At 46.0% G+C, this 57,671-nt stretch carries 54 protein-coding genes (1 of these 54 running past the window's edge); 31 read left to right on the top strand and 23 right to left on the bottom strand.

The features are described 5' to 3' along the window. Together A3GA_RS0106825 and rpsJ are read left to right on the top strand one after the other, a co-directional pair. Positions 1 to 731, top strand: a 731-nt coding sequence (locus A3GA_RS0106825; protein WP_018026649.1) for an EF-Tu C-terminal domain-related protein, incomplete at its 5' end; no start/stop codon positions are given. 131 nt (positions 732 to 862) lie between these two features. After that, positions 863 to 1,174, top strand: a complete 312-nt coding sequence (gene rpsJ, locus A3GA_RS0106830; protein WP_018026650.1) for a 30S ribosomal protein S10 — start codon at positions 863 to 865, stop codon at positions 1,172 to 1,174. A gap of 236 nt (positions 1,175 to 1,410) precedes the next feature. Here the strand turns inward: rpsJ and A3GA_RS0106835 are convergent, their stop codons facing one another. Further along, complete coding sequence (locus A3GA_RS0106835) at positions 1,411 to 1,980, bottom strand: YceI family protein (protein ID WP_018026651.1); 570 nt, start codon at positions 1,978 to 1,980, stop codon at positions 1,411 to 1,413. Positions 1,981 to 2,236: 256 nt separating this feature from the next. On the opposite strand from A3GA_RS0106835, the gene A3GA_RS0106840 reads away from it, so the two are divergent. From A3GA_RS0106840 to A3GA_RS0106860, 5 genes are all read left to right on the top strand, one after another. Then, positions 2,237 to 3,145 (top strand): LysR family transcriptional regulator, encoded by a 909-nt coding sequence (locus A3GA_RS0106840; protein ID WP_018026652.1) that lies wholly within the window; start codon positions 2,237 to 2,239, stop codon positions 3,143 to 3,145. A 149-nt stretch (positions 3,146 to 3,294) separates the two neighbouring features. After that, entirely contained in the window at positions 3,295 to 4,326 is a 1,032-nt protein-coding gene (locus tag A3GA_RS0106845) for an ABC transporter substrate-binding protein (RefSeq protein ID WP_018026653.1), read from the top strand. Between the two features lie 21 nt (positions 4,327 to 4,347). Further along, the gene (locus A3GA_RS0106850) at positions 4,348 to 5,160 is read left to right on the top strand and encodes an ABC transporter ATP-binding protein (RefSeq protein ID WP_018026654.1); all 813 of its coding nucleotides are present in this window, start codon (positions 4,348 to 4,350) and stop codon (positions 5,158 to 5,160) included. A 3-nt stretch (positions 5,161 to 5,163) separates the two neighbouring features. Further along, the gene (locus A3GA_RS0106855) at positions 5,164 to 5,961 is read left to right on the top strand and encodes an ABC transporter permease (RefSeq protein WP_018026655.1); all 798 of its coding nucleotides are present in this window, start codon (positions 5,164 to 5,166) and stop codon (positions 5,959 to 5,961) included. A gap of 26 nt (positions 5,962 to 5,987) precedes the next feature. Then, positions 5,988 to 6,305: a Dabb family protein gene (locus A3GA_RS0106860; protein WP_018026656.1), complete on the top strand. Its 318-nt coding sequence runs from the start codon at positions 5,988 to 5,990 to the stop codon at positions 6,303 to 6,305. A gap of 367 nt (positions 6,306 to 6,672) precedes the next feature. Here the strand turns inward: A3GA_RS0106860 and A3GA_RS0106870 are convergent, their stop codons facing one another. The 4 genes from A3GA_RS0106870 to A3GA_RS0106885 all read right to left on the bottom strand — a co-directional run bounded on the left by A3GA_RS0106870 (position 6,673) and on the right by A3GA_RS0106885 (position 11,895). Then, positions 6,673 to 7,032 (bottom strand): RidA family protein, encoded by a 360-nt coding sequence (locus A3GA_RS0106870; RefSeq protein ID WP_018026657.1) that lies wholly within the window; start codon positions 7,030 to 7,032, stop codon positions 6,673 to 6,675. A 94-nt stretch (positions 7,033 to 7,126) separates the two neighbouring features. Further along, the gene (locus A3GA_RS0106875; RefSeq protein ID WP_018026658.1) at positions 7,127 to 7,951 is read right to left on the bottom strand and encodes a class I SAM-dependent methyltransferase; all 825 of its coding nucleotides are present in this window, start codon (positions 7,949 to 7,951) and stop codon (positions 7,127 to 7,129) included. Between the two features lie 12 nt (positions 7,952 to 7,963). After that, the gene (gene hemN, locus A3GA_RS0106880) at positions 7,964 to 9,325 is read right to left on the bottom strand and encodes an oxygen-independent coproporphyrinogen III oxidase (protein ID WP_018026659.1); all 1,362 of its coding nucleotides are present in this window, start codon (positions 9,323 to 9,325) and stop codon (positions 7,964 to 7,966) included. Positions 9,326 to 9,339: 14 nt separating this feature from the next. Then, positions 9,340 to 11,895, bottom strand: coding sequence for a DNA topoisomerase III (locus A3GA_RS0106885; protein WP_018026660.1), 2,556 nt, complete (start codon positions 11,893 to 11,895; stop codon positions 9,340 to 9,342). Positions 11,896 to 12,196: 301 nt separating this feature from the next. Here A3GA_RS0106885 and A3GA_RS0106890 point away from each other — a divergent pair, with 301 nt between their 5' ends. After that, complete coding sequence (locus A3GA_RS0106890) at positions 12,197 to 14,857, top strand: GDYXXLXY domain-containing protein (RefSeq protein ID WP_018026661.1); 2,661 nt, start codon at positions 12,197 to 12,199, stop codon at positions 14,855 to 14,857. A gap of 153 nt (positions 14,858 to 15,010) precedes the next feature. Here A3GA_RS0106890 and A3GA_RS0106895 read toward each other — a convergent pair whose 3' ends face one another. Then, positions 15,011 to 15,478, bottom strand: a complete 468-nt coding sequence (locus tag A3GA_RS0106895; protein WP_018026662.1) for a Smg family protein — start codon at positions 15,476 to 15,478, stop codon at positions 15,011 to 15,013. A 239-nt stretch (positions 15,479 to 15,717) separates the two neighbouring features. Here A3GA_RS0106895 and A3GA_RS0106900 point away from each other — a divergent pair, with 239 nt between their 5' ends. The 3 genes from A3GA_RS0106900 (at position 15,718) to A3GA_RS0106910 (ending at position 19,122) form a co-directional block, all read left to right on the top strand. Continuing rightward, positions 15,718 to 16,905: an acetylornithine transaminase gene (locus A3GA_RS0106900; RefSeq protein WP_018026663.1), complete on the top strand. Its 1,188-nt coding sequence runs from the start codon at positions 15,718 to 15,720 to the stop codon at positions 16,903 to 16,905. A 192-nt stretch (positions 16,906 to 17,097) separates the two neighbouring features. Next, complete coding sequence (locus A3GA_RS0106905) at positions 17,098 to 18,573, top strand: catalase (RefSeq protein WP_040614149.1); 1,476 nt, start codon at positions 17,098 to 17,100, stop codon at positions 18,571 to 18,573. Between the two features lie 99 nt (positions 18,574 to 18,672). After that, complete coding sequence (locus tag A3GA_RS0106910; protein ID WP_018026665.1) at positions 18,673 to 19,122, top strand: universal stress protein; 450 nt, start codon at positions 18,673 to 18,675, stop codon at positions 19,120 to 19,122. Between the two features lie 69 nt (positions 19,123 to 19,191). Here the strand turns inward: A3GA_RS0106910 and A3GA_RS0106915 are convergent, their stop codons facing one another. From A3GA_RS0106915 to A3GA_RS0106930, 4 genes are all read right to left on the bottom strand, one after another. After that, a complete protein-coding gene (locus A3GA_RS0106915) occupies positions 19,192 to 19,746 on the bottom strand; it encodes a cysteine hydrolase family protein (RefSeq protein ID WP_018026666.1) in 555 nt (184 codons plus the stop codon). After that, positions 19,743 to 21,269, bottom strand: coding sequence for a bifunctional aminoglycoside phosphotransferase/ATP-binding protein (locus tag A3GA_RS11445; protein ID WP_018026667.1), 1,527 nt, complete (start codon positions 21,267 to 21,269; stop codon positions 19,743 to 19,745). The genes A3GA_RS0106915 and A3GA_RS11445 overlap by 4 nt, the downstream gene beginning before the upstream one ends. A 2-nt stretch (positions 21,270 to 21,271) precedes the next feature. Beyond that, positions 21,272 to 21,808: a phosphate-starvation-inducible protein PsiE gene (locus A3GA_RS0106925; RefSeq protein ID WP_018026668.1), complete on the bottom strand. Its 537-nt coding sequence runs from the start codon at positions 21,806 to 21,808 to the stop codon at positions 21,272 to 21,274. Positions 21,809 to 21,929: 121 nt separating this feature from the next. Beyond that, positions 21,930 to 24,155, bottom strand: a complete 2,226-nt coding sequence (locus A3GA_RS0106930) for a heavy metal translocating P-type ATPase (protein WP_018026669.1) — start codon at positions 24,153 to 24,155, stop codon at positions 21,930 to 21,932. A 91-nt stretch (positions 24,156 to 24,246) separates the two neighbouring features. On the opposite strand from A3GA_RS0106930, the gene cadR reads away from it, so the two are divergent. From cadR to fabI, 15 genes are all read left to right on the top strand, one after another. Beyond that, positions 24,247 to 24,648 (top strand): Cd(II)/Pb(II)-responsive transcriptional regulator, encoded by a 402-nt coding sequence (cadR, locus tag A3GA_RS11450; protein WP_018026670.1) that lies wholly within the window; start codon positions 24,247 to 24,249, stop codon positions 24,646 to 24,648. A 123-nt stretch (positions 24,649 to 24,771) separates the two neighbouring features. Beyond that, a complete protein-coding gene (locus A3GA_RS11820) occupies positions 24,772 to 25,287 on the top strand; it encodes a PepSY domain-containing protein (RefSeq protein ID WP_018026671.1) in 516 nt (171 codons plus the stop codon). A 139-nt stretch (positions 25,288 to 25,426) separates the two neighbouring features. Further along, positions 25,427 to 27,145, top strand: coding sequence for a SulP family inorganic anion transporter (locus A3GA_RS11460; protein WP_018026672.1), 1,719 nt, complete (start codon positions 25,427 to 25,429; stop codon positions 27,143 to 27,145). Positions 27,146 to 27,150: 5 nt separating this feature from the next. Further along, positions 27,151 to 28,527 (top strand): DNA recombination protein RmuC, encoded by a 1,377-nt coding sequence (rmuC, locus tag A3GA_RS0106950; protein WP_018026673.1) that lies wholly within the window; start codon positions 27,151 to 27,153, stop codon positions 28,525 to 28,527. 322 nt (positions 28,528 to 28,849) lie between these two features. Then, positions 28,850 to 29,539: a 50S ribosomal protein L3 gene (gene rplC / locus A3GA_RS0106955; protein ID WP_018026674.1), complete on the top strand. Its 690-nt coding sequence runs from the start codon at positions 28,850 to 28,852 to the stop codon at positions 29,537 to 29,539. Further along, on the top strand, positions 29,539 to 30,162 hold the full coding sequence (rplD, locus tag A3GA_RS0106960; RefSeq protein ID WP_018026675.1) for a 50S ribosomal protein L4: 624 nt from the start codon (positions 29,539 to 29,541) through the stop codon (positions 30,160 to 30,162). The genes rplC and rplD overlap by 1 nt, the downstream gene beginning before the upstream one ends. Then, the gene (gene rplW / locus A3GA_RS0106965) at positions 30,159 to 30,464 is read left to right on the top strand and encodes a 50S ribosomal protein L23 (RefSeq protein WP_018026676.1); all 306 of its coding nucleotides are present in this window, start codon (positions 30,159 to 30,161) and stop codon (positions 30,462 to 30,464) included. Before rplD ends, rplW begins: the two co-directional genes overlap by 4 nt. A gap of 1 nt (position 30,465) precedes the next feature. Next, positions 30,466 to 31,293 (top strand): 50S ribosomal protein L2, encoded by an 828-nt coding sequence (gene rplB, locus A3GA_RS0106970; RefSeq protein ID WP_018026677.1) that lies wholly within the window; start codon positions 30,466 to 30,468, stop codon positions 31,291 to 31,293. Between the two features lie 13 nt (positions 31,294 to 31,306). Beyond that, entirely contained in the window at positions 31,307 to 31,582 is a 276-nt protein-coding gene (gene rpsS, locus A3GA_RS0106975; RefSeq protein WP_018026678.1) for a 30S ribosomal protein S19, read from the top strand. Between the two features lie 3 nt (positions 31,583 to 31,585). Further along, the gene (gene rplV / locus A3GA_RS0106980; protein WP_018026679.1) at positions 31,586 to 31,915 is read left to right on the top strand and encodes a 50S ribosomal protein L22; all 330 of its coding nucleotides are present in this window, start codon (positions 31,586 to 31,588) and stop codon (positions 31,913 to 31,915) included. A gap of 9 nt (positions 31,916 to 31,924) precedes the next feature. After that, positions 31,925 to 32,716, top strand: coding sequence for a 30S ribosomal protein S3 (gene rpsC / locus A3GA_RS0106985; RefSeq protein ID WP_018026680.1), 792 nt, complete (start codon positions 31,925 to 31,927; stop codon positions 32,714 to 32,716). 2 nt (positions 32,717 to 32,718) lie between these two features. Continuing rightward, the gene (rplP, locus tag A3GA_RS0106990; protein WP_018026681.1) at positions 32,719 to 33,132 is read left to right on the top strand and encodes a 50S ribosomal protein L16; all 414 of its coding nucleotides are present in this window, start codon (positions 32,719 to 32,721) and stop codon (positions 33,130 to 33,132) included. Positions 33,133 to 33,141: 9 nt separating this feature from the next. Next, the gene (gene rpmC, locus A3GA_RS0106995) at positions 33,142 to 33,333 is read left to right on the top strand and encodes a 50S ribosomal protein L29 (protein WP_018026682.1); all 192 of its coding nucleotides are present in this window, start codon (positions 33,142 to 33,144) and stop codon (positions 33,331 to 33,333) included. A 1-nt stretch (position 33,334) separates the two neighbouring features. Then, entirely contained in the window at positions 33,335 to 33,610 is a 276-nt protein-coding gene (gene rpsQ, locus A3GA_RS0107000) for a 30S ribosomal protein S17 (RefSeq protein ID WP_018026683.1), read from the top strand. Positions 33,611 to 33,819: 209 nt separating this feature from the next. Next, positions 33,820 to 34,575 carry an enoyl-ACP reductase FabI gene (fabI, locus tag A3GA_RS0107005; RefSeq protein WP_018026684.1) on the top strand — a complete coding sequence of 252 codons (756 nt, stop codon included), beginning with the start codon at positions 33,820 to 33,822 and terminating at the stop codon, positions 34,573 to 34,575. A gap of 66 nt (positions 34,576 to 34,641) precedes the next feature. Here the strand turns inward: fabI and A3GA_RS0107010 are convergent, their stop codons facing one another. From A3GA_RS0107010 to A3GA_RS0107020, 3 genes are all read right to left on the bottom strand, one after another. Further along, entirely contained in the window at positions 34,642 to 34,899 is a 258-nt protein-coding gene (locus tag A3GA_RS0107010) for a DUF2789 domain-containing protein (RefSeq protein WP_018026685.1), read from the bottom strand. Positions 34,900 to 35,108: 209 nt separating this feature from the next. Then, positions 35,109 to 36,302, bottom strand: coding sequence for a thiolase family protein (locus tag A3GA_RS0107015; protein ID WP_018026686.1), 1,194 nt, complete (start codon positions 36,300 to 36,302; stop codon positions 35,109 to 35,111). Positions 36,303 to 36,325: 23 nt separating this feature from the next. Next, positions 36,326 to 37,456: an acyl-CoA dehydrogenase family protein gene (locus A3GA_RS0107020; RefSeq protein ID WP_018026687.1), complete on the bottom strand. Its 1,131-nt coding sequence runs from the start codon at positions 37,454 to 37,456 to the stop codon at positions 36,326 to 36,328. A 435-nt stretch (positions 37,457 to 37,891) separates the two neighbouring features. Here A3GA_RS0107020 and A3GA_RS0107025 point away from each other — a divergent pair, with 435 nt between their 5' ends. Beyond that, entirely contained in the window at positions 37,892 to 38,905 is a 1,014-nt protein-coding gene (locus A3GA_RS0107025; protein ID WP_018026688.1) for an AraC family transcriptional regulator, read from the top strand. Between the two features lie 117 nt (positions 38,906 to 39,022). Beyond that, a complete protein-coding gene (locus tag A3GA_RS0107030) occupies positions 39,023 to 39,835 on the top strand; it encodes an enoyl-CoA hydratase/isomerase family protein (protein WP_018026689.1) in 813 nt (270 codons plus the stop codon). Positions 39,836 to 39,929: 94 nt separating this feature from the next. On the opposite strand, the gene A3GA_RS0107035 is transcribed toward A3GA_RS0107030, so the two are convergent. Both A3GA_RS0107035 and A3GA_RS0107040 read right to left on the bottom strand, forming a co-directional pair. Beyond that, on the bottom strand, positions 39,930 to 41,510 hold the full coding sequence (locus tag A3GA_RS0107035) for a fatty acyl-CoA synthetase (RefSeq protein WP_018026690.1): 1,581 nt from the start codon (positions 41,508 to 41,510) through the stop codon (positions 39,930 to 39,932). 407 nt (positions 41,511 to 41,917) lie between these two features. After that, the gene (locus A3GA_RS0107040; RefSeq protein WP_018026691.1) at positions 41,918 to 42,175 is read right to left on the bottom strand and encodes a DUF2789 domain-containing protein; all 258 of its coding nucleotides are present in this window, start codon (positions 42,173 to 42,175) and stop codon (positions 41,918 to 41,920) included. 403 nt (positions 42,176 to 42,578) lie between these two features. On the opposite strand from A3GA_RS0107040, the gene A3GA_RS12295 reads away from it, so the two are divergent. Further along, positions 42,579 to 42,674, top strand: coding sequence for a transposase (locus A3GA_RS12295; protein WP_239660530.1), 96 nt, complete (start codon positions 42,579 to 42,581; stop codon positions 42,672 to 42,674). Here A3GA_RS12295 and A3GA_RS0107045 read toward each other — a convergent pair. The 7 genes from A3GA_RS0107045 to A3GA_RS0107075 form a co-directional block, all read right to left on the bottom strand. Beyond that, complete coding sequence (locus tag A3GA_RS0107045; RefSeq protein ID WP_018026692.1) at positions 42,648 to 43,985, bottom strand: MFS transporter; 1,338 nt, start codon at positions 43,983 to 43,985, stop codon at positions 42,648 to 42,650. The two genes, A3GA_RS12295 and A3GA_RS0107045, sit on opposite strands and share 27 nt — an antisense overlap. Positions 43,986 to 44,089: 104 nt before the next feature. Continuing rightward, positions 44,090 to 45,214 (bottom strand): cobalamin-independent methionine synthase II family protein, encoded by a 1,125-nt coding sequence (locus A3GA_RS0107050; RefSeq protein WP_018026693.1) that lies wholly within the window; start codon positions 45,212 to 45,214, stop codon positions 44,090 to 44,092. Between the two features lie 708 nt (positions 45,215 to 45,922). Further along, positions 45,923 to 47,689 carry an assimilatory sulfite reductase (NADPH) hemoprotein subunit gene (gene cysI, locus A3GA_RS0107055; protein ID WP_018026694.1) on the bottom strand — a complete coding sequence of 589 codons (1,767 nt, stop codon included), beginning with the start codon at positions 47,687 to 47,689 and terminating at the stop codon, positions 45,923 to 45,925. Positions 47,690 to 47,719: 30 nt separating this feature from the next. Beyond that, complete coding sequence (locus A3GA_RS0107060; protein ID WP_018026695.1) at positions 47,720 to 49,597, bottom strand: assimilatory sulfite reductase (NADPH) flavoprotein subunit; 1,878 nt, start codon at positions 49,595 to 49,597, stop codon at positions 47,720 to 47,722. A gap of 13 nt (positions 49,598 to 49,610) precedes the next feature. Then, positions 49,611 to 50,909, bottom strand: coding sequence for a sulfate adenylyltransferase subunit 1 (locus tag A3GA_RS0107065; RefSeq protein WP_018026696.1), 1,299 nt, complete (start codon positions 50,907 to 50,909; stop codon positions 49,611 to 49,613). A 15-nt stretch (positions 50,910 to 50,924) separates the two neighbouring features. Beyond that, positions 50,925 to 51,839: a sulfate adenylyltransferase subunit CysD gene (cysD, locus tag A3GA_RS0107070; protein ID WP_018026697.1), complete on the bottom strand. Its 915-nt coding sequence runs from the start codon at positions 51,837 to 51,839 to the stop codon at positions 50,925 to 50,927. Between the two features lie 27 nt (positions 51,840 to 51,866). Continuing rightward, entirely contained in the window at positions 51,867 to 52,601 is a 735-nt protein-coding gene (locus tag A3GA_RS0107075) for a phosphoadenylyl-sulfate reductase (RefSeq protein ID WP_204369813.1), read from the bottom strand. A 345-nt stretch (positions 52,602 to 52,946) separates the two neighbouring features. Between A3GA_RS0107075 and cysG the strand changes: the two genes are divergently transcribed. Next, positions 52,947 to 54,377, top strand: a complete 1,431-nt coding sequence (gene cysG, locus A3GA_RS0107080) for a siroheme synthase CysG (RefSeq protein ID WP_018026699.1) — start codon at positions 52,947 to 52,949, stop codon at positions 54,375 to 54,377. Between the two features lie 342 nt (positions 54,378 to 54,719). Further along, the gene (locus A3GA_RS0107085) at positions 54,720 to 56,462 is read left to right on the top strand and encodes a restriction endonuclease FokI recognition domain-containing protein (protein ID WP_115342757.1); all 1,743 of its coding nucleotides are present in this window, start codon (positions 54,720 to 54,722) and stop codon (positions 56,460 to 56,462) included. Positions 56,463 to 56,508: 46 nt separating this feature from the next. Here A3GA_RS0107085 and A3GA_RS0107090 read toward each other — a convergent pair whose 3' ends face one another. Further along, positions 56,509 to 57,671, bottom strand: partial view of a Dam family site-specific DNA-(adenine-N6)-methyltransferase gene (locus A3GA_RS0107090; protein WP_040614147.1) — the 3' portion only. 817 nt of this gene lie beyond the right edge of the window; 1,163 of the gene's 1,980 nt are visible here — the last part of the coding sequence; its start codon lies off the right edge, out of view; its stop codon occupies positions 56,509 to 56,511.

The following is a 57,671-nucleotide window of genomic DNA, read 5'->3' on the forward strand; positions in this document are numbered from 1 at the left end:
TACGTGAGTTGTTAAGCATGTACGAGTTCCCAGGCGACGACACCCCAATCATTAAGGGTTCTGCTCGTTTAGCACTTGAGGGTGACGAGGGTCCATTAGGTAAGCAAGCTGTACTTGCTTTAGCTGAGGCTTTAGACACTTACATCCCAACGCCTGAGCGTGCGGTTGATGGTACTTTCTTGATGCCNGTTGAGGACGTGTTCTCAATTTCTGGTCGTGGTACCGTAGTGACTGGTCGTATTGAGCGCGGTGTGATTAAAGTGGGTGAAGAGATCGAGATCGTTGGTATCCGTGAAACACAGAAAACCATTTGTACCGGTGTTGAGATGTTCCGTAAGTTATTAGACCAGGGTGAGGCTGGTGATAACGTGGGTATCTTACTACGTGGTACTAAGCGTGAGGATGTTGAGCGTGGTCAGGTATTGGCCAAGCCAGGCACCATTAAGCCACACACCAACTTCTCAGCTGAGGTGTACATCTTATCTAAGGAAGAGGGTGGTCGTCATACGCCATTCTTCCAAGGTTACCGTCCTCAGTTCTACTTCCGTACAACGGACGTGACCGGTACCATTACACTACCAGCGGACAAAGAGATGGTACTTCCTGGTGATAACGTCTCCATGGATGTAGAGTTAATCGCTCCTATCGCTATGGAAGAAGGCTTACGCTTCGCTATCCGTGAGGGTGGTCGTACCGTCGGTGCCGGCGTTGTTGCTAAAATCGAGAAGTAATTCTCATTGATGCGACTTAACTAATTCATTGTGATTGTGAATTAGTAAACGGTAGCACTCGACTTGCTTTAGTTGTTGGGTGCTACTGAATTTTTTATGTTCTTTATATTGTTCTTTTAGGATTAACTTTCATGAAAAGCCAAAGAATTCGTATTCGCTTAAAAGCCTTTGACTATAAATTAATCGATCAGTCTGCTGCTGAAATCGTTGAAACAGCTAAGCGCACTGGTGCTGTGGTACGTGGTCCAGTACCTCTACCTACTCGCTTCAAAAAGTTTGATATTTTACGTTCTCCACACGTTAACAAAAAATCACGTGACCAGTTCGAGATTCGTACGCATCAACGTTTGATGGATATTGTTGATCCTACTGACAAAACAGTTGACGCACTAATGCGTTTAGACTTACCTGCAGGTGTGGATGTAGAGATCGCCCTACAGTAATTACTGTTTTTGTCTGACGACAAAATTTAAAGCCAACTATCTAAAGCATTGATGCTACGGATAGTTGGCTTTTTGTTTGCCAAGCGAAGTTGGCATAGACCTCAGTTGATTTGGGAAACGAAGCGCTTAAGATGGCAAGCTTCAATACGCCATTAAACAATGTAGCCATCGAATGGCTAGAGACTACATTTTGCCCTTATCCAACGGCGGCAATTTTAGAAAAAGATGGTGATGAATTACTCAGCAACCGCTTCTAATGAAACGGTGATAGTCACTTCATCACTAACTGCGGGTGCATGTAGATCGACACCAAAGTCACTACGTAAAATCTTGGTTGTGGCATTCGCACCGATGGCATCTTTTTCCAACATCGGGTGAGTGGTATTTAAGAAGTGAGTGACCTCGAGTACCACTGGCTTAGTAATGCCTTTAATGGTCAAATCGCCCTCAATGGTTTTAGGCGCATCACCTTCAAAATTCACTTTGGTCGACTTAAAGCTTGCGGTCGGGAATTTAGCAGTATCAAAGATGTCTTCAGCTTGGATATGCTTATCAAACTCTTTGAATCCCGTGCTGATTGCTGTCATATCTAGCTTAATATCGACTTCTGCGGTTTTGGCTTCTTTGTCATAGACAACAGTACCGCTTGTGTTATCTAAACGTAATTGCTGAGTCGATAAACCTAAGTGACTGTATGAAAAGCTAGGGAAGGTATGGGCAGGGTCAATCTGATAAGTTTGCGCTGCTGCAAAAGCTTGACCGGCAAAAAGTGCGGAAACTAAAGATGTAGTAAGTAATTTTTTCATAAAACTTCTCCAATAATTAAGTGAATTGTTATCTGCATAACTATAAGCTAGCTCATTAACAAAGAAAGCATAAAATGATTTGCTAACAATCGTCTGAGTCTAGCAAAAACTCGAAAACAGAGTTTTTTATAGAGGCATTGTGTCGATACCTAAGTTAATCTTAATACGTATCATTGTATACAGCATTTAAAGGTTAATAAATGATTAATATCGATATATACTATTCCTAGCAAAGAAATAATTAAAAGAATGAGCGATGGACAAGTTATTAGCGATGAAGGTTTTCCAACGAGTGGCCGTTGAAAAGGGCTTTGCGGCTGCAGGTCGTGCTTTAGATATGTCACCGCCTGTGGTGACGCGTTTAATTGCTGAATTGGAGGCCGAGTTAGGGGTTCGACTTTTTCATCGAACTACCCGACGAGTAGCATTATCAGAGGCTGGAGAACTGTATTTAGAACGAGTCTGTAAAATTTTGGAAGATGTGGAGCAAGCGAGTGAATTAGTGAGTGGCCATAGTGCTCAGCTTTCTGGGGTCTTGAGGATATCCTCTGATGCCGCCTTAGCTAGTAACGTTATCGCTCCTTCGGTCTCCGGCTTTAGGGAGCTATACCCTGGCATCACACTGGATGTTAGGGTCAGAAGTTTACGAACTTTACCCATCGAGGATTACGATATTACCCTGTTTAGTTCGACGCGAGGGACGGACCTTGCTGTGGTTGCCCGTAGAATTTTGCAGTCGGAGGCGATTCTAGTTGCTTCAACGAAGTATATTGAGCGTCGTGGTATGCCTAAGACACCACAGGAGTTAGCAGACCATGATTGTATTTACACTCGGCGTGATAGTGATCCAATCAGGGGTTGGACTCTATGGAAGACGGATGATGCTAAAAAGGTTATTGAAGTTGAAATAACGCCAATTTTGATGGCAAATCATACAGATACCTTACTTAAGGCAACCGTGGACGGTTTAGGGATTGCCTCTATGGCTCGTAACATCGTACAACCCTATCTAGCCAGTGGTGAGATGGTTCGTGTGCTGGAGCCTTGGGTTACTGCTGAATTAGTGATGTATGCAGGTCTACCTAGTCGTCAATTTATTCCTCAGCGAGTGCAAGTGTACCTGGATTATCTTATTGAGTATACGCGAGAACTGTTAAAAATCTAATGAATTAATGTGCTGGTTTACGGGCTGAATCAGTAAAATAACGTATTGAAATGAGCGTCAATTACAGACATAGTGGTTCTTCAAAGGTGTACTATTGTTGTTAGTTTGAAGTTAACTAGCATAATTTCTATAAAATTTTGGAGGGGGTTATGAGCTTTACTCGTCGTGATATTTTAAAAGTTGTAGGTGCCGCAGGTTTAGTCAGCATTAGTCCAAATTTAGCTTTTGCCCAGGTTGAAGGTATTGAAAAAAAATCCCTTACTATCGCGGTGGGTGGCCAGGCGTTAGTGTACTATTTACCACTTTCAATTGCCGATCTTAAGGGCTTCTTTAAGGAAGAAGGTCTGGATGTAAAGATTGTTGACTTTGCCGGTGGTTCTAAAGCGTTACAAGCGGTGGTGGGCGGTAGTGCTGATGTTTGCTCGGGGGCTTTTGAGCATACAATCAGCCTGCAGAATCGTCGTCAAAACTATAGTGCTTTTGTGATGCAGGGGCGTGCGCCGATGATTACCTTGGGTGTCTCAACTAAAAATATGCCTGACTACAAAGAGCCAGCCGATCTTAAGGGTAAAAAGATTGGTGTGACTGCGCCAGGTTCGTCAACCAATATGTTACTTAACTTCTTTTTAGCCAAACACGGTTTGAGTGTCAGTGATGTATCTATTATTGGTGTGGGTGCTGGTACAGGCGCAGTTAATGCAATGCGCTCCGGTCAAATTGATGCTATCAGCAATGTTGATCCAGTAATATCTACTTTGGAGCATGAGGGCTTATTAAATCCTATCGTTGATACCAGAAGATTAGAAGACTCACAAGCGATATTTGGTGGCCCGATGCCGTCGAGCTGCTTATACGCTTCGCACAAGTTTATTGAAGATAATCCAAACACGTGTCAAGCTTTGGCAAATGCCATTATTAAGGCGGATAAATGGATCCAAGCAGCTAGTCTTGAAGACATTATAAAGACGGTACCCGAGCAGTATCTCTTAGGCAATCCAGACGTTTATCGCCGAGCCTTAGAAGCTAGTCTTGAGGCGCTTTCTCCAGATGGTATTATCGACCCCGAGGGTCCGCAGACGGCTTTAAATGCGCTTGATGCATATAACGAAGAGATTAAAGCTGAAAAAATTGATTTATCCAAAGTCTGGAATGATCGTTTTGTTAAAAAGACATCGTCATAATCAAGGGATAGGAATAAGTTGATGTCTCAAGCAGTTTTAGAGTTAAACAATATCACCTGCACCTTTGTCTCTAATGACAAAGGTGGCGTGCCTTATACCGCCGTTAGGGATGCGACCTTGCATGTTCAAGACGGTGAGTTCGTCTCTGTTGTTGGTCCTACAGGCTGTGGAAAATCGACCTTGCTTAATGTCGCCGCTGGCTTATTGAAACCGACAACAGGCGATGTGATGGTGTACGGCAAATCTTTAGAGGGTATCAATAAGCGTGCTGGCTATATGTTTCAGGGCGAGTCTTTATTCCCTTGGCGCACAGCGTTGGCAAATGTTACCGCTGGCTTGGAGTTTGCTGGTATTAGCAAGCAGGCTGCCGAACAACAAGCGGTAGAGTGGCTAGCGCGAGTGGGTTTAGAGCATCACAAGGATAAATACCCGCATCAAATGTCCGGCGGCATGCGTAAGCGAGTGATGTTGGCTCAGACATTAATTCGTAATCCGGATATTATTCTGATGGATGAACCATTTTCTGCTTTGGATATTCAGACCAGACAACAAATGGAAAATGAAGTTCTGGATATCTGGATGTCGCAACGTAAAGCCGTGTTATTTATCACGCATGACTTGGATGAAGCCATCGCCATGAGCGATCGGGTTGTGATTCTGGCAGCTGGACCGGCGACGCGAATCATCGGGGAGTTTGTGATCGATTTGGAGCGCCCTCGTGATGTGGCTGAAATGCGCAATCACCCTCGTTTTGTGGAATTGCACAATGCAATTTGGGATGTTTTGCGTGAAGAGGTGCTCAAGGGCTATCAACAACAAAAAGAAAAGGCTTAATCAATGAAAAAGTTACTCACACCAGGTAGGCATAATTATCGGATTTGGCAGATTGGGATCCTCATCGTCTTATTTTTGATATGGCATTTTGTTTCCAGAGACGATCAATTAGCTTTCTTTTTCGGTGAGCCTTTGGGCGTTTTTCAGGTGCTCTGGAAGTGGTTTGTGGTCGATGGCAATATTTATAAGCATTTGGGCATTACCTTAAGTGAAACTTTATTAGCGTTTGTGATCGGAACCATTGCCGGTATGCTAATGGGCTTGTGGATGGGTTTATCCAAAACTGCCAGTCTTATTTTTGAGCCCTACCTAACTGCTTTGAACTCGATGCCGCGCGTGATTTTAGCACCGATTTTTGCTATGTGGTTCGGTTTAGGTATCTGGTCTAAAGTGGCCTTAGCTTTTACCTTGGTGTTTTTTATCGTGTTTTTCAACGTCTACCAAGGCATTCGCGAAGTGAGTCCGACCTTGTTGGATAATGCCCGTATGCTAGGCGCTAATCGCAAGCAGCTATTACGTTATGTGTATTTGCCATCAGCGACCAGTTGGGTTTTTTCAAGCTTACATGCTTCAGTCGGCTTAGCCTTTGTTGGTGCCGTTGTGGGTGAGTATTTGGGTTCAGCCAGTGGTGTGGGTTATTTGATTTTACAAGCCGAAGGCTCATTTGATGTGAATACGGTGTATGCCGGCATCATTACCTTGACCATATGTGCATTATTACTCGATGCCTTAGTGGGTGTTGTTGAGCGCTACTTCCAAACTTGGAAACCAGGCTCGAAATCGGATACGCAACAGGCTTAAGATATCAGTATTTTTTAGAGGATTTTATGATTATTCATATGGTGTTATTTAAATTTGAAGACACGTTACCGGCGGACTTTGATGCAACTGTGGCTTATCACTGTGAGCAGATTAGGCAGCATTGTGAAGGAGTGATTCTGTTTGATTTGAAAAAGAATTTCTCTGACCGATCCGGTGGTTTTAATTATGCGCTTTCTAGTATTTTTGCTGATATGGAAAGCTTAGATAACTATCAACCCCATCCTGTACATCAAGCCTTTAAAAGCTATTTGGATAATTTTAGGGGCGAACGTGTCGTCTATGATGGTCAGTTAGCTGAGGATTGCGTGGTAAAAAGTCTGTAAGTTAGCACTTTAATGTAGTTGTAGCCCTGAGTTTTTGTTGTATAGCATACGAGCCAGAACTCAGGGCTTTTTAAGTCGCAAGGATTGCCTAGCGTCACCCTTAGGTTTTGTTGTTGGCACCATAGAAAGATAGTGCAGGTCAAATGAATAGCTTGCACTTTACGGAGTCCGTTTCTGCTTTTCAAAAGCGAAGGCTTGATGCTATGTCAGCACATCGTCCAATACTTTATCTGAAGCATCAAAAGGATAAGATTATTTTTGTCGATCGTGAGGATGGACAGTTTCTGTGAGCCGTGATAGCGAAGAGCAAATCATAACGCCCATATCGTGGCTATCGATATGGGCGTCGTGAGTGTGTTTTAAATCACTATAAGGCAGCGTTCACTTGAATCTCAACATTGACCGTGGGGCGTGCTAGCTTAGCTTCGACGGTAGCACGGGTAGGAATGCCATTAGGGTCTAACCATTCGCCCCAGATACTGTTCATGGTGCTAAAGTCATGATCAATATCACTTAACCAGATTTGTGCGCTGATAAGACGGCTTTTATCCGTACCGGCTTCCTTAAGGAGGGCATCAATTTGCTCCAGTACATTATGGGTTTGAGTGGCAATGTCCTTGCCCTCAGCTTCGGGCGTGGGAACAATGCCGGATAAATAAACCGTGCCATTATGAATAACAATTTTAGACATTAGGGGACCGCTGTGTTTGCGTTCAATAGCTGACATAGATGTGTATCCTTTTAAACGAAGTTCAGATGGTTATTTTAACAAAGGCGATTTTTTATCGTAACAGAAATTTGTGACAGCGAGAATGAGCGGTTTAATACGCAAAGCGCTCGCGCATTTCCTCTAAACCGAATTCCTTGAGAATTTCCAATTGACGCTCACGCGCACTGTTTTTGTACTTAGCTACTTTGCGTGCCACAATCAACTCGTTTTTCATGGAATGTTCCCAACCCACTAATTCAGTGACGGTGACCTGATAGCCGCGCGCCTCTAATTGGAGACAACGAAGTACATTCGTGAGATGGCTGCCAAACTCCCGAGTATGAATGGGATGGCGCCAAATTTCAGCAAGGCTGTTATGCTTGATAGCCTTGTTTTTGTGTTGGCGTAGATGCGCCGCAAGCTCTGCTTGGCAGCATGGGACTAGGACGATGTATTTGGATTGGCGTTCTAGGGCAAAGCGAATCGCATCATCCGTAGCGGTATCACAGGCGTGCAATGCCGTTGTTATATCCACCTTAGCGGGAATATCGGTAGAGTGCATGGCCTCTTCAACACGCATCGCTTTAAAACTCATGCCATCCGAAAAGCCGAGCTTGTTCGCTAATTCCTCAGAGCTTTTTACCAACTGCTCTCTGAACTCAATCCCATACACATGCGCTTCCGGATGATTTTTTAGCAGCAGATCATAAAGAATAAAACCCAAATACGATTTACCGGCGCCGTGATCCACTAAGACCAATTGCTTTTGCTCTTCTAACACTTTGAGCATCAAAGGTTCGATAAAGTGATAGAGATGGTACACCTGTTTGAGCTTGCGACGGCTATCTTGATTGATTTTGCCGTCGCGGGTTAAGATGTGCAGAGCTTTGAGTAGCTCAAGGGATTGTTGCGGCTTAATTTCTGGGATTAAACTCATGACGCAACTCGACTAAACGGTCATTGAGAAAATGCGGGTTTCTGGCTTATCTCTTAACATTCTGAGATCGAAACTCATGCAGATATTACGGGCGAAGGTACGACCTTTTTCAGTGATTTTAAGTCCCGTATCACTAATTTCTAATAAGCCATCTTGCGCCATTTCTTGGAGACGTTCAAGGGTGTCAGGTAACTCCTTAAATTGCTCTTCCGGTTTTTCCCAAGAAGTTTCTAATAAGCACATCAGGTTTAGAATATGGCGCCGAATAATCAAATCCTCTTGATTCAGAATATGGCCGCGCATCAGCGGAATTTCATTTTGCGCCAAACGCTCATAGTAGGCCTCTAGATCCTTTTCATTTTGTGCAAAGCCGTACCAGGTGTCACTGATGCTAGACATGCCGAGACCAATCATTACTTGGGTAGAGGAAGAACTGTAGCCCATAAAATTGCGGTGAATGGTTTTGTTCACCATGGATTGATACAGGGTGTCAGTGGGTAGGGAGAAGTGATCCATGCCTACTTCTACGTAACCCAATTCCTCCAGTAGCACTTTGCCATTTTCATAGAGGGCGCGCTTTTCCTCGCCCGATGGGAGATCATTTTCATCAAAGCCACGTTGACCTACGCCTTTAATCCAAGGGACATGCGCATAGGAGTAAAAGGCCAAACGGTCGGGCTTAAGTTCTAAGGTGCGGCGAATGGTGCGCTCCATACCCGCCCAGTTTTGAAAAGGTAGGCCGAAGACTAAATCATGGCTGATGCTGTTATAGCCGATTCGACGTGCCGCATTGGTGACGTTTAACACATTTTCAAAGGGTTGCACACGATTAATCGCAATTTGGACCTTTTCGGCATAGTCCTGCACGCCAAAGCTGCAACGACGGAAACCGAGCTTATATAAACCTTCAAGATGCTCTAAGCGGGTATTATTTGGATGCCCTTCAAAGCTAAAGGTGTGTTCTTCGGCAATATCAGAGGTACTAAAAATATGCTGTAATAGGCGCTCTAACTCTGCCATTGCAAAGAAGGTTGGGGTGCCGCCCCCTAAGTGAATTTCACTAATTAGCGGCTTGTCTTGCAGTAGCTCCAGATAAAGATTCCATTCTTTAATGACGGCATCAATATAGGGGGCTTCAACGGAATGCTTTTTGGTAATGCGTTTATGACAGGCACAGAAGGTACAGAGACTCTCACAAAAAGGCAGGTGAATATACAGGCTAATGCCTTGTTTGGCATTGGACTCCTTGAAACTGCGTTTTAAAGTCTCTAAATAGGCCGCGGCACTAAAGCTACTATTGTCCCAATAGGGAACGGTCGGGTAACTGGTGTAACGTGGCCCCGGGATATTGTATTTGTGAATTAATTCTTTCATCGTTAGCGTAATTTTTAACTTGATGCGGTTTTCTTAGCGGCAGCCTTTTTGGCGGTGCTCTTCTTCGCTGCGGTTTTTTTTGCGGCCGTTTTCTTACTGGCTTTTTTAGCTGCCGTTTTTTGTTCAAACTCAAAGCCGACCTTGCCTGCGGCATCTAATACTAGATAGGCCTTAAACTTGCGATTATTGCGATTGGAGACAAAGTTTTCCAGCAAATCCGTCTTTTTATTGCTCAATAGTTTATGCATCTGTTCATGCGAAATTTCCTGCTGCAGAATCACTTTGCCAGAGCGGAAATCACAGCTTTTTTCCTTGCCGCTAGCCTTTTCACAGAGATAAGCCATGCCCGTATCAAAGACTTTAGCATGGCATTTAGGACAATCGCCTACGGCAACTAAATTGCTCGTATCAAGCTCCTCTGTATCGTCGTCCTTGTCTTGACCGAAGTCGAACTCCAGTTTTTTCTCATCCCCTGTTAAGCGGATAATGGCACTGAAAGGTCGTCCCATTTTGCTGATAAAGCCGCTCAAAGGTCCTAACACATGCTCTGACAGCAGTGTTTCAACCTCATCGGGCTCAAAGGTGCGACCGCCGGGATGCTTGGTAATAGAAAAATCACAATGCGTGCACGCGTAACGACGATAATTCTCCTTGACCACATGGCCACACACTGGGCAAGGTGTGTGAAGCGTGACGTAATCGCCAGGGATAGTGTCGTGCTCGTACTCTTTGGCGCGGCTCACCATGGTTTCTGTACTGCGCACAATATCCTGCATAAAGGCTTGCGGCTCCAGTTGCTTGGCTTCGATTTGTTTGAGCTTATATTCCCACTCACCGGTGAGCTCAGGTGAGGTGAGCTCTTTGACATTTAAGCCTGATAATAAGGTCATGAGTTGGCGAGCTTTAGCCGTTGGCACCAATTCACGACCTTCACGGCGTAAATATTGCTCGTTTAATAGACCTTCGATAATGGCTGCGCGAGTGGCTGGTGTGCCTAAGCCACGCTCTGACATGGCCTCACGTAATTCATCATCATCCACTAAGCGACCAGCACCCTCCATCGCACTCAAAAGCGTCGCCTCTGTATAACGCGCAGGCGGTTTGGTGGCTAAAGCCTCAGGTTGTACCTCAGCGGTATGAACCGTTTCCCCTTCGGTAACCGGTACCAGATTATCCTCTTGTCCTTGAGCCTCACGGCCGTAAATCTCCAACCAGCCGGGTTTAACCAAGACCTTACCCTCGGTTTTAAAGTGATGCGCCCCCACCTTGGTGATACGTGTGGTAACACGATACTCTGCTGCGGGGAAAAAGACCGCCATAAAGCGTTTAACCACTAAATCGTAAATTTTAAATTCTGCTTCGCTTAATTCCTTAGGCATTTGTAAGGTCGGAATAATGGCGAAGTGATCGTTCACCTTTGTGTTGTCGAAAATGCGTTTATTGCTTTTAATCCATTGTTCAGCGAGGATTTTTGCAGCATGTGCTTGATGGCCCTGATTGGCATTAGCGCTGCTTTGGCTGATAAGACGGATGGTGTCTTTGGCGTTTTGTAGATAATCCTGGGGCAAATAGCGAGAATCGGTACGCGGATAGGTTAGTACCTTATGACGCTCATACAGCGTCTGCGCTAGCGCCAAGGTGGTTTTAGCAGTAAAGCCGAACTTAGCGTTGGCCTCACGTTGTAAAGACGTGAGATCGAATAAGGCTGGGGATAGCTGTCTGGAGGGTTTAGATTCTTCAGAAACAATACCCGGCTTGCCCTGACAGGCGGTGACAATGGTTTGAGCTGCTGCCGCAGACCAAAGACGATACTCTCTTTTTTCGGGGTCCGTCGGATCCTTTTTAAACTCAGGATCAAACCAGCGCCCACGATAACTACCCTCGGCCGCATCAAAATGGCCGTACACCTCCCAATAATCCCGACTTTGGAATTGACGAATACTTTCTTCACGTTCAAAGACAATGGCTAAGGTCGGTGTTTGTACACGGCCGATGGGGGTCTTAAAAAAACCGCCGTCTTTACTATTAAACGCGGTCATGGCACGGGTACCATTAATACCGATTAGCCAATCCGCCTCGGCGCGCGAGCGTGCGGCTGCCTCTAAGCCTTTCATGCTCTCATCATCGCGCATATTATCAAAGGCATCGATAATGGCTTGCTTTGTCATGGATTGCAACCATAAGCGCTGCACCGGCTTATCGCTTTTAGCAAACTGCATGATATAGCGGAAAATCAATTCACCTTCACGTCCCGCATCACAGGCGTTAATAATACGATCTACGTCTTTACGTTTAATCAGCTTAAGCAACATCTTTAAGCGCGTCTCACTGCGCTTATCAATGGGCTTTAATTCGAAATGCTTTTTAGGAATGGCTGGTAGATTATTAAAAGACCACTTACCGCGCACCACATCGTCAGGATTAATTAAGGTTAAGAGATGACCTACACTAGAAGACAGCACGTAATCATCACTTTCAAAATAGTCGCCATGACGTGAAAAGCCGCCTAAAGCACGAGAAATATCCAGAGCGACAGAAGGTTTTTCCGCGATAATAAGTGTTTTTGACATAGAACTGATTTTAAACGACCTATATTTAATAGTAAAAATTGTAAATAGATAATTGAGTGCAGTTTTACATTTAATTAAGGCTTTGGCAAGTACTTTGCTATTAAATTAAAGTAAAAGCCTGCCGCTGCGATATAAAAAGTGGTGACACTAGGGTGTGTCAATCTGTTTTAGTCCAGCTCGATGCAAGTCGGCTTTAGCTGTTGCTAGATAGGTGGACAAATTTGTCCTACTTTAGTTCAAACGGAGGTTTTGAGCTCTGTACAATAAATTAGATTGTTGCGTTTGATGGGGTTGATAGTTCATGGTGAGTTTTTTTCGTCTTAGCTCAAAGCAGTTTTTAGCACTGCTGTGTATGAGTTTATCCTTAGTTTTATTAGCGAGCGGTGCTGTTACTTGGGTTGCGGTCAATTGGGAGAGTATCAGCCCGACGGTTAAACTTGTCACGGTACAAGCGGTTCTGCTGTTGATAGGGGCCGTGTTATTGTTGTTGCGCTTGCGCTTTGGGGCGGAGCAATTAGTTGCTGCGGCCGGTATGCAGTGGCTTTATCAGGGCTTGGCTTTTCTGGGGGCGGTAGTTTCCGGGGCGCTGATTGCCTTAGTAGGACAGATTTATCAGACCGGTGCCGATACTTGGCAGACCTTTGGCTTGTGGTTTTTATTAATCCTACCTTGGTTGGCCTTTGCACCCGGCATTTTTATTGCTGCCTTGGCCGCCGTCGTGGCCAATACTGCCGCTTTTTTATTTTTATATCATAATCAGTTCGGCGTACCGTTTGAGCTTAGTGCCTATGTATTGGCTTTTTTAAATGCCGCAGTGTTTGTCTATTTAGAGGAAAAGCGCAGTCAGCAGGAGCCGCTTTGGGCTGTCCTCAGTATGAGCTTATTGATCTGCGCTATTATGATTTTTGCTATGGCTCGAGCCGCTGAGTTTGCCGGCGTGACCGGTTTATATTTATTGATAGCGGCAGTCTTACTTTTAATCTACAACAAGCTGAGATTCTCGCTATTACGATTAAATGTACTGGCCCTGGCGGTGGCGGCGTGCGCCTTTAGTGCTGTTGTGCTTGAACGAACCTTGTTTGACGATGTCTTCGATGCGGATATTGTCAGTGTTTTGTACATGCTCGTGGCGATTTGGATTATGGCTGCAGTGGCGGCAATTGCTTTATGGCAACAGAGAATTATCACTAAAAAGGGCGCTAGTCGGCGCCGAGCTTTAGGTGGTGATTTACCTCTTGCCTTTACGGTGTTTTTAGCCATCAGCAGCTTTTTAGTGGCAGCCTTTATTTATCTGATCCTGTTGTTCACGGGCTTGCCAGTTAAAATGACCATGTCGCCGCAGGCAGACATTGTGGCGTTACTCGCTTTAGTTGGCGCCTATGCCATGCTATATCGCATCAGCAATAAACGGCATCAACAATTTTTTGCCTTGGTGCTTTATCAGATTGCATGCTTCGTTGCCTTTGTCAATAATCACGAATTTTTTATACGGGATTCAGTTGCTCGCCCCCTGTCCGTACAGCTTCTGACGGTTGTGGGGCTAGTGATTAGCGTACTAATTTATCGTCGACGTACTGAGGCGGTACTTCGTTTTATTAGTAGCTTAGGCTTTTTTGTCTTTTTTGGTGGGCTGCGTTTTCTTCCCTTCTTGTCTTTTGCGAATGAGCCCTACTTCTTAGTGATTTGTTTTATTGGGCTGATTTATTTTTCTTTTAAGTCCTCGTCCGAGTTGCGCTTGCCATTGATCACGGCCTTTGCCTTGTGGGGCATTATCGTCGTGTTAAGTAACTACTATTTTTATTTTATTTCGTATCAAGGTCAGGACCAGTTAATTGATTTCAAAAATATCCTCCTGGCATTTCTTTATCCTTTACGCTTGTATTGGTCCACTGAGGGCTTCCCAGGCGCACAGCTTGTCTTTGCCAGTCTACTGTATTGGTCGCTTGCCATGTTGGTGTCCTTGACGCCCTTATGGGCCTTATGGCAGTTATTAAAAAATGACAGTCCAAGGGCTAAAGCGATGACCGTATTGACTGGTCTGTTAGTGGCATGGTTATGGTTTGGGCGCTTGGATGTGGTGGCACCGCTCGCCTTTATTGTGCTGGCCTATTACAAAAGAAGTGTGGCGCTCTATTGCTTAGCGCTGGTACTTGCGCTTATCGCCCTAGCTGGCTTTTATTTTTCTCTGCTGATGCCCTTGGAGCATAAGGTTTATTTGCTGCTATTAAGTGGTGCCTTATTTTTATTGCCGACCGTTCTATCGGCTCGCTGGCTTAGCCTTGGTGATGAGGTAGAGGATCGTGAATCTACGGTCTTGGCAAGTAGTGCTGAGGCTACATCTGTTGAGGCTGCGCTGTTTACTCGTCGACGCTTTTATGGCTTATTAGCTGTGGCCATACTATGCCCCATAGCGCTTTGCCAATGGCAGGTGATGAATTATGAGGCGGTGACAGAGCGGGGGCGCCATGTCTTACTCCGATTGGCGCCTTTGGATCCACGTTCGTTGATGCAAGGCGATTATATGCGTTTAAACTATGAGGTGACGGGAATCGTAGATGCAGCATTGAAGGCATTACACAAAAATGAGTATCAAGCGACTGCCAACACGCAGCTATCTGAGCGCTTATTAGCACCATTACAAGAGATTAAAAGTGTGCGTATTTTAGCTGAGTTTGAGTTAATTGACGGTGTGGCTGAGCGTTTAATCGCCTTCTATGCACCGTCTGAACTCAAGGATTTGCCAAAAACAGAGGATAGGGTGTATTTACCCTTTATACGTAAACGGCCTTATCGCATCGATAGTGGTACTGAGCCGGCGTTTAGTACAGAGTACTTTTTCCATGAGTCTAGAGCGAGCGATTTTGCGGCGGCAAGATTTGCCGAAGTGGCTGCCAATAACGGTCGTGTGATGCTCAAAAACTTATTGGATATGGATAGGCGGGTGATCAGGCCGCGCCCTTAATTTAAGCGTATAAACACGACGGCATCATCTTTGCGAAGGCTTATGCTCGTCACAGATAAATTGCCATAAACAAAAGCCTCGCTAGCTGTTAATCAGTAGCGAGGCAGATAGGTTGAGAGAGGGGCGCTAAGCCAAGAAAGCTAAGATGGTAAATTAATGGCTTAATTTATCCTCATGTTGACGCACCAAGAACTCCTCTAGTAGTGCATGGTGCACCTCTAGCTCCTGACTCCACATCACCATCAGGGCGAGAATCTTAAACTCTGATAAATCAAGTGTGCTTTGGGGCGCATCTAAGGCACAGTTAAGAATCGCTTCACGCATGGAGGGTGTCAAGGCACCAGAACTCTCTAAGGAAGAGAGGAAATGGATGCCCTCAATGCCGAGTTTATACAACTCATAGGAGCCATAGACGCGTGTGGCCTTATCGCTAAAGGCGATCTGCGTTTCCTCTTTTAGGCTTTCGGTAATAACCGCTAAACGGTGCAACCAACTCATGGCATCATGAATATCTTCATGCTCAAAGCCGGCAGCAGCCAAGTCCCTGAATAAATCCTCTGGTTGAGGACAGGAAGCGGGCGTATAGTAGTTTTCATATACATAAACTAAGACGTCATACATGATAAACCTTCTCGTTGAAAAATAAGCATGAAGCGCTATCTAAGCGATGATTTTACAATGAAATCAGACTGTTAATACCTTATCCCTACGGATCTTAATGGAATAAGAAATATTCTAGGCGTTTTTCTGCGTTTGTCTTGGCAGAAGGGCTAAAAAACCACAATTTTGCGCAGTATTAAGGGCATAATAAACTATTCACAGGAATTCATACGATTATTTTTATTAAGGATTAGGGTTTTATGAGTTTAGCCGACACCAATTATTTAATGGACATTACCACCCGTCCAGATTTGATTTTTAAAAAGGGCGAGGGCTCTTGGTTAGAGGATCAACATGGCAAACGTTATTTAGATATGTTGCAGGGGTGGGCGGTAAACTGCTTAGGCCATAATCCACAGCCGATTATTGAGGCCTTAACTACCCAAAGTCATTTATTAATCAATCCCTCACCGGCTTTTTATAATCAGCCAATGATTGATTTAGCCAAACGCTTATGCAGCGCGTCTTGTTTTGATCAGGTGTTTTTTGCTAATAGTGGTGCCGAGGCCAATGAAGGCGCCATTAAATTGGCACGTAAGTGGGGGCAAAAGCATCGTCAGGGCGCTTATAAAATCATCAGCTTTGAGCATGCCTTTCACGGTCGTACCTTGGCCACTATGTCCTTATCTGGTAAGGCTGGTTGGGATAAGCTCTTTGCGCCACAGGTGGATGGTTTCCCTAAGGCGAAGTATAACGATATTGATTCCGTTAAGGCCTTGATTGATGAGCAAACCGTTGCCGTGATGCTGGAGCCAGTGCAGGGTGAGGGTGGGGTGATTCCTGCGAGCCGCGAGTTTATGCAGCAATTGCGTCAGCTGACCGAGGAAAGGGGTATTTTACTGATTGTCGATGAGGTACAAACCGGGATGGGTCGATGTGGCAGTCTATTTGCCTATCAACTGGCTGAGATAGAACCGGATATCATGACCTTGGGTAAAGGCATTGGGGGCGGTGTGCCGTTATCCGCCTTATTGGCCAAAACCTCCGTTTCTGTGTTTGACCATGGTGATCAGGGCGGTACATACAATGGTAATCCGTTGATGACCACCGTGGGTGTGGCGGTCTTTGATACCTTGATGGCGGATGGCTTTATGGATGGTGTGCGTGAGCGTGCGCAGCAGTTGTCTGAAGGACTGCTTAAGCTTTCTGATAAGTGGGGCTTTAAGGGGGAGCGCGGTGAGGGCCTATTGCGAGCGTTGGTCTTGGATGGTGAGTACGCCCCTGCGATTGTTGAACAGGCCCGTAACCGTTCGCCTGAGGGCTTGTTGTTAAACGCACCACGGCCGAATCTATTGCGTTTTATGCCGGCCTTAAATATCAGTAAAGAGGATTTAGACTTCTGCTTAGCGTGCCTGGATGAGCTCATTGCTCAAGTACGTGGCGCCTAATGAGTGAGAACAATCATGGTCTGACGATAGTTTTAGACTTTTGATTTTTTTAGTTGCGATAGCTTTTTATTATCGAGATGAGTGATATTTAACATTGGCTTCATTGCGCTTTAGTTTGTACTATAAAAGGGTAGGTCATTTAGTATGTGCATGACCTACCCTTTGATTTTAAGACAAATTATGGAGCCAGTGATGACTAATCATTCTGATAAAAAGTTAGGCCAAGCAACTCATGTGAATGGTTCGCCGGCTAGTAGTGACCGCAATTCTTTAACGGTAGGTTCAAACGGTCCAATCGTCCTACACGATCATCATTTAGTTGATACATTAGCGCATTTTAATCGTGAAAAAACCGTTGAGCGTCAACCCCATGCCAAAGGGTCTGGTGCGTTTGGGGTATTTGAAACCACTCACGATGTGAGTGCCTATACCAAAGCAGCGCTGTTTCAACAAGGTGTTCAAACTGAGATGCTAGCGCGTTTTTCAACCGTTGCTGGTGAGCAGGGGAGTCCGGATACATGGCGAGATGTTCGAGGCTTTTCTTTAAAATTCTATACCACTGAGGGTAACTACGATTTAGTCGGTAATAACACGCCGGTTTTCTTTGTGCGTGACCCGATGAAATTTCCGCATTTTATTCGTAGCCAAAAGCGTTTGCCAGATTCAGGCTTACGAGACAATCATATGCAGTGGGATTTCTGGACTACACATCCAGAAACTGCTCACCAAGTGACTTACTTGATGGGTCCTCGTGGTTTACCTAAAAGCTGGCGTCATATGAATGGTTACGGCTCACATACCTATATGTGGGTTAATGCCAAAGGCGAACGCTTCTGGGTCAAGTATCACTTCCATACCTGTCAGGGTGAGGAAAATTATTCTAATGCAGAAGCCACCGAGATGAGTGGTAAGGATGCGGATTCGCATCGTCGAGATTTATTTGAGGCGATTCAGCGTGGTGATTACCCGTCTTGGCTTTTGTCAGTACAAATTATGCCTTATGAGGAGGCAAGAAATTATCGCTTCAACCCGTTTGATTTGACCAAAACCTGGTCACACAAAGACTACCCATTAATTCCAGTGGGTCGCATGACCTTGAATCGTAACCCTGAGAATTTCTTTGCACAAATTGAGCAAGCTGCTTTCTCACCATCGAATTTAGTCCCAGGCATTGGTTTATCACCCGATAAAATGCTGTTAGGTCGTGTCTTTGCTTATCCAGATGCACAACGTCGTCGAATTGGTACAAACTTTCATCAACTACCGGTCAATCAACCGAAAGTGCCGACGAATACCTACCTATTTGATGGCAATATGAACTATCAACATAGTGGCAATCAGCCGACGTATTTAAGTGATACCGCGGGCCGTCCTTATGCCGATCATACGGGTCCGATTGAGGATGGTTGGGAGTCTGATGGTGATTTAGTACGTCAAGCCTACTCCTTATACCCTGAAGATGACGACTTTGGTCAAGCTGGTACCTTGCTGCGGGAAGTCTTTAATGATGAAGAACGTACTCAGTTTGTAGAAACGATAGTTGGTGCAATTCAAGGCGTACGTAGCCCGGTATTAGAGCGAGTTTTTGAATACTGGAAAAACGTCGATCAGGAAGTTGGTCAACGCATTGAAGAAGCTTATAAGAAATCGCCTAGTGCAGTTAAATAAGCGCTAAAAGCTCTGAGTTGTGTTGTTGCGCCATGTATAATTGAGATATAGAGCGATTATCGCAGTGCCATCAATGCATTCAAGTTAAGGAGGTGATATATGATCAATAGGATATTGGTAGCAATTGACGGTTCCAAGAACTCGCATGCTGCGTTACGTTGGGCCATCCAAATGCTGTCTGGTAATGACAAGGCAGAAATTGTGGTGGTGAATGCGCAGCCGAGTTTTAGGACGATTCACTCTAAACGCATGTTCTCTCAAAAAGATATTGAAGAATATCAGCAGCTACTATTTGAAGACTGCGTGGCCGAGTGTAAGGCCATCTTGGATGAGCATGCGATCCCGTATACCCTTGAGCTATTGGTAGGTGATCCGAAGCAATGTATTATTGATCGCATCCGTAGCAGTCAGGGCACGGACAGCCCGATTGAGATGGTGGTGATGGGTTCGCGTGGTCTGGGTCCGATTCGTGCGGCCCTGGGTGGTGTGAGCTATGGTGTGATTCAAGCAGGCATCTGCCCGGTCACTATTATCCCTCAATCAGAGTAGACTGCACCAGGTCTAGCCTTATGTAAAAGCAGAGTGAGTTCATCATCACTCTGCTTTTTTCATAGCAGGTTACTTACGAATCACCTTGGCACCCAAGGCAGACTCAAAGTGATTTAGCGCCCACTCATGACCCGCTTGGTTAAAGCTAGCGACGCAGCTTTCGGGTACGTGAATCGTGTAGCCTAGATTATAGGCATCCACTGCCGTGTGGATAATGCATATATCGGTACAAACGCCGGCGAGATAAATATCCTTGATGTCACGCTCGCGTAGCTTTTGATCTAAGTTTGTGCCGGCAAAGGCGGAATAGCGGGTCTTATAGTAAAAATGCACATTGTTCCGCGTTTTTACCTGCTCGTAGTAATCCTGAATTGCACCATAGAGCTGTTGACCGGGGCTAGCGTGTAGATTGTGCGGTGGGAATAGCTTGGATTCTGGGTGATACTGATCGCCTTCAAAATGATCGTCCATGGCAATCACTAAGTAGTCGCCATTGTCTACAAATTCCTGACAGTAGCTTAAAATATCCTGCTCCAGCGCCTGACCGGGCTGGCCGGTGGTTAAAGCGCCCTGGTCGGCGATAAAGTCATAGGAATAGTCAATTAGAATAAAGGCTTTTTTCATCGTACCTCCTTTTGTTGTAACTTGATTAAGGCTAAGGCTTGTTCACCCAGGGTCTGCGTGCTTTGTTGGCTAATCAGTTGGTGCCAATGAATCTCACCCAGGTCGAGCTTGAGCTGCATCGTAACCACATCGACGGTTGCGTCAGAGGGGTCGTTGCTGCGCTTGGCAACGCGCTGTATTAGCTCTGGAGCCGGTGCTAGCAGCCAGATTCCGGTAAAGGGAGTCGTAGCCCGGATGGCGCAATCTTCAATGGCATTGCGCTCCGCCACTTTAGCAAATACGCCATCGGCGATCACACTATAACCGCTTGCTAGGGTAGCGCTGCTAAGCTCACGCTGCTTATGATATACCCGTGTTGAATGCGCTGCGGTGTAGCTTTCAGCAGGCAGCCTGGCTTCGGCTTTAATACCAAAGAGCTTTTTGCGTATACGATCAGTAGACAACACTCTAGCGCCTGGCGCCGTGCCAATAAAGGGAGCGATGGCGGCTGCCAGCGTGGATTTGCCGCTGCCGCTTAAACCACCAATAGCGATGAGCTGTGGGCTAGTACCTTGCAGTAAATTAAAGGCTAAATCTAAAAATTGCTCGGCTTGTTGACGATATTTGGCCGCCTCTGTGTCATTGCTTGTGTTGGTTGCTTGAATCGCTAGTACCATGGCGCGAATTGAGGCGCGCAGACTCATGAATAAGGGTAAGAGCACCAACCCCTCGGTTTCGTCCTGTGCATCAAGATAGCGATTCATCAAGAAATTGGCTAAGTCATATTGCTGATAATGCCATAAATCCATTAATAAAAAGGCCACATCATAGAGTATATCGGTGGTGGCCATGGACTCATTAAATTCCAAGCAATCAAAGGGTGTGGGTTGATCCTGCCAGAGGCAGATATTATTCAAATGCAAATCACCATGACAGCGACGTACCTTGCCGGTCGCTGCGCGGTGGTCGAGTAACTCAGCATGTTGCGCCGTATCCTGTAATAGTGCTTGATTGAGTTCGCTCATGCGTTGATGCCCCAAGCTCTGATTGACCAGTAACTCGGAGCGGCGATTCAGCTCAATGACCGCACGTAAACGTTGCGCCCCCTGGGGATCATTGGCGATCGCCGCCTGCTGATGAAAGGTAGCAAGCGTGTCGGCTAATTCATTCATCATGCCTTGATTAAGTTGCTGTTGCTCGGCTAGCTTACTTAAGAGCAAGCGTGAATCAAAGCGTCGCATCTTTAAGACTGCGTCCACTGCTTCAGTGCCATTATCCTCAAAGCTTAGCTGCCCCCCGCTGCTGCGGTAGATAGGCAGTACCTCAAGATATAAATCCGCTGCCGTGCGGCGATTCAGTCTAAGCTCATCCTGACAGGAAAGCAGTCGCTGTCGGCTTTGACTAAAATCCACAAAGGGCAGCGTTAAGGCCTTTTTCAACTTATAAGCATAGTGCTCATCGAGAAAAATCATGGAAATATGGGTCTCGATCACGGTGGGCGCCATCGCTTTTAAAAAGCGGATGGTTGCTTGCTGTTCATTCATCGTTAATATCGATCATCTTCAATGCCCTCGTGCGTTTCGTCACTGATGCGTGTCGCTTTAGAGCTATGGCGGATGGATGGGTAGCGCGAGGAGCCGATACGTACAATTAGGACTGCCACCGCCAGGAGTAGGATCGCAGCTGAGATATAAACCACGCCCATACTAGGATCGTTGTGGTGAGAAATATCTGAAATCATCATCCGAGTCAGCGCAGTAATGGCAACATAAATTAAAAAGCGCACCGGCATATGATTGGTTTTAAAGTAAATTCCCACCATCGCACCCAGCTCCAAATAAATAAATAGGAGCAAAATATCATCCACCGTGATGTGCTTTTGCGCCAAAATCTCAAGGGCGGTGAGGGTGCCGGCATAGACCGTGATAGCACCAATCACAAATAGTGCTAAGTAGTGAAAGGCTTCAACCAGTAGGTTGCCGATTGATTCAACACGCGCATGCATTTGATCGCGTAACATCAGCGCTTTGCGACTAGTTTTGTCACCGGTTGCGGTTTTTTGATTGCTAGGAATGGGCTTCAATGATTGGCTCCTTGCCTATGGGTTTGAGTAGAGATTATCCATCGCTTTGAGTATATATCAGGCGCTTAGTCCATGGGGTGGCCTCGTGGGATATTGTTAGCGAAGCTCACCCCGAGTGCCTTTAAAGAGGATGGCGCAATAAACGTAAGCCATTTAGTACCACGAGCAAACTAGCGCCCATATCGGCAAACACCGCCATCCAAATCGTGCCATAGCCGAGTAGCGTCAGGATTAAAAAGACTGCCTTAAGCCCCAAAGCAAAGCTAATATTTTGCAGCAAAATCCGGTGGGTGCTGCGAGAAAGACGAATTAAGGCGGGGATTTTACGCAAATCATCGTCCATCAGTGCCACATCCGCCGTTTCCAGTGCAGCATCCGAGCCAATGCTGCCCATCGCGATACCGATATCAGCTCGCGCTAAGGAGGGGGCGTCATTAATCCCGTCACCAACCATCGCCACCCGGTTATGGGCAGATAACTCATGAATAATTTGTAGCTTATCTTCAGGTAGTAGATTGCCTTTTGCCTGATCAATCGCGACTTCCTTAGCAATATAATTAACCGCTAATTGGTTATCCCCACTCAACATCATGGTGTTGATACCCATCTGATGTAGTTCCTTAATTGCTTCGCGACTACTGGCTTTGACGCTATCGGCCATCACAAAAAGCGCTAACACCTCGCTATCGTTACAAAGCAGGGTGGTGTTCTTACCTTGGGCTTCAAAAATGGCTAATTGCTGCTCTAGGGCCTCGCTACACACGCCCAGCTCGTGGATTAAGCGATGACTGCCTAAATAATAGCTGTTACCCTCAATCAGAGCTTTTGTGCCGCGACCAGGCAGGGCTTCAAATGAGGTCACGTTTAGCTTGTCGTCTGCGCTACTTAAGGCGTTGGCAAGTGCTTGTGAAATGGGATGGTCAGAGCGTGCAGCAATGGTGGCGGCGATGCGGTGTATGGTTGTTTGTCGTTCCGCATCAAAAATCAGTGCTTCGTTAAGACTCGGTTTACCCTCAGTGATGGTGCCGGTTTTATCAAAGGTTAAATAATTCAGTAAGCGACTAGTTTCTAAGTAACTACCGCCTTTGATTAAAATACCGTGGCGTGCAGCAGTGGCCAGTGCGCTGACGATTGAAACCGGGGTTGATATCACCAGTGCGCATGGGCAAGCGATGACTAGCATGACTAAGGCTTTATAAATCCACGCTGACCATTGACCGTCAACAAGCAGCGGTGGCAGGAGCGCAATACCAAGTGCTAGTACTAAAATAGCCGGCGTATAAATAGCGGCAAAGCGATCGATAAAACGTTGGGTTGGTGCTTTGGCCTGTTGCGCCTCTTCAACGCGCTGAATAATGCGCGCTAAGGTACTGTTGTCGGCGGTGGCAGTGACCTGGTAGTCAAAGGCGCCGTTAAGGTTAATGGTGCCGGCATAGACTGGATCGCCGATGCTTTTATCCACCGGCTGACTTTCACCGCTGATGGGTGCTTGGTTTACGCTGGAAAAGCCGCTGATAATTTCACCGTCCAAGGGGATTTGTTGACCCGGGGCGATACGCACAGTGCTGCCGATAGGCACCTCATGGGCAGGTAGATGTTGCCAGCTGCCGTCCGCTTGTAGCACGAGGGCCTTGTCTGGTGCTAGCTCCATCAAATGGCTAATCGCACGTCGGGCACGGTCAAGCGAGCGCGCCTCAATCACTTCGGCTAGGCTAAATAACACCATCACCATCGCCGCCTCTGGCCATTCGCCAATTAAGAGAGCGCCGGTGACGGCAATACTCATTAAGGCATTAATATTTAAATTGCCAGTGCGTAGTGCGATCCAACCCTTTTTATAGGTGTGTAGGCCGCCAATGGCAATGGCACTGAGGGCAAATGCTGCGGTCAGCCATTGGGGCCAAGCGGCAAGATAACTGATCTCTGCAAGCAGGGCAATCAAGGCAGCGATCACTAAGGGCCACCAGGGACGATGGCTTATCACTACCTCGCTACCACGGCTGCTCTCCGCAGTGAGTACCTCCGGCTCAAAGCCCAGACTGCGAATGCCTTCAAGAATACCGTCAAGCGTGCCTGGGCGATGGCTGACGGTCAGGATGCGTTGAATTAAATTAAAATTTAGCTGTAGTACATCGGCTTTGTTTTCAAACAGGCTTCGAATCATTGCCTCTTCGGTGGGGCAATCCATTTGTTGAATGCGAATTTGCGTACGTTCGGCGTTTTTGATGGCGCCGGAAGTTGCTGTGGTCGCACTTGCTGAGGCCGTTGACGCTTCGGTATGTTGCTCATGACAAGCGCAACAGTTGTGGTGGCTTGATTGGTGATTTTGTTCCTTTAAACTATCCATGTTATCAATCCTTGTCCTTGACGAACTGATTAGGCTTATACTTATTAGATACCCTGTAGTAACTACAGGGTCAAGCACGAAGGGAGTAGGCATGAAAATCGGTGAGTTATCTAAATTAGCTAATTGCCCAGTAGAGACGATTCGTTATTATGAACGAGAGGGCTTGTTACCCGGGGCGCCACGGAATTTGCATAATAATTACCGTGAATATCAGCAAAAGCATTTGGAGCGATTGATCTTTATCCGTCGCTGTCGCACCTTGGAAATGTCACAAGATGAAATACGTAAACTCTTGGTTGCTCGGGTAGAACCAAATGCAAGTTGCGCCTCGGTTAATGCCTTAATTGATAGGCATTTAGTTGATGTCAATCAGCGCATCAAGGAGTTAACAGCCTTAGCCGAGGAGCTAGCGCATATACGTAGTCAATGCGGAGAGGCTAGAGCAGCTCGAGATTGTGGGATTTTGCATGAGTTGGAGCGCCTGGAATTTTGATGCGAGGGCGCAAGGTGCCATTAGTCGCATTAACATTTGCTTGCTAAAAAGGGCTTTTTAAAATCAGCACTCTCCTTAAAATGAAATCAAATCAGAGCAATTACATTGAGTAAGGAGTGTGTTATGCAAATGATTAAAAAAAGTATGGGTGCCTTAGTTGCCGCCACCCTGAGTATTGCCGCATTTAGTGCGAGTGCCGCCACCGACCAATGGCAACGCATAGAAGCACTGAAAATCAGTCCAGCGCAGGCACTAAGCATTGCGACTAGCGAGGCGCCGGGTCACGCCGTTGAGTTGGAGTTGGATCTCGATAGAAAGAGTGCCTCTTATGAAATCGAGGTTCAGGGAAGCAACGATAGACATAAAATCGAGGTGGATGCGGATAGTGGTGATGTGCTTAAGAACCGCATTGATAAGGACTATTTCAAGGATCAGCCTCGCTTAGAAGCAAATATTCCATTGCAGGATGCCATTACTATCGCTGAGGAAGCTACCCAAGCTCGGGTTAAGGAGATTGAGCTTAAGCGAGCTAAGGAGCAGAATGCCTACTATAAGGTTGAGACGCTTAATGCAACGACGAAGTTTAAGCTGAAAATAGATGCCACCGACGGTAAAATTATTGAGCGCAAAGAGGATTAATTAGTGCGCTTGCACAATCACTAAAAATAGAGGACAGGCTTTTAAAGCCTGTCTTTTCGTTTTAGGTACTGCTATAGTATATTGGTCGTCTTGCCGGGGCGGTTGCGCTCTGATTTTATTATGCTGTTGAGAGGTTCTGATGAAGTTTACGATGCGTTTTAATCCTAAAATCTATGAATTAAGGCGTGGCTATTCGGCAGAGCAATTCTTGCAGGATTTGGGCGCGGGCTTGACGGTGAGCGTGGTTGCGTTGCCCCTAGCGATGGCCTTTGCTATTGCCTCGGGTCTAAAGCCAGAAGCGGGACTGTTTACAGCGATTATCGGGGGCTTGCTGATTTCTTTATTTAGCGGTTCACGGGTGCAGATTGGCGGTCCGGCCGGCGCCTTTATTGTGATTGTCTACGGCATTGTGCATCAATATGGGGTTGAGGGGCTGCTGTTAGCGACCTTGATGTCCGGTGTTTTTCTGTGGCTGATGGGCTTTTTGCGTTTAGGCGGCTTGGTGGAATTTATTCCCGTGGCGGTTATTATTGGCTTTACCAATGGCATTGCCGTATTGATTGGCGTGTCTCAAATCAAAGACTTTCTGGGTCTGCCGCTAGAGGATGTGCCGGCTGATTTCTTTCCCTTGATGCAAAGTTTGTGGCAGGCCTTGCCGCAAATGAATGTTCAAGCCTTTATTGTGGCCTTGCTTTGTTTGGCCATCGTGTTTTTGTGGCAGCGTGTGTTGGTGCTTAGTGGCAGGTTCTTGCGCAATAAAGATAGTCAACACCCTGTGCCCAAACTCATGCGTTTTTTAGCGCATATCCCGGGCTCTATTGTGGCTTTAATTGTCGGTGTCTTGTTAGTGCAACTGGGTGATTTGCAGGTAGAGACCATCGGCAGCCGTTTTGGTGGTATACCGCAGAGTTTGCCTGCGTTTACGACCCCCGCCTTTAGCCTGGCGCTGATGAGTGACTTAATGATGCCGGCGATTACCTTAGCCGTGCTGGGGGCGATAGAGTCTTTATTATGTGCACGTGTGGCTGACAATATGATTAAGGATAAGCACGATCCGAATCAGGAGCTGCTAGCTCAGGGTTTTGCGAATATGGTGGTGCCTTTTTTTGGCGGTATGCCAGCCACTGGCACCATTGCCCGTACCGTGACCAATGTAAAAAACGGCGGTAGAACGCCGATTGCGGGTATGATTCATGCGCTCGCCTTATTGGTTGTGGTGCTGGTGGCGGCACCCTTAGCGCAATATATTCCCTTGGCTACTTTAGCTGCTATTTTGATGTCGGTGGCGTGGAATATGGGGGCGTGGCGTGAATTTGCACGTATCCCGTCGCATACTTTAGCCTATGCGGCCACCTTACTCTCGGTCTTTTTCTTGACGGTGATGGTGAGTCTCACCGTGGCGGTGCAGGTAGGTATTGCCTTAGCGTGTTTTACCTTTATTTATCGCGTCTCTATGTTGACGGTGGCGGAAAAGCAGAACTTGGCTCAAACACCGGAAGAAGAGGGCGTGAGTTATTATCGCTTGCTTGGCTCGGTATTTTTCGGCTCGGTCAATCTTACTCAAAAGCTGTTAAACCCCATGGCTAAAAAAGCCTTGGTGTTGGATTTTTCCGGGATTATTTACGTGGATTCCTCCGGTGTAGTGGCCTTAAAAGAAATGCTACAAGCGTATCAAGCGCAGGGGGTGCCAATTTTTATCTATGGGCTGCGACCACAGGCTAAAAGCATTCTCTGGCGTAGTGAATGGCTGCGTGACTTAGGTGAAGGATATATGCATGATAGCCTTGAAGAAACGCGTCAGGCCGTGCTCGCCTATTTACATCAACAAGCAGCAGTCGAAGCGGCTGCCAAGGGTTAAGCTCAATGATATTGCAATGGTTTGATACCTTGCTTGCCAGTTGGTCGGTTTATCAGGTGTTGGCGTTGGGGTTGGTGCCAACCGTGCTGGTATTCTTTTGCATGTATTTGCTGCTTTTAAAAGCCCGCTCTGATCGTCGCTTAGCCGAATGGCGTTTATTTGATCGGGAGCAAGAAAATCAGCGCCTGAAAGCGGAGCTGAGAGCGTTGGAAGCAGAGCTTAAGATGCTTGATGATGAAAAAGATCAGCTGGATAAGCAAGTCATTGCACTGTCTACTCAGCTTAATTTTGAGCAGCAATATAAAGAGCTGCAGGAAGAGCAGAATAAGCAGCAATTGCAGGAATTAGCGCGTCGTTTTGAGCTGCTCTCCAATCGCTTATTGGATGAAAAAGGGCGTGCCTTATTGGAGCGCAATCAGGGTTCTTTAGAGCAGGTATTAAGGCCTTTTAGGGAGCGCTTGGATTTATTTCAACAGCGCATAAATGATTTGCATGGGCAGTCTTTGCAGGGGCACAGTGCCATTTCCGAACAAATTAAGCAGTTAATGAATGCGGGTTTACGTATCGGAGCGGAAGCGGAAGCGCTGACACGTGCCCTTAAAGGGGATAAAAAGGCGCTCGGTAACTGGGGTGAGTTGCAATTGGAGTCGGCGTTGCAGCAGGCTGGCTTAGAAAAAGATAGGCACTATAAAACCCAAGTCGCTTTTAGACAAGAGAGTGGACAGCGTTTGCTGCCGGATGTGGTGGTATACCTACCCGATGATAAAGAGCTTGTGATTGATAGTAAAGTCTCACTGGTCGATTATCAAGCGGCCATTACCGCTGACGATGAGGAGCGTGCAAATTACTATTTACAGCGGCATGTGAAAGCGGTACGCCAGCATATTGATGATCTGAGCGCTAAGGACTATAGCCAATTGCCAGGGCTTAATAGCCCAGGTTTTGTGATGCTCTTTATGCCAATTGAAGCCGCCTTTATTGAGGCGCTAAAGGCAGATGAGGCCTTGTATCACTATGCCTTTAATAAAAATATTATCCTAACCTCACCGACCACCTTATTGCCTTTATTAAAAACGGTGGCCTATTTGTGGTTGCGTAGTGATAGTCATCAACAAGCTCTGGCCTTAGGTGATGAGGCAATGGCGATATACAATCAGGCAGCGCTGGTGGCACAGCATATGAGTAAATTAGGACAGAGCTTAAATAGCTCTACTCGCTTATTCAATCAAATGGCTCGTTCCTTTGCTGGTCAGCAGGGCATTACCACCAAGTTAGCGCGTTTTAATCGCTTGAGTACCAAAGCCGCTAAGGAGATGCCTGAGGTGAGCGAGGTTAGTTTACAGAGCGAGCTACCTGCGGCATGGGATAGTGAGAGAGAGTAAAAACAACAAAAACAGTATAAACCCTTGGAATACATAGACTTTCATGGTATAGTAGTGGGCTAGCTACTAAAAATGCGCTTTATGCTGCGCAGAGTTGTGAAATACTTGCGGTATAAAGTTCAAGGCTAGTGCAAATAGATTGCGAGTTCTCTAAGTTTTCACTTAGCCGGTTTACCGCCAAGCATGATGAGCGATGGTCTCGTTGCCCATGGTGAGTATGCTTATATCAAGCGGTCCGGTGCGAATGCTTAAAAGCAAGATATTTACCCCTCATAATAAATGTTAGCCCCCACCAATCGTAGTGGGGAATGGAGTAATTAAAATGTCAAATTCGACAACAACGCCTGCCGCTCATCGGTTAGGCCTAGTCGGTCGTAAGGTTGGCATGATGCGTTTGTTCACCGAAGACGGTGATTCAATCCCAGTTACTGTACTGGACGTATCAGGCAACCGCGTGACTCAAGTGAAGTCCGTTGAGACGGATGGCTATGCTGCTGTTCAGGTTGCGTTCGGTCAGCGCCGTGCCGGCCGTGTGACTAAGCCACTAGCAGGTCACTACGCCAAAGCCGGCACAGAAGCCGGTACCATTCTCAAAGAGTTCCGTTTAGATCCAGCCGTTGCTGCTGAGTTTGAGGCGGGTGCTGAGATTCTTGTTGATAGCTTATTTGAAGTGGGCCAAAAGGTGGATGTACAGGGTACAACCATTGGTAAGGGCTTCGCTGGTGTGATTAAGCGTCATAACTTTAGCGCTCAGCGTGCTTCTCACGGTAACTCAATCTCCCACCGTGCCCCTGGTTCTACCGGTATGGCCCAAGACCCGGGTCGTGTTTTCCCTGGTAAGCGTATGGCTGGTCACATGGGTGATGTCACTCGCACAGTACAAAACTTGGACGTGGTCCGTGTTGATGTAGAGCGTGGTCTGATTATGGTTAAGGGTTCTGTGCCTGGCCATAAAAATGGCAACGTGATCGTGCGTCCTGCAATTAAAATGACTGTTAAAGGAGCCAAATAATGGAACTTAAGCTCCTAAATGCACAAGGCGCTGCTGACGGTACTGTGAGCGCACCCGAGACAATTTTCGGTCGTGATTTCAACGAAGCATTAGTACACCAAGTCGTCGTAGCTTACCAAGCTAACGCTCGTAGCGGTAACCGTGCTCAAAAGGATCGTTCAGAGGTTAAATATAGTACTCGCAAGCCATGGCGTCAAAAGGGTACCGGTCGTGCGCGTGCCGGTGCTGCTGGTTCACCATTGTGGCGTGGGGGTGGTCGCACTTTCCCTAACAAGCCTGATGAGAACTTCAGCCAAAAGGTTAACAAGAAGATGTACCGTGCCGGTATTCGTTCTATCTTGTCACAATTGGCGCGTGAAGAGCGTATCGCAGTCGTTGAATCATTCACCTTTGATGCACCTAAAACCAAAATGGCCGCTAGCAAATTAAAAGCAATGGGCGTGCTAGATTCGGTGTTAGTGATCACGGATGATTTAGACGAAAATACTTATTTAGCTACTCGCAATTTACCAGGTGTTGCTGTTGTTGAAACTAGCTACGCCGATCCACTTTCTTTAATTCATTACAAGAACGTGTTGATCACAAAAGGTGCAATTGCCCAACTTGAGGAGATCTTAGGATGAAAGCAGAACGTTTAATGCAAGTCATTCTGGCTCCGGTGATTACTGAGAAAGCAACGTTTATTGCTGAACGTTCTGCGGATCAGCCTCAGATTGCTCTGCGTGTTGCTCCTGACGCAACTAAGCCGGAGATTAAAGCAGCAGTTGAGCTTTTATTTGAAGTTGAAGTTGACTCTGTATCAGTTTTAAACCGTAAAGGTAAAGTAAAGCGTGCCGGTCGTTTTATGGGTCGCCGTAAAAATGTCCGCATCGCATATGTATCACTCAAAAAAGGTCAGGAACTTGACTTTTCGGAGGTGAACTAAGATGGCATTAGTAACTATTAAACCTACATCACCAGCCCGCCGCGGTATGGTTAAAGTGGTTAACCCGGATCTACACAAGGGTGCACCTTATGCTCCTTTATTAGAGTCGCAAAAACGCGGTTCCGGTCGTAACCACCACGGTCGTATCACTACCCGTCATCGTGGGGGCGGTCATAAATCGCATTACCGTATTATCGACTTCCGTCGCAATAAAGACGGTGTGCCTGCGAGAGTAGAGCGTCTTGAGTACGATCCTAACCGTACGGCGCATATTGCTCTAGTGGTTTATGCTGACGGTGAGCGTCGCTATATTCTTGCGCCTAAGAAATTAGAAGTGGGTGCACAGATTGAATCAGGCATTGAAGTGCCTATCCGTGTTGGTAATGCGATGCCAATCCGCAATATTCCAATCGGTTCACACATTCACAATATTGAGATGTTGCCTGGCAAAGGCGGTCAAATCGCTCGTTCAGCCGGTGCTTCTGCTGTGTTGATGGCACGTGAGGGTACCTACGCGCAGATTCGTCTACGCTCCGGTGAAGTACGTCGTGTGCATATCGATTGCCGCGCCACTATCGGTGAAGTCGGCAACAGTGAGCATAGCCTTCAGAACTACGGTAAAGCCGGTGCCATGCGTTGGCGCGGTATTCGTCCTACCGTTCGCGGTGTGGCAATGAACCCGATCGATCACCCACACGGTGGTGGTGAAGGTAGAACCGGTGAAGGTCGTGAGCCAGTAAGCCCATGGGGTACGCCAACTAAGGGTTACCGAACTCGTCGTAATAAGCGTACTGACAGCATGATCGTCTCACGTCGTAAGCGTAAATAAGGGGCAATAAACTATGTCACGTTCAATTAAAAAAGGCCCTTACGTAGAAGCCTCTTTGATGAAAAAGGTTGAGGCAGCTACTGAAGGCAAGGATAAGAAGCCGATCAAAACTTGGTCTCGTCGTTCAACAATCCTACCGGACTTTATCGGTTTAACGATTGCTGTACATAACGGTCGTCAACACGTACCTGTTTATATCAACGAGAACATGGTTGGTCACAAACTTGGTGAATTCGCGCAGACTCGTACCTACAAAGGTCATGCAGCGGATAAGAAGTCTAAGAGGTAAGTGATGGAAACAACAGCTATTGTTCGTAACGCACATATCTCAGCGCAAAAGACTCGTCTTGTAGCGGACTTAATCCGTGGTAAATCAGTTGAGCAAGCGTTGAATATTTTGACGTTCACACCGAAAAAAGCCGCCGGCATCATCAAAAAAGCTCTAGAGTCAGCAATCGCTAACGCTGAGCACAATGACGGTGCTGATATTGATGAGTTAATCGTAAAAACTATTTACGTTGATAAGGCTCAATCAATGAAGCGTTTTAGAGCACGTGCCAAAGGCCGTGGTAACCGTATTGAGAAGCAGACTTGCCACATCGTGGTAAAAGTCGGCGTTTAAGGAGTCACAATGGGTCAGAAAGTACACCCAACCGGGTTCCGTCTCGCTGTATCTCGTAACTGGAATTCACGTTGGTATGCTGACGATAAGAATTTCGGTAGTTTATTACACGAAGACGTTAAAGTACGTGAATACTTGAAGCGTAAACTTAAAAATGCTTCAGTAGGTCGTGTTGTGATTGAGCGCCCTGCTAAAACTGCGCGTATCACGATTCATACAGCACGTCCTGGCGTCGTAATCGGTAAGGGCGGTGATGATATCGCTCAATTAAATGCCGACTTACAGCGCTTAATGAGCGTACCTGTTCACGTAGGTATTGAAGAAATTCGTAAGCCCGAAATCGATGCACAACTAATCGCTGACTCTATCGCTCAGCAATTAGAAAAGCGTATTATGTTCCGTCGTGCGATGAAGCGTGCGATCTCTAATGCGATGCGTGCTGGTGCCAAGGGTATCCGTATTGCTTCTTCAGGTCGTTTAAATGGTATTGAGATTGCTCGTACCGAATGGTATCGCGAAGGTCGAGTGCCTTTACATACGCTACGCGCAATCATCGATTACGCAACCTCTGAAGCTGAAACTACCTACGGTATTATCGGTATCAAAGTATGGGTTTATCGTGGTGATTTATTGCCTAATGGCGAATTGCCACCTGAGTTAGCAACACCTGCTGAAGACGATCGTCGTGCTCGTCGTCGCCCTCGTGGTGACCGTCCTGAGTCACGCCGTCGCCGTCGCCGTCCTGCGGCCGCCCAGCAGAATCAGCAAGCTGACACAGCAGCTGAGGCTAAAGGAGAGTAATTATGTTATCACCAGCTCGCAGAAAGTATCGTAAAGAGCAAAAAGGCCGTAACACTGGCTTAGCCACTCGTGGTACACAGGTAAACTTCGGTGATTTCGGTTTAAAAGCGACCGGTCGTGGTCGTTTAACTGCCCGTCAAATTGAGGCGGCTCGTCGTGCGATGACGCGTCACATTAAACGTGGTGGTCGCGTATGGATCCGTATCTTCCCGGACAAACCGATTTCACAGAAACCTGCTGAAGTTCGTATGGGTAGCGGTAAAGGTAACCCTGAGTACTGGGTTGCTGAAATCCAGCCGGGTAAGGTTCTCTATGAGATGGATGGTGTAAGCGAAGAATTGGCTCGTGAGGCATTCCGCTTAGCAGCCGCTAAGTTGCCAATCTCTACCACCTTCGTCACACGTCAAATTGTATAAGAGGTATTTATGAAAGCATCTGAATTACGTGAAAAGGACGTGACCGAGCTTCATAAAGAGCTCGAGTCCTTACTAAAGGCACAATTTAACTTGCGTATGCAACACGCTACTCAGCAATTAGCTGACAGCAGCCAGTTGTCAAAAGTACGTCGCGATATTGCACGTGTACGCACTATCTTAACCGAAAAGGCAGGTAACTAATATGAGCGAAACTCAAACTACAGAGAAGCGCCAACGTACCTTAATTGGTAAAGTGGTGAGCAACAAAATGGATAAAACCATTGTTGTGCGTGTTGATCGCCGTGTTAAGCACCCACTTTACGGTAAATTCGTTAACCGCTCTAAGAACTACAAGGCGCACGACGAAGAGAACCAGTACAACGAAGGCGATACCGTTGAAATTGCAGAGGGCCGTCCTATCTCTAAAGATAAATCATGGACTGCTATCAGATTAGTTGAGGCAGCTCGCGTAATTTAATTACGTAGTTAGTCAACGCTAATTTAATGCTGTTATTTCACAGCCAAAAACCCAAACTGTCTTATGATGGTTTGGGTTTTTTATATTTATGTAACCCTTTTACTTTAAAATCATCGTATCGTGATATACACGGTGCAGAATTTTTTAAATTACTGATTAGGTGCTAAAGAGCATAGTGCTTCTTTTGCCTGTTTATAAAAGGATAGGATGTGTTAAAAGGGAAGAAAGGTTTAGTTCTTGGTATTAGCAATGATAATAGTATTGCTTGGGCATGTGCCAGAGCCATGCGTGAAGCAGGTGCAACATTGGGAGGCACTTGGCTCAACGATAAGGCAAGACATTATGTAGAGCCTTTGTTGCAGTCGCTCAATGCTGAGATTCAGTTGCCTCTCGAAGTGAGTAATGAATCACAGCTGGAAGCATTGTTTGAGGAAGTTAGCCAGCGTTGGGGCAAGCTTGACTTCTTACTTCATTCAATTGCGTTTGCACCTAAAGCAGATCTTCACGGACGGGTCGTTGATAGCTCATTAGAGGGTTTTTTGCAGGCGATGGATATTTCTTGTCATTCTTTCATACGAATGGCACGCTTGGCTGAGCCTTTGATGAAAGACGGTGGTAGCTTGATGACGATGAGTTACCTTGGAGGGCAGGAGGTTGTCCCTAATTACAGTATTATGGGGCCCGTCAAAGCAGCCTTAGAGTCTACAGTACGCTATCTTGCTTATGAGTTGGGTGAACAGGGTATCCGAGTCAATGCGATTTCTCCCGGAACGATTATGACTCGCGCTGCGTCAGGGATTGCCAGTTTTGATGCACTTGTTGAGGAAAATGCACAGCGTGCGCCGATGGGGGCCGTGAATATTGATGATGTTGGACCCTTAAGTGTGTTTTTAGCGAGTGATGGTGCACGAGCAATAACTGGTGGCAATATTTATGTTGATGGTGGATTTAATATCCTTAACTAAAAATTATTACCATAAGATAAAAGTCCGGCCTGCTGTTTTTAGCAGCGCCGGCTTTAAGATGAGTAATTACTTGTCTTGGTGCGTCTGTTGCTTGACGGAGTCTTCGTGTAAGGCCTCATTTAATTGATCCACAATGGGTGCCCACTCACCGTCACTTGCCAACTTTTCCTGAATAAATTGACGCTGCCCATCTGTCCAGAAGGGCGCATCTTGAATCTCTACATCGGCCGCCAGCTGATGCTTAGCAATGAACTCGGCAATCGCCTCCTCGCTCGCATCTAAGCCTAACTGTAAAAACAGATTCGTCATACGTGGTGTCGTCATAAATTCTCCTTAGCTTTAGCGTTTTTTTTACTAAAGAATAGCTTAGCGTAAGCGGTTCAAAATGTCTATCATAAACCTATCTACAGATTTTATGCTTTGTCATGAAAAGCAAAACCCCAACCTGGGGTTGAGGTTTTTAGTATGTGTCTGATTTATCATGGCTCATCTACGCATGATTTGCTGATGACCGTGATTAACTAATCATGGCCTTAATCCAAGCGCTGTACGATCGTCGCCGTTGCCATGCCATGACCAATACACATCACTTGTAAACCTAGCTCGCCATCGACATGGCGTAGTCCCGAGAGCATTTTGGCCATTAAACCAGCGCCTGTGCCGCCTAGAGGGTGACCATGAGCGATGGCGCCACCCCACGGGTTAAGAATGGTTGTGTCAGGTTTAAATTCACGCTCAAAACAAAGGGCGACACTGGCAAAGGCTTCGTTTACTTCGATCCAGTCTAAATCCTTAATGCTTAAACCGGCTTTGGCTAAGGCTTGATGTGTCGCAGGTATCACACCGGTGAGTTGCATGATGGGATCGGAGCCCACCACAACTCTAGCTAAAAACTTTGCTTTAGCTTTGAGTCCTAATTCAGAGGCAGGACCATAACGGCCAACTAAAACTGCGGCGGCTCCATCAGACATCTGGCTGGCATTGGCGGCGGTTATTTTACCTGTATCAGCGGGTCTAAAAACCGGTGCCATCGCATTCATGCGGGCTCTATCAATGCTGTCTCTGATGCCTTCATCGTAATCTAGGGTGAGGGGATTGCCCTCTTTATCCACGCCTTGCAATGGCACGATTTCAGAGTGTAAGCCGGCATCACGCGCTGCTTTAGCCCGCTTATGACTCTCTACTGCATAATCATCTAATTCCGTCCGAGTTAAAGACCAATGCTCCGCAATCAGCTCCGCACTTTCTACTTGATGCGGAATATCAAAACGTTTTAATAAGTCCGGATGCAAATTGTCGAAGCCGGTAAAATCATGTTGTCCTAAAGTTAAGTCAAGAAACATGGGCACTCGGCTCATGCTTTCGACCCCGCAAGCGATAGCAAAATCCATATCTTGCATACCTACCGCTTGGGCTGCCGCATGGATGGCGTATTGGCTAGAGCCACACATGCGATTCATGCTGACACCAGGTACGGTTTCAGGAAAGCCTGCAACTAGCAAAGCTTGGCGAGCGATATTGCCCCCTTGCTCACCGGCTTGGCTGACGCAACCTGCTAACACATCACCTACCCTGTTGCTTGGTAGGCCAGAACGACTGATAAGCGCTTTAAGCGCAGTTGCTAACATGGTGTCTGGGCGTGTTTCTCTCAAAGCGCCGCCACGACGACCAAATGCTGTACGTACAGCCTCTAGAATAACCACTTCATCAGAATGAATTTTACTCATATTATTACCCTTTAAATGACAATTTACATTAGTTCACGTGCGATGATATTGCGCTGGATTTCGGAAGTGCCCTCGTAGATTTGTAATACTTTGGCATCACGGAAAAGTTTTTCGGCCGGATACTCGGTTGAATATCCCATACCACCAAAAATTTGTATGGTTTCTGTGGCTGCCCACATGGCTGAATCAGCGGCATTTACCTTGGCCATTGATGCTTCGATTGTGTTGTTAAGACCATTATCTAAACGCCATGCGGCTTGGTATGTGAGCAAACGGGCAGTCTCTAAGCGCATGCGCATGTCTGCTAGCTTGTGTGCAATCGCTTGGTGTGCTATCAACGGTCTACCCATTGATTCACGTTCTCTGGCATAGGCAAGAGATTCATCAAGACAGCGCTGGATTAAGCCAACCCCAAAGGCGGCTACCATCGGTCTTGAGCGGTCAAACACTTTCATTGCGATGTTGAAGCCACTGCCTTCTTCGCCCAACAATTGCTCGTCTGGTACAAAGACATTATCCAAAAATACCTCGCATGCGGGCGCTGCCTTTTGCCCCATTTTGGACAGCGGGGCACCTACCGAGAGTCCCTCTGTGTCGGCGGGTACGATAAAAGCAGATAAGCCCTTATAGCCACCTTGAGGATCGGTTTTTGCAAAGACCACGAAAAACTCAGCCATATTGGCGTTGGATATCCATATTTTGCTACCTGTTAATCGATAGCCGCCCTGAACCTTGTCTGCCTTGGTTTTTATCGATGCGACATCAGAGCCGGCTGAAGGCTCAGTTAGCGCGAAGCTTGCCATCGCCCCCGACGTCAGGCGACTTAGGTACTTTGCTTTTTGTTCGTGAGTACCAGCGATTAAGATTGGCTCAGAGGCAAGGGAGTTGATACATAAGGCGGCACCGATGCCTAAGCAACCATAGCAAAGTGCCTCTGTGATCAGCACCAATTCCATACAACCTAGACCTGCACCCCCGTACTCCTGTGGTAGTGATGAGTTTAATAAGCCAAGAGAAAAGGCATTCTCATAGATAGACATGGGAAACTGTGCGTTTTGGTCTGCTTGAGCGGCAATGGGTTTTATTTCGTTGTTTGCGAATTGTTGTGCCAACGATTGTATTTGCTTCTGTTCTTGAGTTAATTCAAATTGCATGGCTATACTCCCTTGGTGTTGCTGCATGTCACAAAATGCAGGCAACAAGCACCCTAGAACAGCACTAAGAGGCTGTTATTCAGTTAAATATAAATAGTTAAAGTCATTTAAAAGCTAAGTGGCGTAGATAGCCTCTGTCTCTTCTTGGTGGGGCCTTGAGCGCCTATCTTTCAGGGTTGTTGTGACCTCATCAAGCGTTAGCAATGTCTCCTGTCGTTGCCGCTATCTATTTTTAATACGGCACTATTTTTATGTTTCTGACCTTAGTTGTATTAACCATTCTATGGCAGTCGTTTATATATTCAAATGGCAGGGAAGGACTAAAACTATGCAAAAGCTGCCACGGCGTATGTTTATATGTAAAATGAACTCAGTTGATTTGTCTAATTGCTAAGTCATTCTTTTAAATAAACACGTAAATAGGGGTGATAGGCCATGGAAATCCAGACCATTTCCGTACGTTTTGTGAATGCCCTGCTCGCTGGTGCCTCAAAGTACACAAGTAACGGTGAGGAGTGGGTGGCTAAAATTGGCATTTCACCGGCACTGTTGGACTGTGAGGGTACACGCATTAGTATGAGCAAATTCGCTCAGCTCTATCGTATGATTGCGCTTGAGTTCAACGATGAAACGCCTGGTCTTTTTTCACGGCCTTTGCGGAATGGCACGCTTAAATACTTATGTATGGTGATGTTAGATGCCCCGGATCTGGGTGTGGCGCTTAATCGGTTTAGAAATTTCTTCTATCTACTGCTTGACGATGTGGAATTTAAGGTCAAAACCAGTTCAAAGGGGATCATTAAAATAGAGCTCGAAGAAAAAAAGGATTTAGGTCATACACGCATACTGACACTTGAGTTGATGTTGATGCTGGTGCAGGGCGTTTCATCGTGGTTAATAGGACGCAAAATACCCTTTAAACGTATCGCTTTTCCTTTTGCTAAGCCAAGCCATGCGTCAGAATACGATCAGCTTTATCCCGGTCCTATCGCCTTTGATCAAAAGATAACAGCGCTTTACTTGGATGCGGCTTATTTGCGTGAGCCAATTCGTCAGGATCCAGCTGTGTTAAATGAGTTTATACGCAACGCACCGCTTAACTGGTTTTATTTTTCACCCAATGACAGACCACACACGCACCAGTTGCGTCACTATTTGCAAGGCAGATTAGATCAAAATTTAACCGTTAGCGATGTTGCATTAGTTCATCATATATCGCCCCGAACCCTAGCTAGGCGCCTTGCAGCAGAAGGCACAACCTTTCAAACCATCAAGGATAATTTGCGGCGGGATGTTGCGATTGAGTTGTTAAATAAAACAGATACCCCTATCGCAACGATCGGTACTAATCTGGGTTTCGAGGATCCGGCAGCATTTAATCGGGCCTTTAAACTATGGACAGGTAGTGCACCTGGTGCCTATCGTAAACAGACGGTTTTAACTGCTTAGGGCTATACTTTGGCGAAAAAATGTGATGAGATGTGCTGAAAGCATGAGAATATATGTACAAAAATATGATCGCATAAGATCACCCCTTAGTAAAAACAAGCATGTTTAGGAGACAACATGACAACCGCAGAAACTAATCATCCGCCGAGTAGTGAAGTGCTTCATTGTCATATTGATGCAGGCGTTGCAACGATTCGTTTGAATAGAGCGAATCATGGCAATGCGCTTAATATGGCGCTGGTTGAGGCCTTTGCGAATGCAGTCAATCAGATTGTGAATACTTCATCGGTGCGAGTGGTCTTGTTAACCGGATCTGGCAAGAATTTTTGCGTAGGCGGTGATATACAGTCGTTTATAGAGGAACGAGATGATTTATCCGGTTTTGTTGCTGCCATCACTGAGCCTTTGCACAATGCGCTAGCACAATTAGAGGCCTCGCATCTTCCTATTGTAGCGGCGCTTAATGGTGCCGTAGGTGGTGCTGGAATTGGTTTAGCCTTGATTGCTGATTTTGTATTGGCCGCAGAGTCCATGAAGTTGCGTTGTGGATATACGGCCATTGGTTTATCCCCTGATGCTGGTAGTTCCTGGTTGTTGGCAAATCGCGTTGGCGCATTTCGTGCGAGGCAGTTATTGCTTTTTAATTCAACCCTCGATGCGCAGGCTTGTTTAAATCTGGGGCTTGTTGATGGGGTTTATCCAGATGCCGATTTGTTGACGCAAGCCCTGCGTTTGGTAGAGGCGCTTCGTGGTGGTTCCGCCAAAGCGATGTCTAGGGTAAAGCATTTGCTCGATCATTCGATCACTCAACGGACATTTAAAAATCATTTAGACCTAGAACGAAAATTGATTATTGACAGTGCGGCCGAAGGGGATGCGCAAGAAGGCATACTTGCTTTTATGGAAAAGCGTCAAGCTAATTTCTCCTAGTCTCAGCTGGCAGCTGTCGCTAGATTATGAGTCAATTGCCAGGCATAAAAAAACCCAAACGATCACAGGAAAGTTTGGGTTTGTGGATTAGTGATTAGGCGTTTTCAAGGCCTTTGAACTCTTTGCGCAGTTCGCGTTTTAATAATTTACCAGAGGCATTGCGTGGCAAATCGTCTTTGAAATGTACTGCCTTGGGCACTTTAAAAGGTGCTAGGTGCTGTCTGGCATAGGCGATGAGCTCCTCCGCGCTAACTTGGCTGCCCTCTTTGAGCGTGACGACAGCGCAGACGACCTCAACCCACTTTTCGTCATCAAGACCAATCACGGCTACCTCAGCTACGGCAGGGTGCTTGTAAAGGCATTCTTCAACCTCGCGGCTGGCAACTAATACGCCACCACTATTGATGGTGTCCTTAATGCGATCGACGATATAAATAAAGCCATGCTCATCCATATAACCTAGGTCACCGGAGTGGAACCAACCACCCTCGAATGCCGCATCGGTTTCTTCAGGGTTGTTCCAGTATTCAGTCATTAAGTGTGGGGTGCGATGGACAATTTCACCCATTTCGCCTAATGGCACGTCCTGCATATTGATGTCGACAATGCGAGTCTCGACATTAAGTACAGGGCGACCAGCAGATGCGGGGGCGATTTCATGATCTTCGGGAGAGAGGCAAGACACTAAGGGCGCACATTCACTTTGGCCATAGCAGTTAAAAAATCGTAACGCTGGTAGCAGCTTGCGCAGCTCTTGTAAGACGGGCAAAGGCATGATGGAGGCACCATAATAGCCTTTGCGTAGGCTGGTGTAATGCTCTGGTGTGAATTCGCTGTGTCGCAACAATGAGATCCACACGGTGGGTGCGGCAAAGAAAGTGTTAATCTTTTCGTCCACAAAGAGCTTGAAGCAGATTTCTGGTTTAGGCGATTTAATGATAATATTTTCTGCGCCAGTCAGTAGGGCTGGCATTAAAAATACATGCATTTGCGCTGAATGATACAGTGGCAAGGCGGCTAAGTGGCGGTCCTCGCTATTGAATTCTAAGGCATAAATGGCGCTCATATATTCGGCTAAAAAGGCCTCATGGCTTAATAAAGCGCCTTTAGGTAGTGAGGTGGTGCCTGAGGTATAAAGGATTTGAGCTGCTGATTGCGCATTGAAGTCTACTGCTTGCTGATACAAGGCGCTGTCTTCTAGTGGGGTCTCAAGGGCTGCTTTGTTTAGTGCGATGTTGAGAATATCATGCGCAGTTTCACTGCCATGGATTGTGCCATAGAGGCGCATATTGGGCAGCTCATCTTTTAATGACTCAACGGTCTTGCTTAAGTCTTTGTCATAAAAGACAGCGACGGATTCACTTTGTTTGAGGATGTATTTTAACTCATTGGCGGTCAGTGCAAAGTTGACTGGCACATGCACAATACCTAAGCGTACGCAGCTTAGCCACAGTAGGACATAGGCATCGCTATTAGCGCCGTAGGCCGCAATATGATCACCGCTCTTGAAGCCTTGCTCAAGCAAATAGCTAGCAATATGATCGATGGCGATGTCCATTTGCTGATAAGTCCAACGGCGGCCGTCAAAGGCAATGGCTTCTTTATCAGAAAACTTCCTGATAGCTCTTTTAATCGCCTCGTTGATGGTGTTTTTTCTTGCGATTTGGTGATTCATGATGCGAGTTCCTCCACAATAATAGCCACTGCTATGCCGTGACCGATACGCCTTAGCTGTAAGCTGTAGCGACTACTTGAGGCGCCAATCCTAAAAGCATGTTAGCCATAAGACTAGCGCTGGTTGCGCTAAGCCTAAGTGATGTCTCCTGTAATTGCCGCTATCGATTTTTAATGCGGCACTATTTTTTTAGTCTAGATTGCTATGTATCTGACTTGAGTTGTACTAACCATTCTATGGCAGTCGTTTATATATGCAAATGGCAGAGAAAGACTAAAACTATGCAAAAGCTGCCACGGAATATGTTTGTAGCTAAATTGAACTCGGCTTGTCGCTGATACAACTACCCACTAATGGCCGAGGTGTCAGATTAAGTTTAAACGAATGCAGTTAATTGCTGAGCTTGCTTAATCTAAACCGGTTTGACGTTTAACCGCATCTTCGTGTAGGGATTCATTGAGTTGATCGACAACCGTTGTCCAGCTGCCATCAACAGCCAGTTTTTCTGCGATAAATTGACGCTGAGCTTCGTTCCAAAACGGAGCATCGACGATATGCACATCAGCCGCTAATTGATGCTTGTTGATGAACTCAGCAATCGCTTCATCACTGGCGTCTAAGCCGAGTTGTAAAAATAAATTGCTCATACGAGGGGTAGCCGTCATAGCAGTCTCCTTAGGTTTCTATTGTGATTACTAAAGCATAGCTTAGCGGAAGCAGCCTAAGCTGTCTATTATGAGCAGTCCTAGCTGTCTCTTAAGGAACGGCGGGCTACAGCCCTTTGCAGCGTGTGGACCGGTCGTGATGGTTTGGCAAGCTTAGTGCTCGTGATTGACTGCCATCATCGAGAGTTAATCGTTTTGGGACATTAGGACGGGTCACAAGACCACTCACCTTGCACTCAAACAAGGGCTTAATCTTTACCTCACAGCATGATACGTCGTTGCTTAGACGCTACGGGTTGCGCCAGGAGTTTATCATGCCACATTGCCCTCAACAGAATAGCATGGCGAACGCTTTATTCGTACGCTCAAAGAGCAATGTGTCTATCGTCAGCGTTTTGAGATCATACAGCATGCTAAGCGAGTGTTAGCGGACTGGATTGGATTATACAACCAGCATCGCTCGCACCCGTCCTTAGGCATGGCGCGGCTGTGTTTTTAAAAATAGCTGTAAAAATGTTGCCGCCAGTAGTAATGCTCCCGCATACAACCAATATAAATGGCTAACAGACCAGTTGGCTTCCAACAAATGGCCGGCTACTACCGGCGAGGCCATGCCGCCTAGGCGTGCAAAAGCAAGCACCATGCCGACGCCCGAGCTACGGGTAGCGGCTTCAAAGCTTTGCGGGGTGGTGGCATACAGTCCGGCAATGGATCCATTAATTAAAAAACCAATGGCAATACCTAGAGCAATGGCGGCGGGCAGGGACCAGTTAGTGGCTGGAATGACGGTACACAACGCGAAGACGCCTAATACCATTAATGATTGAGCCACGCGCTGTAAGTGCCAGCGACTGGCTAATAAGCCCAAAGCCAACGCACCTAGCATACCGCCCACATGCAGCAGGACGCCACCGGCTACGCCTTTGTCAGCAGAAAGACCGGCTTGTTCTAGTAGTTTAGGGGTCCAGCTGGTGACAAAATAAAAACTAAACATTAAGGTAAAAAAACTACCGCCCAGTAACCAAGTGCGTACTGCACCGGGGCTCCACAAAAGTCGCAGCGCTTGTAAAGCGTTGGGTTTCAGACTGGGGGTTGGGGTGGCCGACACAGGAAGTTGAGCTTGCCCCATGCGTTGCAGGAGGCGCTGGGCGCGTTGTTTGTCTTTAGGGTGGCGTCCTTGTAAGAGCTGATCGAGGGACTCGGGTAGGCCAATGGCAATTAACAAGGCTGTGGTCCACGTTAAGATACCGCCCCAAACAAACACGTCCTGCCAAGCGCTGTGTTTTAACAGATAGGCCGCCAGCATACCGCCCAAGGTAGCGCCTAGGGCAAAACCCACCGATTGCAAACCAATCGCCAGAGCGCGCCACTTGGCGTTGGCGTATTCGCTAGTGAGCACGTTAGCGTTCACAATGCTACAACCAATGCCTATGCCCGTCAGAAAGCGCAAAGCGCCCAGTGTCCATGGATCTTGTACCCATTCAGTCACCACCATAAACGCCCCTGCTGCGACCAAACTGGCTAAGACCATGGGACGACGGCCCCAGCGGTCTGAGAGTGGGGCTAAAAACACAGATCCCACCGTCATGCCAATAATGCCTGCCGAGAGCAACCAACCCAGCACGACGTTATTTAGCCCCCAGTCTTTGGAAACCGCTGAAGCGGTGAACGCCATCACAAGGACATCAATGCCATCGATGGCATTAATTAAAAAACATAAAGCAATGGCACGCCACTGCAAGGTGCTCATGGAGGCAGCGTCTAAATGTTGACGTAAGGTGAGAGGGGCAGGAGTGGTTGAAGAGTTCATAGCAACGTACGGCTCAGTTCACGAAATAGGGATTTGCTGTGAAAAAGGGAAAAAGAGCTCCGAAGAGCTCTTTGCTGTAGCGAATAGCGCTAAACCGCTGGGGTTTAGTTGTTGGGTGTGCCCCAAACTTCGTTAGCGACTTCTACTACAAAGCGCAGCTTGGCGTCTTGCTCGGCTTCAGTGATGTTGTTGCCTTCTTCGGTGGAAGAGAAACCACACTGAGGGCTGAGACAAAGTTGGTCCAGGGCGACATATTGTGAGGCTTCTTGAATACGGGCTTTAATTAATTCTTTGTCTTCAAGCTCGCCGGTTTTAGTGGTGACTAAGCCCAATACCACCTGCTGCTTACCCGGTTTTACAAAACGCAAAGGACGGAAATCGCCAGAGCGATCGTTGTCGTACTCTAAGAAGAAGGCATCCACATTGACGGTGCCAAAGAGCAGTTCGGCGACGGGTTCATAACCACCCGAAGAAATCCATGTAGAGCGGAAGTTGCCGCGACATACATGTAGACTGATAACGAGGTCATCGGGTTTGCCTTCGAGGATGCGGTTTAAAACATCGGCGTAGATTTTAGCGAGTTGGTTGGGGTCGTCGCCGCGATCGCGCACAATTTGTTTTTGTTCTTCGGAGCAGAGATACGCCCAAACGGTGTCATCTAACTGTAGATAGCGGCAGCCTGCTTGATAGAACGCAGTGAGCGCATCACGGTAGGTTTGCACTAAATCGTCGAAAAACTCGTTTAAATCGGGGTAAACGTCTGGACTGACTACATTACGGCCGCCACGAAAATGCAAAACGCTTGGGCTGGGGATAGTCATTTTAGGGGTGGCGCCGGATTCGAGTGATTTTAAGAACTCGAAGTCTTTAAGCATGGGGTGATCACCAAACTTGACCTTGCCGATGACACGAACGTTGTGTGATTTAGTTTGTATGCCAGAAAACTGAATGCCTTCGTCGGCGTCGTAGCGCTCAACGCCCTCAAGCCCATCAAAAAAGTCAAAGTGCCACCAGGTGCGACGGAACTCGCCATCGGTAACAACGTGTAGACCGCAATTACACTGGTTTTGTACGCTGTGACGGATGGCTTTATCTTCTTCTTCACGTAACCCACTGGCGGATAATTCACCTTTTTCAAAGGCTTGACGCGCTTGTTTTAAAGCGGTTGGACGTAAATAGCTGCCCACTACATCTGCACGAAAAGGGGGCAAGGATCGGAATAAAGACATGTAATACCTCTAAAAAGCGTCCTCATGCCTCAGCATGAGTGAAAAAATCAATAGCTAAATCATATTCGTTTTAAGCGATAAAAGAAAATGATAGTTTTTCAATTTAGCATGAGTTTTATTCATGTTAATGGTTTTTAACATGAATACGTTGCATTTTCTTTTAGAGATATTTTGTGATAGCTAAATGAATGTAGTCTGGGTAAAGCTGGCAAATAGTCGGAATGTGAGACAACGTTTCTGCGAGATGGTGTCTTAGAGCTCCTTTTGTTTTACCTATACTAAAGCATTTACGATCCAAATAGGGTTAAAAAGAGGGCCTTTTGAAGTGACTTCCAAAAGTTAGACCTAAAATAATCTAATCTTTTGGGGGGTCATTTTTCCTGTATTCATCGTTTTAGTCAGGATAGCCGAGCCATTTTCTTTTAAATCAATGAATTGAACGCTATCTATAAAGTCGTTAAATCCATCAGTTACGCCATCGCTCGTCTGGAAATCGAGATGTTTTTGGTGCGTGATTATCGTGAACCGCTGGTCGAGTCTGAGCGCAGTTCGGCTATGCACGTGAGCAAGCGGAAGAAGTCAAGAAATGGGAAGCTAGTTACTAAATACGTCGTGCTTAATTAGCTCTACTAAAAATAAAACATAGTCCATACTCATATAAAGAAGTATGGACCATGTTTTGATGTGTGCTATGACTATGTGGGTTGTTTAATTCGCCGCCCAAAAGTCCTTGGCTGAATTAATGACCGGCTTTACAATCTCACGTCGAATCGCAAAATCGCCAAAGCATTCGTTATCCAAGCGGTGCTCAGACCAATCCTTGACCCAGCCATCGATGATTTCGATAATGTCATCGGTGCTGATGTTTTCCTTATACAGTTTAGGAATCCGTGTGCCGATCAGATTGCCGCCCACATGCAAGTTATAGCGACCAGGCGCTTTGCCGACTAAGGCGATTTCAGCGAGCATGGCACGACCACATCCGTTCGGACAGCCAGTGATCCGCGTGATGATGGTTTCATCGGCCACACCGTGCTTAGCCATAATACCGTCTAGCGTATCGATAAAGGATGGTAAGTAGCGCTCCGCTTCAGCCATGGCTAATGGGCAAGTCGGCAAGGAGACGCAAGCCATGGCTTGTTTGCGTAGAGGCGTTACGCTATCAAGCAGTAAGGCGTGTTCGCGAGCGATAGCTTCGATCGTTTCTTTCTGTGCTGCTGAGACATTGGCGACAATGATATTCTGGTTGGCCGTTAAGCGAAAATCGCCAGTATGAATTTCGGCGATTTTACGCACGCCGGTTTTAAGCGGGCGATCTGGATAGTCTATTAAACGCCCATTTTCAATAAAGAGCGTAAGGTGCCATTTTTTATCAAGCCCTTCTACCCAACCGATACGATCCCCACGACTTGTAAACTCGTATGGTCGCAGCTCACCAAAGGTAATACCGGCACGTTTTTCTACCTCAGCGATAAAGCGCTCAAGACCAACTCGCTGGATTGTATAGCGGGTTTTAGCGTTTTTGCGGTCGCTACGATTACCCCAGTCGCGTTGTGTGGTGACAACCGACTCGGCGACTTTAAGCACATCATCCAGTTTTACAAAACCGACCTCATACGCAAGTTCAGGGAAGGTGTTGGTATTACCGTGTTCAAAAGATAAACCGCCACCAACCAAGAGGTTAAAACCAATCAGTTTGCCATTGTCCCCAATGGCCACAAAGCTCATATCATTGGCATGGATGTCCACGTCGTTGTGCGGTGGGATAACCACGGCGGTTTTGAATTTGCGCGGCAAATAGCTTTTTCCTAAGATCGGCTCATTAGGATCCTTGGCCTCACGGGTTGTGGGTTTTGAGTGCTCAGTGCTAAAGAGCTTTTCACCATCTAACCAAATATCCGCATAGGCATTGGTTTTGGGTAATAAATGTTCCGAAATCTTTTTAGCCCATTCATGGGCCTCTTGGTGTAACTCACTTTCGACTGGATTCGAGGTGCAAAGCACATTACGATTAACATCGCCGGCCGTAGCTAGCGAATCTAATCCTAATTGGTGGAGCCATTGGTGCATTGGCTTAATATCGTCTTTCAAGACGCCGTGGAATTGAAAGGTTTGACGATTGGTAATGCGAATACTGCCGTAGTCCGTATGCTGAGTGGCAAATTCATCGATCCCTAGCCATTGCTTGGGTGTGATGATACCGCCTGGCAAGCGGCATCTTAGCATGACGTTTTTTTTGGGTTCTAGTTTTTTCTCTAGTCGAGCGGCACGGATGTCGCGATCGTCCTGTTCGTACATGCCATGGAAGCGAATTAATTGAAAGTTATCGCCTCTAAAACCACCCGTTAAGCCATCCTGCAGGTCATCGGCAATGCCACCCCTGAGATAGTCACTTTGCTCCTTTAAGCGTTCGTTATCTGAGAGAGGGCCATCAACGACTAGGCGATCGTCCTCTGTAAACTTGTGTTGACTCATGGTTAATATCCTAAATGCTTTGTTGTTGAATTAATAAACATCGCGTTGGTAGCGTTTTTCTTCGCGGAGTTCATTTAAATAGTCCTCTGCATCGTCTAGGGATAGTTTTCCTTCCTGGCTGATAATGTCGATTAAGGTGTTTTCTACGTCCTTAGCCATGCGGTTAGCGTCACCACAGAGGTAAATATGCGCACCTTGTTGTAGCCAGTCCCAAACATCTCGACTACGCTGAGCGAGTTTGTGTTGAACATATTCTTTTTTGTCGCCTTGGCGCGACCAAGCAAAATCGTATTTGTGCAAAAAGCCGGCTTGGTTTAACTGAATCCATTCGTTTTGATATAAGAAGTCTTCCGTAAAGCGTTGATTGCCGAAAATTAACCAGTTTTGGCCAGCATCGCCTTTGGCGTGACGCTCCTGTAAAAAGGCTCTAAAAGGGGCGATGCCGGTGCCTGCGCCAATCATAATGATGGGGGTTTCACCCTCTTCAGGGAGGCGGAAGTTGCGGTTAGGTTCAATATAAACGTTGACCTCATCACCTTCTTCGAGTTGATCAGCCAAAAAGCCACTAGCTGCACCTTGATAAGCCGTATCATCCTTGTTGAAGCGTACAGTTTTGACAGTGATGTGCACTTCATTACCTACTTCCTCCTGTGAACTGGCAATGGAGTAGAGTCTTGGCGTTAACGGTCTGAATAAGTCGTGCAATTGCTGTGCCTTCAGTGTGATGGGGTGCTCAGCCATAATAAATACCGGCGGACGGGCCTGAATAAATTCGCTCAGCGTGGTCGAGTCTGCCACGATAGCAGACAAGGCCTGATTGTCCGTGCTGGCTAGGTATTCGGCGTAAGCGCGCACGAATTGTGGTGTGGTTTCCGTGATATCAAGGTGATTGATAAGCGCATCTTTGATCGTTGTTTCGGTACCGTCGGCTAGGTGGATGAGCTCATCTGCATTGATTGAGGATAAGTCTAAGAGCTCATCGACTAGGCGTTCGGCGTTTGAGAAATAGATGCCTAAGGCGTCCCCTGCTTGGTAGTTGATACCGGAATCGCCAAGGTCAATTTCATAATGAATGACTTCATTCGCCTGCTCCGTCGTGATGCGCTGCTTAGTCAATAGCTCGGCCCGGTAGGGATTGCTTTTGCCATAGTGTTGGCCTTGTTCTACGGGCGTGCTAGTGGTAACGGTATGCTCGGTAGTGCCATTGCTCGGGGTATCGATCAGCAAGGTTTTTAGCTGCTTTTCAATTGCGTTGCGCCATTCGTTAGCCTGAGCGCTAAAGTCCAGATCACAGTCCACACGTTCAACTAAGCGCTTCGCCCCTAGCTTTTCAAATTGCTTATCAAAGTCTTTGGCCGCTTGATTATATTTAGGGTAACTTGAGTCGCCAAGACCTAATACAGCAAAGCTGACACCGCTCAAATCCGGTGCTTTTTTGTGGAACATAAATTTGTACAACGGTACCGCTTCTTCCGGTGCCTCACCTTCACCTTGAGTTGAGGTAACTAACAGCACAATGTCTTCGCTGACTAAGCTACGGCTGCGATAATCGTTGGCCGACACAAAACGAATGTCGGCATGAAGGCCTTGTAATTGTTCAAATAAAAGCTTGGCAACGCTTTGGGCATTGCCGGTTTGAGAACACGATAAAATCAAAATCCGTCGTTCTTCTGCAGGCGCGACAGCGTCGATGGCTACATTAGGCGCTAGGGTCACAGGAGGGCTGATACCATTGACGCCGTTTAAATTATCGACCTTATTTAAGCTCGTGTTTTGTTGACTGAGAGCCCAGCTGTAGCCAGAGACCCAAGCTAACTGAGTCGGATCCAGGGTCGTAAGTTGTTGGATAATGTATGTCAGCGGAGGGTTATTGCTCCCTATGACTGATTGTGGTGCTTGATCAAGCATGTTATTCTTGCTCCTATTGGTCTAACAGCTGGTTAATCATGCCAGCAGCAACCGTGTTATTCGTTGCCTCATCAATTAAAATAAAGGCGCCACTCAGTTGATTATCGGCATAGGGGGTAGCGGTAATGGCTTGTTGTAACGATAGTTGAACTTGGCCGATATCATTTATCGCGAGCTGGTCGATGTTTTCTTCGCGAGCTAAGTTATTGACATCCCATCGATAATCCAAGTGCTTAATTTTGGCGTAAACGGACTGGTGACCATGTTTTAACCAATAGCGGCGAGCCGGATTCAGTGGTTTATCGTCCATCCAGGCAAGATGCGCGCGAATAGAACGACTGGCTTGAATTGGATGGTCAGCGGCGACTAGGGTATTGCCGCGAGAGATATCAATATCATCTTCTAAGGTGATGGTTAAAACCTGAGAACTGTGGGCTTCATCTTGGGATCCGTTAGGACCAAAAATTTCTTTGATGCGACTGCGTTGACCTTGAGGTTCCACGCGTACTTCTTGACCGATGCGTAAGGTGCCGACGTTTAAACGGCCCTGATAACCTCGGAAATCATCGAGGGCACTACCGTCTTGTCGCAGCACGCGTTGCACCGGAAATAGACTGTGTTGAATGCTGTCGTCTTGGGCTTGCTTTTTACTCGGTAGGCTTTCTAATAAAGGTAATAGGGCAAGTCCACCATACCACGGCGTTTGAGCGCTGCTTGTGACGATGTTTTCACCGTGCAACGCTGAGATGGGGATGAAGTGTAAGCTGGCGGTTAAGTTAATTTGTGCGGCTAGTTTTTTATAGGCATCAACGATTTGATGAAAAGCCGTCTCCTCGTAATTTAGTAAATCTAACTTATTAATGGCCACGATAATCGTTGGTGTCGCGAGCAGCTTTAACAGCGCACTATGTCTTTTGCTTTGTCTTTGCAGCTCGATATTTGCCTGGTTTAGGTTTAAACGACTTGCATCAATTAAGAGAATGGCAACATCGGCTGTTGAAGCACCGGTGACCATATTGCGGGTGTATTGCTCATGCCCCGGGGTATCTGCCAAAATAAACTTTCGTTTAGGTGTGGCAAAGTAGCGATAGGCTACATCAATCGTGATGCCTTGTTCCCGCTCGGCCGCTAGACCGTCAGTTAATTGAGCAAAATCCAAGCTGTTATTGGTGGCATCATGACTTTTTTCCAGATGCGCTATTTGATCGCTCATCAGGCTATGGCTATCGTATAAAAGACGGCCGATCAAGGTGGATTTACCGTCATCCACGCTGCCGGCGGTAATAATGCGTAAAAGAGAATTGTTTGACATACCTGACCTTCCAATTTAAAAATAACCCGCGCGCTTTCTTTCTTCCATGGCCACCTCAGAAACTTGGTCGTCCAAGCGGGTGGCACGGCGTTCTGAAATGGTGCTACTCGCCGTTTCAGCAATGATTTCTGCGGCGCTAAGTGCATGACTGGCTACTGGGCAGGTGCATGAAATATCACCTACTGTTCTAAAGCGTACAGAGCGAAGCTCACTGGTTTCATTCTCACGTTTTGGCGTGAGTGGAGTAACTGGTACGAGCAGACCGTTACGGTTGACGACTTCACGTTGATGAGCGTAATAAATCGGTGGTAAGGCAAGTTGTTCACGCTTAATGTATTGCCAAACATCCAGTTCAGTCCAGTTAGAGATGGGAAAAATTCGCATGCTTTCATCTGGGTTTAGGCGCATGTTGTATATGTCCCAAAGTTCGGGTCGTTGCGCTTTGGGATCCCATTGACCAAACGCATCTCTAAAGGAGAAGATACGTTCTTTAGCACGAGCCTTTTCTTCATCACGTCGAGCGCCACCCATCAGGGCATCAAAACCGTGAGTTTCAATGGCTTCAAGTAAGGTAATGGCCTGCGCTGCATTGCGAGAGTCGGTCTCATGACGTAACACCACGGTCCCTTTTTTGATCGAGTCTTCCACATGCGCAACCACTAAATCGGCGCGTAGTTCGGCCACGGTTTGGTCGCGAAATGCAATCACTTCGGGGTAGTTATGACCCGTGTCGACGTGCAGTAATTTAAAAGGTAAACGCAAGGGACGACCAGGGATCTGAAAGGCTTTGACGGCTAAGGCAAGAAGCACGACAGAGTCTTTACCCCCGGAAAATAACAAGGCCGGATGGTTGGCCTCAGCGATGACTTCGCGAATGATATAAATCGATTCCGCTTCTAAGTCATTTAAATGTTGATTATCAATAAACATGGTTGTTCATCCTACTGATGTGATTAATTATTGTTGTTGGTGGAGACCGCATTCTTTGCTGTTTTGTTGTTCCCACCACCAACGACCGGCGCGAATGTCTTCATGTAGTCTGATGGGGCGGGTACACGGTTCACAGCCAATACTGGGGTAACCATTTTCGTAGAGTTTATTTAGTGGTAGCTTGTGGGCTTTGCTATAGCCCCAAACGGCGTCCTCACACCACGCATAAAGTGGATTGAATTTAGCAATGCCTCGTTGTTCATCCCATTCTTCATAAGCGAGCTCACTGCGAGTCGTTGATTGAGCCCGACGCTGTCCGGTGATCCAGGCATCAGCACCTGTGAGTGCACGTTGCAGGGGCTCGATTTTGCGGATGTGGCAGCAGAGTTTTCGCTGTTCAAGACTTTCGTAAATTGAATGGATGCCATGCTTACGATCAAAGTCACGAAGCGCCTCTTCTCTTGGCTCGTACTGTGTGATTTGTAGTGTTGGAAAGCGCGTATTGATGGCAGCCAGTAGTTCCAGCGTCTCTTTGTGTAATTTGCCAGTGTTTAAGGTAAACACCTTAATTGGCAGTTTAAGACGGGCAATCACTTCTGTGATCACCATATCCTCAATCGCTAAACTAGACGCAAAGCGAACGTCATGATGGCTGGTGGCGATATGGCGCAAATTTTCTTGAAGCTCCTCTTGCAGCAGGGGCAATTGTTTAAAAATGGCTTCGCTCACCATGGGAACGTGCCATAGTTGCTGATTAAACATAGCTATTTACCGAAATACATTCGTGTTAATTTGGGTGTCATTCAGTCTAGCAACAGGCACTTCAAGATTAAAAAGACTTATTTTTTCTATCCATATACCTTTAAATCATAAGCTAGGCTTGATCAGCGCTTGCCTGTGTATATGCCATTTGGTTTTAAGCTAATAAGCATATTATTTAATCTTAAACTATGTAAAAAGTATCATTTGGCCTTTAATAACAGGCTTTATATCTGAGGGGCATATAACCAAATTGACTAAGCATAGAGTTTTTTATTCGTTTGTTTTAGAGAAAAATTGTCCTTTAATGAAGAGTCTGTTTTTTATTTAAATGATTAAGCGTTTGTTATGAGTGACTCTCCAAGTTTTTTTGCACTTTTTGTGAATTTACAGAACCGACCTGTGCTTTTAGTTGGGGCTGGTGTCGTGGCTGAGCGTAAAGCGCTCGCATTATTAAAAGCCGGCGCACGCATCCAAGTCGTAGCGCAGGAGTTATCTGAGCGATTTGTGTGTTGGCAAGAAGAGGGCACCATTGAGTATCTGGGCAAGGAGTTTTCTCCTGAACTCTTAGCGCCAGTGTATTTAGCGGTAGCGGCAACCGATGATGAGGCCTTAAATCAACGTGTTTTTGCAGCAGCAGAGGCTCGGTCTAAACTTTGCAATGTGGTGGATAGTCCAGCGCATTGTTCTTATATTACGCCTGCGGTGATCGATAGGCACCCCTTACAAGTTGCGATCAGTAGTGGCGGTACGGCACCGGTGTTGGCACGTTTATGGCGTGAGCGGATTGAGCGCATTTTGCCTCAACATATCGGCAGGGTGGCGAGCTTTGTTGAGAAGTGGCGCCAAGAGGTGAGACGTACGCTTAAAACTCTTGCTAAGCGTCGTTATTTTTGGGAAGAAATCTTTATCGGTCCATTAAGCGGAACCATTGAGGTGGGCGACGAGGAACGCGCTGATCAAATTATGCGTGAGACGCTATTGCAGGCTCAAATTAATCAGAAGAAAAAACCGCTTGGCGAGGTGGTGCTCGTGGGGGCGGGTCCGGGCGATGCGGGTTTGCTGACCTTAAAGGCTTTACAAGCGATACAAGCCGCAGATGTCGTGCTGTATGATGCCCTAGTCTCACCTGAGGTGCTAGAGTTAGTGCGTCGTGATGCAGATCGGGTGAATGTCGGTAAACGTGCTGGCGCGCACCATGTGATTCAGGAAAATACCAACGCATTGATGGTGAAATTAGCCAAAGAGGGTAAACGCGTGGTTCGTCTCAAAGGTGGCGATCCTTTTGTCTTTGGTCGGGGCGGTGAAGAAGCGCAGGTGTTGACTGCTGAAGGGATCCCTTATCGAGTGGTGCCCGGTGTTAGTGCGGCACTCGGCGCCACGGCTTATGCAGGTATTCCTTTAACTCATCGAGAGCTTGCACATAGCGCTATTTTGATTAGTGGCCATGGTACGGAGGATCATGACGCTAATGATTGGCAGGCCTTGGCCAAGAGTCAGCAAACCTTGGTGATCTATATGGGCACGTTGAAAGCGACGGTGATACAGGAGCAATTAGTTGCTCATGGTCGTGACGCTAATACGCCGGTAGCGATTATTAGTCGCGGTACCACGGCAGCGCAAGAGGTCAGACTCGGTGTGTTGAGTGATTTAGTTCAGCTAGCAACTGAAGTGCCTCGTCCAGCATTGATAGTGATTGGTGAGGTGGTTAGTTTGCAGAAGCAGTTAGCTTGGTTTCAACAAAATAAAGAACCTATCGTTGAAGCAATGGCCGTTTAAACAGCCATCAAATGACTAGCTTTAAAGCCCAAGTCTTCGAAGGAGGGCTTGGGTAATACTCCCCTAGGGTGGTTGCCGTTGCGACAGAGTAGGTGTGGGTATAAAAGATGGGTAATAGGTGCATTAATTTATATATGCATTTCGACTTGCTTTGATGCAGCTTTTGAAAAAGAGAGTATTACCCTTAGAGCCATGATGCACACATTCAGATAAGCTTAAAATAAGCTAATAATTAAATACAATTAAAGGCATAATGATTGCTAGGTGACCATATAGTGTTACCGTTGCTTTGTTGAATAAGAAATTAGTTTGAACCTTTAAAGCTGCTTTTGTGTTATGTCCATGTCTATTAATTTTAAACGTCGAACTTATGGTTGGATTCAAAATCCATCGGATTTTAATAAGCTCAAAACCACTGTACAAATTTTCGATAATCGTTCAAGACATTATCAATTATTAAGAGACGATTGGATTAATCAAAAAATTTATTTCCCTCAGCTAAGAAGCTCTTTACAAGAAAAGTTTAATCATGCTGTTGAGGAGTTTACATATGCAGAGCTTGTTGGCAGCAGCCGTAATAAAAATAATGAGAGAGCAGGGAAAAGGGCTGATGCGGTAGCGAATGGACTGATACAGATTTCACTATTGCCACAAACTCATAAAAAAACAGCAAAAGCATATGTTGACGATTGGACTTCAGATGGCTTTCTTAGATGGGCAGTTAGTCTTAACTTTGTAGAAGTAGACCGCAAGAATGACAGCTTTAAAATAACTGAATTAGGCAAGCAGTTTTCTGAGTCCGACAATGATTCAGAAGAGCAACAAGACATCCTAATTACAGCCTTATTGTCATATCCTCCTGCAACTAGAGTGCTACAGCTCTTATCTGATGCTAATGAACCAAAAAATAAGTTTTATATTGGCAACCGTTTGGGTTTTATAGGTGAAAGTGGCTTCACTTCGTACGGTGAAGAAGTGATGTTGGACTATTTGATGGAAGAAACTGACCCTAAGGAGCGGACAAAAATACGTTCGAATGTGGAGGGGACGAGTGACAAGTATGCACGAATGATTTGTAGTTGGCTGAACAAGTTAGGTCTTGTGAAAACGCAATCAGTAAAAAAAGAAGGGATAGCGCTCTTTCAAAAGTATAGTATTACTGCAAAGGGTATTCACCGTTATAATCAGTCGCTTGGTAAGTCAAGGCATAAAAAACAAGCAAAATTTCTAATGTGGGAGTTTTTGGCTACTGATGTTTCTAGTGTCGATTATATAAGGACAAGGAGAGCTCATCTTATTAAAAACCTACAAAAAACGAGTTCTGCAAACGAAATTATAAAACGGATGCAATATCTTGGATTTTATACAGAGCCGGCCATCCTGAACCTGGATATCGAGGGTTTAATTAATTTTGGCTTAAGAATAGAGCTTGACTCTGATCGAATTAAATTATTGGACGAGATTAAAGATTTTGATATTCCAATAGTTGAAGTAACTGAGGAGATTTCTGATATTGCGTTACAGAAAGAGAAAGCATATTTTTACAAAAATACGGCTCTCAGCAAACGACATATTTCAATATTAGAAATAGCTTTTGATGGCTCCAAAAATCGGGATTTAGAAATTTTAAGTGCAGAGGTTTTTAAGGATTACTATCAATTAGAGTCTATCCATTTAGGAGGTGGTTTAAAGCCCGATGGTATAGCCTTTAATCAAAACTTCGGCATCATTGTTGACACTAAAGCGTATAAAGGTGTTTATTCGAGGAGTAGAGCTGAGGCAGATAAAATGTTCCGCTATATCGAAGATAACAAGAAAAGAGACCCGAAGAGGAATCAGTCATTATGGTGGCGCTCATTTAATGAGCATATTCCAGCGAATAACTTTTATTTTTTATGGATATCAGGTAAATTTCAAAGAAACTTCGATACACAGATTAATCAGTTGAATTATGAAACGGGTTATAGAGGCGGGGCGCTAAGCGCACGGCAGTTTTTAATTGGAGCCGATGCGATTCAAAAGGGTAAAATCGATATTAACGATTTACCATCTTATTTTAATAACAGCGTGATCAGTTTTGAGTAGAGGCTGTCAATCAATCTAATTCATCAAAGATCGATTGACTACTAACTTAGTTTAAGAGTTCAAAGCTGGTAGGACAATAATTTGTCACTAAAACCTCTTTGCTGGCCTCTTTCTTGGTGTTATAAGAGGCGTTTCCATAAGAGGAATTTATTTGATGCACAGTTGTGTTTGTATTATTAAGATATTCTTTTAGTAAGTAATTTTCCTTGCCCTTATGAGAAATGACATTGCTAAGCGCATATCTAACACCTTTAGCGTTTAGGTAATCTAAAAGCTTCAAAAGCTTACGCTCTTCTTCATCACCCCAGTTCTTAAAACCACGGTTGCCATCATTATAGTTTCCAGTGGTGATTAGGTATGGCGGGTCAAGATACACAAAGTCATTACTATCTAAAAATGTTAAGTCCGCATTGTCAAAATAATCGCTAGTAAACTTATAGTCTAAGGTCTGTAGCTTATTATTAAACGCACGCAAATTATTTTCCATATTTTGGCTAAAGGAGCTTCGATTCCTACCAAATGGATTATTGAACTTCATCTCATTATTAAATCGCAGCTGATAATTGTAGCTGTACGACACCAGAGTATATAAGTCGAGTGGATTAGGCTGCGCATTGTAAGCTTCACGCAACTTCAAAAAACCTTCTTCATTTGTTTTGCTTAAGTCATATTTTTCGATATTGTTTTTGATGGCCGCAATACAACGTTCCGTATCTTGACTAGCAAAAAAAATGAACATCTCATTAACCTTAGTGTTCATATCATTAAAGATATGTTTTTTAGCAGGCACGTTAATGCCCACATTAGCACCGCCAGAAAACAAGTCCACAAAGGTATCAATATGCTTTGGGAATAAAGGAATAATTTGACTTAGCAGGCGATATTTGCCTCCTATATAGTTCAAAGGGCTTTTGATATAAGCATTTCTTTTTGGTGTCCACGTGCTTGCCTCATGCGTTGGACTTCTTAAAAAAAATTGCTTATTTTGCTGTAATTCTTTCTTCTTGATATAAAAGAGATACTCGTTTAGATCGGCTTTTTTTGAGGAAATTTTGGATTGATATTTACGGTAAGGAATTTTAACTACATCTATGCGTTTATCAATAGCACGCTCTTTTAGTAAATTCAACATATCCTCGTGGTTTATGATTCCCTCATCGTTGTAACTAATAATAATATGAATGGCCTCAATATTATCGATAAGGTTTG

This window comes from Oligella urethralis DSM 7531, from assembly GCF_000372065.1.
Classification (GTDB): domain Bacteria; phylum Pseudomonadota; class Gammaproteobacteria; order Burkholderiales; family Burkholderiaceae_B; genus Oligella; species Oligella urethralis.

Excerpts from the sequence above, each read along its gene's own strand:
- A3GA_RS0107050 (WP_018026693.1), bottom strand. The coding sequence starts at position 45,214 with ATGTCTTTATTCCGATCCTTGCCCCCTTTTCGTGCAGATGTAGTGGGC.
- rmuC (WP_018026673.1), top strand. The coding sequence starts at position 27,151 with ATGATATTGCAATGGTTTGATACCTTGCTTGCCAGTTGGTCGGTTTAT.
- rpsS (WP_018026678.1), top strand. The coding sequence starts at position 31,307 with ATGTCACGTTCAATTAAAAAAGGCCCTTACGTAGAAGCCTCTTTGATG.
- A3GA_RS0106875 (WP_018026658.1), bottom strand. The coding sequence starts at position 7,951 with ATGAGTTTAATCCCAGAAATTAAGCCGCAACAATCCCTTGAGCTACTC.
- rpsJ (WP_018026650.1), top strand. The coding sequence starts at position 863 with ATGAAAAGCCAAAGAATTCGTATTCGCTTAAAAGCCTTTGACTATAAA.
- A3GA_RS0106850 (WP_018026654.1), top strand. The coding sequence starts at position 4,348 with ATGTCTCAAGCAGTTTTAGAGTTAAACAATATCACCTGCACCTTTGTC.
- cysG (WP_018026699.1), top strand. The coding sequence starts at position 52,947 with ATGAGTGACTCTCCAAGTTTTTTTGCACTTTTTGTGAATTTACAGAAC.
- A3GA_RS0106910 (WP_018026665.1), top strand. The coding sequence starts at position 18,673 with ATGATCAATAGGATATTGGTAGCAATTGACGGTTCCAAGAACTCGCAT.
- cadR (WP_018026670.1), top strand. The coding sequence starts at position 24,247 with ATGAAAATCGGTGAGTTATCTAAATTAGCTAATTGCCCAGTAGAGACG.
- A3GA_RS0107085 (WP_115342757.1), top strand. The coding sequence starts at position 54,720 with ATGTCTATTAATTTTAAACGTCGAACTTATGGTTGGATTCAAAATCCA.
- A3GA_RS0107040 (WP_018026691.1), bottom strand. The coding sequence starts at position 42,175 with ATGACGGCTACCCCTCGTATGAGCAATTTATTTTTACAACTCGGCTTA.
- rpmC (WP_018026682.1), top strand. The coding sequence starts at position 33,142 with ATGAAAGCATCTGAATTACGTGAAAAGGACGTGACCGAGCTTCATAAA.
- A3GA_RS0107010 (WP_018026685.1), bottom strand. The coding sequence starts at position 34,899 with ATGACGACACCACGTATGACGAATCTGTTTTTACAGTTAGGCTTAGAT.
- A3GA_RS11820 (WP_018026671.1), top strand. The coding sequence starts at position 24,772 with ATGCAAATGATTAAAAAAAGTATGGGTGCCTTAGTTGCCGCCACCCTG.
- A3GA_RS11445 (WP_018026667.1), bottom strand. The coding sequence starts at position 21,269 with ATGAATGAACAGCAAGCAACCATCCGCTTTTTAAAAGCGATGGCGCCC.
- A3GA_RS0107020 (WP_018026687.1), bottom strand. The coding sequence starts at position 37,456 with ATGCAATTTGAATTAACTCAAGAACAGAAGCAAATACAATCGTTGGCA.
- rplW (WP_018026676.1), top strand. The coding sequence starts at position 30,159 with ATGAAAGCAGAACGTTTAATGCAAGTCATTCTGGCTCCGGTGATTACT.
- cysI (WP_018026694.1), bottom strand. The coding sequence starts at position 47,689 with ATGAGTCAACACAAGTTTACAGAGGACGATCGCCTAGTCGTTGATGGC.
- A3GA_RS0106855 (WP_018026655.1), top strand. The coding sequence starts at position 5,164 with ATGAAAAAGTTACTCACACCAGGTAGGCATAATTATCGGATTTGGCAG.
- rplD (WP_018026675.1), top strand. The coding sequence starts at position 29,539 with ATGGAACTTAAGCTCCTAAATGCACAAGGCGCTGCTGACGGTACTGTG.
- A3GA_RS0107015 (WP_018026686.1), bottom strand. The coding sequence starts at position 36,302 with ATGAGTAAAATTCATTCTGATGAAGTGGTTATTCTAGAGGCTGTACGT.
- rplV (WP_018026679.1), top strand. The coding sequence starts at position 31,586 with ATGGAAACAACAGCTATTGTTCGTAACGCACATATCTCAGCGCAAAAG.
- A3GA_RS0107065 (WP_018026696.1), bottom strand. The coding sequence starts at position 50,909 with ATGTCAAACAATTCTCTTTTACGCATTATTACCGCCGGCAGCGTGGAT.
- rplP (WP_018026681.1), top strand. The coding sequence starts at position 32,719 with ATGTTATCACCAGCTCGCAGAAAGTATCGTAAAGAGCAAAAAGGCCGT.
- cysD (WP_018026697.1), bottom strand. The coding sequence starts at position 51,839 with ATGTTTATTGATAATCAACATTTAAATGACTTAGAAGCGGAATCGATT.
- rplC (WP_018026674.1), top strand. The coding sequence starts at position 28,850 with ATGTCAAATTCGACAACAACGCCTGCCGCTCATCGGTTAGGCCTAGTC.
- A3GA_RS0106885 (WP_018026660.1), bottom strand. The coding sequence starts at position 11,895 with ATGTCAAAAACACTTATTATCGCGGAAAAACCTTCTGTCGCTCTGGAT.
- A3GA_RS0106835 (WP_018026651.1), bottom strand. The coding sequence starts at position 1,980 with ATGAAAAAATTACTTACTACATCTTTAGTTTCCGCACTTTTTGCCGGT.
- A3GA_RS11460 (WP_018026672.1), top strand. The coding sequence starts at position 25,427 with ATGAAGTTTACGATGCGTTTTAATCCTAAAATCTATGAATTAAGGCGT.
- rpsQ (WP_018026683.1), top strand. The coding sequence starts at position 33,335 with ATGAGCGAAACTCAAACTACAGAGAAGCGCCAACGTACCTTAATTGGT.
- A3GA_RS0106870 (WP_018026657.1), bottom strand. The coding sequence starts at position 7,032 with ATGTCAGCTATTGAACGCAAACACAGCGGTCCCCTAATGTCTAAAATT.
- A3GA_RS0107045 (WP_018026692.1), bottom strand. The coding sequence starts at position 43,985 with ATGAACTCTTCAACCACTCCTGCCCCTCTCACCTTACGTCAACATTTA.
- A3GA_RS0106890 (WP_018026661.1), top strand. The coding sequence starts at position 12,197 with ATGGTGAGTTTTTTTCGTCTTAGCTCAAAGCAGTTTTTAGCACTGCTG.
- rplB (WP_018026677.1), top strand. The coding sequence starts at position 30,466 with ATGGCATTAGTAACTATTAAACCTACATCACCAGCCCGCCGCGGTATG.
- A3GA_RS0107025 (WP_018026688.1), top strand. The coding sequence starts at position 37,892 with ATGGAAATCCAGACCATTTCCGTACGTTTTGTGAATGCCCTGCTCGCT.
- A3GA_RS0107075 (WP_204369813.1), bottom strand. The coding sequence starts at position 52,601 with ATGTTTAATCAGCAACTATGGCACGTTCCCATGGTGAGCGAAGCCATT.
- A3GA_RS0106900 (WP_018026663.1), top strand. The coding sequence starts at position 15,718 with ATGAGTTTAGCCGACACCAATTATTTAATGGACATTACCACCCGTCCA.
- A3GA_RS0106895 (WP_018026662.1), bottom strand. The coding sequence starts at position 15,478 with ATGTATGACGTCTTAGTTTATGTATATGAAAACTACTATACGCCCGCT.
- A3GA_RS0107060 (WP_018026695.1), bottom strand. The coding sequence starts at position 49,597 with ATGCTTGATCAAGCACCACAATCAGTCATAGGGAGCAATAACCCTCCG.
- A3GA_RS0107035 (WP_018026690.1), bottom strand. The coding sequence starts at position 41,510 with ATGAATCACCAAATCGCAAGAAAAAACACCATCAACGAGGCGATTAAA.
- A3GA_RS0106905 (WP_040614149.1), top strand. The coding sequence starts at position 17,098 with ATGACTAATCATTCTGATAAAAAGTTAGGCCAAGCAACTCATGTGAAT.
- A3GA_RS0106930 (WP_018026669.1), bottom strand. The coding sequence starts at position 24,155 with ATGGATAGTTTAAAGGAACAAAATCACCAATCAAGCCACCACAACTGT.
- A3GA_RS0106840 (WP_018026652.1), top strand. The coding sequence starts at position 2,237 with ATGGACAAGTTATTAGCGATGAAGGTTTTCCAACGAGTGGCCGTTGAA.
- A3GA_RS0106845 (WP_018026653.1), top strand. The coding sequence starts at position 3,295 with ATGAGCTTTACTCGTCGTGATATTTTAAAAGTTGTAGGTGCCGCAGGT.
- A3GA_RS0106915 (WP_018026666.1), bottom strand. The coding sequence starts at position 19,746 with ATGAAAAAAGCCTTTATTCTAATTGACTATTCCTATGACTTTATCGCC.
- hemN (WP_018026659.1), bottom strand. The coding sequence starts at position 9,325 with ATGAAAGAATTAATTCACAAATACAATATCCCGGGGCCACGTTACACC.
- rpsC (WP_018026680.1), top strand. The coding sequence starts at position 31,925 with ATGGGTCAGAAAGTACACCCAACCGGGTTCCGTCTCGCTGTATCTCGT.
- A3GA_RS0106860 (WP_018026656.1), top strand. The coding sequence starts at position 5,988 with ATGATTATTCATATGGTGTTATTTAAATTTGAAGACACGTTACCGGCG.
- A3GA_RS0107030 (WP_018026689.1), top strand. The coding sequence starts at position 39,023 with ATGACAACCGCAGAAACTAATCATCCGCCGAGTAGTGAAGTGCTTCAT.